The following is a 57,671-nucleotide window of genomic DNA, read 5'->3' as shown; positions in this document are numbered from 1 at the left end:
ATCTGTAACATACACACCACCATAACGAATACTCTTTCCTAAAACATCATCAAGATAACCACGCTTTTCAGCCTTTTTAAATAAGTAATTTGAAAATCTATCCCTTAAACCCAATTTTTCACCGCCTCTCTATCGATAAATATCACCAATCAATTCATCCATACCTTCTTCAGTTATGCTATCCATAACCATCATTGTTTCTTTATGAGCAACTAAAAAAGCCACAAATCCATCAATCTTCTTTTTGGACTGTCGCTTACTTGGGGCTTTCATTCCGTTAATATTCGTTACTACTACAACATTAAGGGCGCAATAAACAAATAAAGGATTGTCTGTAATTAAACGCTTTTCATAAATTAGTATTTCTGAATCATCAATCATCGCATTCATAACATTAGGGAATTGATTTACAGCAATACATTCAAGACCCATGTTCTCAAGTTTTTCAATTAATTTTTGTGACATTGCTGGATCATAGTTTATTTGTCGTACGTCATATACATTCATACATTCCACAATGTAGTCCATAACCTGGTCTTGGTTTATCATCTTGCCATCACAAAATGTAACGAAACCACGTTCAACCATATCGGTATAGGGAACATTATCTTCTTTTTCTCTAAATTCAATATTATCAGTGGGAATAAAGTACATTTGTTTCACTTTTAAAATTGAATTGCCTTCCTTATCATGAGTAGGAAAATTCAAACTTACACAAGTTAAATCCGTTGTTTTCGATAAATCCAATCCTACATAACATATTTCTCCTGTGAGATCATCCAAATCTTCCACAAGCACATGTTGAACTTGATCATGTTCAAAATAATTGTCTGCACTATTTACAAAGACATTTAGATGCTTGGAAAGAAATTCCGCTTTTGAATGTGCGGATTGTTGCGCTTTTTTATACTCATTCTCGAGTTGCTCCATCGTAACAGAAACACCAATATTCGGATTCACCATCTTCCATACTGTTCTATCCGTCCAGTCATACCCTTTGTTTGGCTCCCAAATTGCAACAAATAAAGGATCATCATTATCTTTTTCCAACGCTTCTTTTGCAAGTTTATATACACGCATTCCGACGCTCGATGAGCCTTTACCTGCCGTTGAAATATTCAGCATCATGGGCTGTTCACGAGATACCTGGGCAGATTTTAAATTATCGTACATGTCCATGTTTTCTTGTGCATGTAATTCATCGTTCAATACAAAATAAGGGTTCTTTCCCTCAAGACCCTTCGTGTTTTTCGTTAATACCTTAAATTTATTCTGATAAGCAATACCATTTTTATGATATCGGTACATGGCACCACTCACTGTACCATTGATTCCTTTATACACCTGTGTATGTCGTGCCAACGGTTCCGAGTTTTCTATTGCTTGCGCAATAGGTTCCGCTGCATTTTGTGCTTGTTCATAATCAGATGCTGCACAATAACAATCCGCTCCCAGTTCCAGTTCTCCATACATCGCATAGAGCAGTGCACCTGCGGCAATAATTGTTTTCCCATTCTTTTTTGGCACTTGCACATAGGCCTCTCGAACAACACGGACATCTTTCCCTTTTTCATTTTTACGATACCAACCATACATATTAGCAAAGACAAACATTTCCCACAATTCTAATTCCATCAATTGACCGGCCAGTGGTCCTTTCACATGGCGGATGAAAGATTGAACGAAATCTAACATTTCATTTGCTCGATCTACTTCAAACCAAATATCTTTTCTTTTTTTCCACTTCTTATATCGCTCTACCGCAAGAATGATCGATTTCGGGTATTTCTTTTTATGCTCCATGACGTGACTTGCATACTGATCCGCATAGTTCACGCCTAGTTTAATCATCATGTAGATTTCCGCCATTTGGCTCGATGAACTGCTAATTCATCTTTTGGTTCATTAGATTGCATATTTTCATTGTTTCTTGGTGTTTTTTGTAAACTTTTCCCCTTATTCGTCATTCCGAGAGCTTCTAACATTTTATTCTTCTTATCATTCCAAGTTTCAACTTGTTGAGCGAGCGGATGTTTCATTTCATTTACTGCTCCAGCCTTGTTTTTATGCGTTTTTGTAGGAGCAAAACCATCAGCTTTCCATTCTTCAAACATCGTTTTATAAATGATAAAAGCATCTAAATAATTATCAATTAATGGTTCTAAGGAAGGTGTGAAATTGTCATCTTCAGTCAATAATTTTATGATTCTATTTCGTTCTTCATCCCTTGCAACATCTAGCATTTCCAACTTTTTCTTCTTTGACATGCGAGCCATTTTCACACCCCCCTTCATTTTAAAAAAATGGCGCAACTATTAATATGCCCCCCAAGCTACCTATCCTCCCCAAAGAGGAAATTTTAATTTTTGATAGGGGGGCTTCCAAAATAACTCGGAAAAACTTTTTTCGGTTTATCTTCATTTTCTTCGATTGTATGACAAACTGGACAAAGTAATCTGAGGTTATCCTCTTCTAATTTAAGAGTTGGATCTTTTTTGATTGGTATTACGTGGTGAACATGAGCACTTCGACCAAAGACGAACCTTCCACATCGTTGACAGCAACCATTCTCTCTTTCGTAAACTTGAGACCTGACAAGCTTCCATGCATCCGTACGATAGAATGGTTTGTTCTCATGATGGTAGATGTTCTTCTTATCCTTCTTCTTCCTCGGCTTGTTACGCTTATGTTCTTCGCAGTAACGCCCTTTGCTTATCTTGTTATGGCAGCCATTGAAGTCACAATATTTCATTCAGTATCATTCGTTAATTGCTCAACGACATAGTTACGAATTGTTTCTTCTTTCTTTAACTTGCCTGGTACATCGATGCCATTATCTTTAGCAAAGGATAGTAACTGTTCAGCATTCATATCATTCAAGTTAATTTCAGTATTGGCATCAATTACTTCCACACCAATTACTTTATTATCAGCATGCTTAATGATCATACTCTCTGGATTAACAGTTACTTCGAATCCTTGTTCTTCACCAGTTGGTACAAATAGACTTCGTTTTTCTTTGTTATCCCAATACTCTATACCCGATATTGTTTTTCTATTTTCAATAATCATTTACTTGCACTCTCCTTTTCAAAGATATAATCTTTTGTCACCCACCATGAAATTGATACTGTCCTGTGAAGTATCTCTTGCCAACTTATTCAAATCTCCACTATGCAACGTTAAAGGCATCTCTACAACACCTATATAATTTTTGTATAATAAAAGAGCAACCGTGCACCAGTTACCCTTTCGTCAATTTCTTATGTTATTACTATAATCGATATTTTCAAGAGTTTCGATTCACTTTAGGAGTGAATCTAAATGATACCTTCGCGCTCTACGAATTTAATCAAACGAACTATTTCAGCATGTTTCTTTTTAATATGGCTAGAGCTATAACTAATTTCTTCAGCTATTTGTTCCAACGTCATACCATCCACATATTTCATTTTAAGTATTTTATTATCCAACCCGCTAAACCTACTAATTAATTTTTTCAGTTTGTACATATCATTCATCTTATGTGCTAACTCATATTCAATTGCTTCAATACGTTCTTCTACCTTTGCACCTTCCGATTCAGCAGTTAAACGGACGTCTTGTAAATCACCATGAATCCAGCGTTTTAATTCTGTTTTTGTTTTATCTAGATTATATTCTAAATAGGCAATCTCCTCTTCTAACCTTTGATATTCTTTCAGCCAATTGAACAATGACGATACACCTACTCTCGTTCCTGTTATTTCTACCTCACCACATCTACACTTTTATAATTTTGTAATTCTATACACACATCGGTTTCATGTTTACTTTAGCCCTCTTTTTTTAAGGTGATGATACAAACTGTTCCGACTACACCCTAATTGCTGACAGATTGCTTGATAAGTAAGTCCTTTTTCACGAACATGACAGCTTGTTTACATCGTTCATCCCATCTTTTATGAGCATTTTCTTGTATTTGTTTTCTGCTTGTTGACTGCCATAATCCCATTTTTTTGAGTTGCTTCTGCAACGTGTTCACTTCACAGTTTACTTCTATAGCAATTACATACATCGGTAGTTCTCTTTGTAACATTTCTAAAATTTTCGGCATCAATTCTTCCCAATTTTTCCGTTTCGGATTTTCTCTGACTTGTCCTACACAAGGAGCTAATTTTTTCCTAATCTATACAATTCTTCTCCGACCTTACAATTCTTCAAACAATACTTCGGAGACTGATTTGCCCGATATTCACACGTTGCGCAATGCTTGTCTTGCAAATCTAATATATACATTCTTATTTCTTTTGCATTCATGGTGTGGACTCCTCAAATTTCTCTATTTTTCATGATGGCAAGGTAGGTTACAGATAATCCCTTCAAAAACACACCTTGCATTCTCAAAACTCATTATACATACTTAACATCCATTTACAGATACTTTACCCTTCTAGATACCTATGGTATTCAGAAAGAATTCAACCCCCGATTTCCTAGGTTTCTGTCAGTCTTTTTTCTTCAAAACATACTTTTGTTTCACTTTATACTCGTATACATGATGTACCTAGCCTGCTATATGCTTTCATGTTTTCCTTCCTGCATAAAATTCTAATTTCTGCTCATACTATCCATAAGCTGGTGAATAGCTGAATCTATTGAAAACTGAGACCTGATTTAACGAAATTTCTCTTATCAACTGGGCAGTTAGCATTTGCTAGCTGCTTTGTTGTATATATTTTTATACTTTGGATATACTATTCATACGCCAATTTTTTGAATTTGCGATTCACCTAATTTCCTCTCAGGGCTCTTATATAAGAGTCCTCTTTTTTATCTCCTAAAAAGCCCCCAATTTAAAGTAATGTTTCGCTTGATAATAAAAATGATGATAAATCCAATTCCCACTGAATTTCTTATCCAAATACACGATTTCAAAACCGTATTTTGCTTTAAATGTATTTAGCCTTCCCAGTAACGCTAGTGGATTGTATTTGGAATGATACTTCCCTTGCAACATCTTCTCATATCCATGTAGGTCCTCCACAATTAAGGTGAAGGGAATCTCTTTTGATCGAATTAATTCATTCTCAAATGCTGTTTGCGTATTTTTTTGTAAATTTCCTGTGATTTCATCCATATGGGCTTTCCGTTCTACTCGGCTATCTAAATAGATATCACGAAATATGCCCAGCTCTTCATTTTTCGGTATCATACAGCCGTAATCGCCAGTATCTAATTTTTGATTTTTTATCGATATTCCCTTTTGATGTAAATAATCTCGAATATGAGTATTATCTTTCTCTCTCGTATCCATCACGATGGTGAGTGTTTTAAGAATGTTATTTATTTCCGTATCGGTATAACGATAACTGATCATGCTCCTACTCCTTTCTTCGCATGCATAACTGCACGTTCATATATCTTCCTTGCCATCGCATTCGATTCATCATTTTCAAATGGTCGATAATCTTCATACACGTCTGTCCATCCATTCTTCGCAAGCACAATCGTCCAGTCATAGAACATTTGTAATGAATCTGTATCAGCAAGCAACCAATCATGTAACTTTCGGGTATGTTTCCAACCAGAAAATTCATAAAAAATCTTCAAGATTGTAATCTTTTCGTTGTTTGCATCCTTCCAGGACTTAAACCAAGTATCAATACCATTGAAATTTTTCTCCGCAGCTTGCATTACTTCCACAGGAATTAAGTTCTGTCGTTTTATTCCGATTCGTCCATCACTTGGATCAAGATAGATATTTGCACCCGATTTCCAAATTAAACTTATAATTTCTAATACTTGCATGGAAGTAATCTCACTCCCCACCTAGCTGATTTACCTTTTGATTTATGCAATACTCCAATTCGATTTTTAGTAAATCTATAAGTAAATCCATTCCTACCAATAGGTTTCAAATTATGAGCTTTGCAATATATTAAATAACGCTTATATAAGTTTTCTAATAGCTCAAAACTCTTACTATCTCGTTCAATATTTTCCTCAATAAATTTTTCAAACATTTTCATTCATCCATTCTTGTTATCAAAAGTTATTTTAAAGTGTTACTGAAAAACACCTAAAATAAGCGATGTGTTACTTTTTGAAATCAACACGAGCCTTACAGCCCCAAGGGATTCGAGAATTTTGTTACCCATGTTACCGTATGAGACCTTTAGCGCTCCTAATAAAGAATATATATATATTTATTTTTTGTTTATGGTTGTACTTAGTAACAAAAGTAACAAAAAGAGTATAAAAAGCACCTTGAACCATTGGTACATAAGGGTTTTAAGAGATTTTAAATGTGTTACTTTTAGTAACACTTTCGCTATTTTCATCGTTTTTCAGTAACTCTGACTGCTTAAAAGTATTTTTTCGGTCTGCTAAAGTAACACCTTTGATGTAATACTTATTTCGGTTGCCACGTTCTCTCTTGAAACCTTGCGTTTCTAAAATTCGATAAAACGCCCTGTTTTTCAATTGATGCTCACCATTTCTGAAACACCAATTAGCGTAAACTTCGTACAATTCTTTTGCTTCAATCTGATAATCTTCTCTTTTGAAACAACATTCGAACATGAACGTACCAAGAATATCCATTTCCTCTTTATAATCACCTGTTGCTTTCCTAACAATCGCTGGATCGCTTAATCCTGACTGCTGCCACTTCAGACAACCTTCAATCGCCCAGTTCAGAATACCCGGCATTTCCAAGCTAAGTTTCTCTGGCAATTTCTTATCACGTTTTTCTTTAGGTAGCTGTAGATTGAATGGAATCAAACGAATACGTCTCCAAATCCCTTCATCCACACCTTTTATAACCGGCTTATGATTTGTAGTGAAGAAAACTTTAAATTCAGGTATGAACTCGAAAAACTCTTGTCTTAAGAACCTTGCTAATACAGGCTCACCACCTGTTATTTGCTTGACAAAGGTCTCTGAGAGTTGCTCCCCATCTTCACTTTCGATGGCGGATACAAACCGGGCCCCAGCCAACCTAGCAATATCATTATTCGCTCCTGTTTCTTTCTTCTTGATAAAAGTATCGGACTTCGCTTGTCTTCCATAATCACCCATAAGGTCCTTAATGATATTGATAAAAGTTGATTTTCCGTTGGAACCTCCACCGATTAAGAAGACCATGATTTGCTCTGTAATTTCTCCAGTAAGAGAATAACCAATTAGTCGTTGCATATAATCCGTCAACTCTTGATTTCCTTGGAAAATTTGTTCTAAAAACTTCTGCCACTCTGGGCATTTTGCTTGCTCATCAAATGTAACATTGGTGATTTTTGATAGATATACCTCCCGATTATGTGGACGAAGCTGACCCGTCTGTAAGTCTACCATTCCATTTGCAACATTGAATAAATATTTATGGCTATCAAAATCTTCACGCGCTCCTGGGACCAATGGCATAAGATCTTTGATACTATTCATTCTTACATTTCTACGCTCACACATACGTGCCCATTTTATTTCTGATTCATCTTCTGATTTAGAAAGACTACGGAGAACTTTTGCTGTAATTCTTTCAATTTCTTTCTTCGTATCCACTCTCCATCGTTTTCCATCCCATATATACCAACCGATATCATGAACGAATTTAATTACGTGGCCGTATTCATAAGCAATACGTTCCGCATTTCCAAGTTCCGTTAGTTTAAATTTCCTTTTTGGTTTGTCTTCCACAACTTCAGCTACATCTTCACTTATAAAATCAAATGAAAATTCATCGAATGGTTGCTTATAATCTAGAATTGTGGAAGAAGTAGATGAAATAGCCGTTGCTATCGTTCTTTCCCCATATGTTTCGTTTGTATCTCTGAAATGGATAACGTCCCATTTATCACGTATTAAGCTCGTCTCACGAAACATGGAATCCATTCGTGTTGCTGATTTCCCTGTCCAAAATGCTAAATGGTTACATAGAGAAAGGTCACTTGCCGAATGATCTTTATTAATTAGGCTTCCATTGTATAATGAGCGAATTTCATCGCCATTTTTACTACGGAACATTTTCTCCCATAAAGCATCATTTGAAATTTTGATTTCATCTTTTTCAAATTCTGCTAAATTCACGCGACCTTGTATGTCACTATCATCGAAATACTGTTCAAACACTTCTGCTAATTCATCCGTACGATCATACACATCATTAGAATTTTCTCGATTTCCAGTGAATGTGAAGAATCGTCCGTATGAGTAAATTTCTAAACCATGCTTGGTATTCTTCCTTCCAGTACCTAAAACAGATTGTGGAAGGTTCCCTTTGATAATGATGTGGATACCTTTTCCTGATGGTGAAAACTCTGTATAACTGTCTACTGTATCGATAATTTCTGTTGCAAAAGTATTTGTTTTTCCGGCCACAACACACTTATCAATGTCTATTCCTATATAGTTATCCTGCCTGCTGAACACGAACCCTATTCCGTCATAATCGCCTTCTAAATAAAACTTGACCGCTGTTGCAAATGTCGACCATGTACGCCTATTATTTGCTTGCGCCATTTCGCCGTTGGCTTGATACGGTATCTTCGTCGGTTTTCCATTTCTCTCTTCTTTGCGCCAAAGCACCCACTGCGGTAAGTTTTTCAGCTCTGTTGGTATCTCATTAAAATTGTATGGATTCTTTTTCATTACAACCTCCGGTTAGCCTTTTAAGATATAAAAAAGAGAAGTCGGTACAAACCAACCTCTCTATGTAGTTATTTAAAACGGTAACATATCATCACCGACTGTTACTGCTGGACCACTTGTTATCGGATTTACGTCCGACACATCATAATATTTTGCCTTGGCTACCGTACGTTTTTGTTTTTGACCATCCACAATCTTATCGTACTCTTCATGTTTTACTGTGATTTGTAGATTCTTATTGAGAAGTTGTTTCCCCATATCTTCAGCAGATACGAAAGCATGATGATTTCCAAAACCACATGCTTTTAATAAAGAATTGACGATTCTAACCGAAACCTCATGTTCGAACGTAAACATGTTATACAGCACTTTTGCTCCTTGATGATGTTGTGTTACATCACTTCGAATTTCAAAATCTATTGATAATTTCTCTTTACCAGCTTGTGTTTTGCCAGCTTCCGCATTTACAATTACCGCTTCATATTTACCTTCAGCAACTAATTCAAAACCTGTATTTACGTTTGTTTCATCAAATTTAAAGAAACTCATTATTTATTTCCCCCTGTTTATTAGTTTGCGGATGACATGATTAATTCTTCTTGTATACAGCCTTTCCGCACATCAAGATGGTTCTTAGCAAAAACACTTTGATTACCTTCTAAAACAAATCCTCTTGTACCATCTGTCTTTTTAACCAATTGACCAACCACATGAACAATTCCCATAATATGATTGACGATTTTATCCCGAATATCTGGAATGAATTGTGTATATTGCTGCCCATCATCATGAATGATATTTCTTGTTGTTTCCCAAGCTGTAAAAATAACATTTGCATCTAATGAGTTAAACGTTTCTACTACCTTTAAAAGATGGTTATCTAGTAAAGCGTAATCCTTTAATTCCGGCATACCACTTTTCGTATTTTCACCTTTTTTAAGTAACCATAACTTTTGGTAATGTGTTAAATTATCAACAAAGATGTTATCGTATTTAGCGATATTTACTTTTGCTAATGCATAAAATTGTAGGATGCTATCATGTGGATTTTCACCATCAATTTTAGCTACATCTACATTTTCATAGCCTTCTAAAACTTGGCTTGTCCCATCAATATCCAAGACTAATGTTTTACCTGGTAACAATCCAGCAACCGTTGTTTTACCGTTACCTGGCTTTGAATAGATAATGATTTTTGCTTTTTTACTTTTGGTAATGGCAGCACCGTTTGTAATTTCCAATTGATTCACTCCTTCGCCATGCTTTTCAAAACAAAAATAGAAGCTTCCAAATCAAAAATTTTACTTTCCGTGTTCCAAATATTTTGTTCCACAATCGGTTTCTTTTCTATTAGCCTTTCTAACTCTCTTTTATGTTCACTTAACCTTCGTTGTTCCACACTTAATGACTTTTCTAGTTCTTCAATTCCACCATTCAAAACGGCAGCACCTCTTTTTGTTTACTCATTTCATTTGCTTCTATCAACGCCTGCAATCCATATTCATAGGCAATCACCATACAAATGGATTCCGAATCATCACAAAATTTGTATCGATCAATTAGACGCCTTAAAATGGATATCTCACTTTCAATCTTTTGTTGTAAGTTCATTTCATTCACCTGCTATCTTTTGGGTAGAATGTACAACAACGTATTCCTTAACGCATTCTGTTGAATTGTGTATACAATCACCTTCAAAATCCAAGTACTCTTCACCGCAGTAGATTTCCTTATTGCAACTCGCACAATGCCCCATAACATTCGTTATCGCTGAATCATTTGGATTTCCTATAATCATTGGATTTTCAATTATGATCGTTCACTCCTTTACATGCATTCATTTCATGCTATAATGACCTCAACATGTGTTTTTATTAGGCCGTCAGCCCCAACTGGCGGTTTCTCCTTTTATACAGCTCGAAAACATTCAACATTCTGTTCTGCAATTAAGTAATTCGTTAGATTCCCTTCAAGTACAGCATCCTGGCCAAACATAAAATACTTATCATCTTGCTTAATTCCACAGCCATAGAAATCTTCAATTGGATGATCAGGTTCTTTAGTGGACTCCTTTCCACCAATGTCTTTCACAAATATTGCATCGATATTACTCAAACTAATGTGGAATGGTACTGTCGGAGTTGCACCTTCATATTCAATTCCTGATAAAAATCCAAAACTATTTTTAAATGTTTTAAATTGCTCTACTGTAAAACTTGTTTTAACTCCTGATTTAAAAACTAGTGTTATCTCCTTCAATTAATTCACCTCCCTTCGATTTGAAACCTTACGGTTCATTTCCCTTAGCTGACACTTTGCTTCTAATTCAGTAATAAGTAATAACGCTGGATTATTTCTCATTTCTGCACATCTTTTTACAACATCCGATGCTTTCATTAATTTACTTGCGAATAACACCCTATTCATATTTGCCCCTTCTCTCATTTCCATTCATTATTTCTTGCTAAATTCCTGATTCTTTCTTACAATTCATCATAAAATTTGGTCAGAAACTCTTTCATTTCTTGTGCTTTAAATAACCATCGATTATTCTTTTGTTTCGCAAATCCTTGCACCCGTAAGTCATAGACCACATACTCCATTAACCAGTCATAACTTCTACTCGTTTCATATTGAAGTCTTTTCATATCCCACCAAGTACCGACTCCCATATCTACTAATCGTTCATTGACTTGACGAACAACTTCTTTTTGCAAGTAGTTATCATCTATGATGATTTGTACTGTCGCTGTCATTAGGACACCTTCTCACTTTCTAAAATCCCTTTAATTTTTTCTTTCACTTTTTTTCCTTCACGCTTTCCTAGAAGAATATCTGATAAGTATGGACCTGATATATTTAGCATTTTCGCTAGTTCTCCTTGCTTCATATCATTAACGAAAAGCCAAACTTTCACTCTTTTTCCAAATGTTTTATCCATAAAGAAAACTCCTTTTAAAATTTATAAGCTAAATTTTTAGCTTTTTATTGACTTTTACTAACTTATTGAATAAAATAAGGTCATAGCTAAATAAATCTAAACTTGTAGCACTTAAACGTTGTGGAACTTGATTTCCCTTCTTTTCTTTGTAGTGTTGCAACGGCTAAATAAGTAGCTCATGTACAAAGTATATTATCAAATAAGTTAGTTGTCAACAATCAAAACTAACTTATTGATAAACTAACTCTGTGCTAGTTGAAAGGGTTGATCTAGTGGGAATTACAGAAATCATAAAACAACTTTGTCAAAAGAAAGATATCTCTGTATCTAAATTAGAAGAAGATTTAGGATTTGGTCAAAACACCATTTACCAATGGAAAAAAAGAACGCCTTCCGTTGAACGTGTGCAAAAAGTGGCTGACTACTTCAAAGTTTCGATAGATTACTTACTGGGTAGAACAAAAAAACAATATTGGGAGCTTACCGAAAAAGATGAAAAAGATATTCAAAAGAAATTAGAAGAACTAATAGAAGACATGAGTAACGCTGACGCCCTCGCTTTCTCTAAAGAGTCCGAACCAATGTCAGAGGAAACGAAACAATTATTACTCCTCTCGTTAGAAAATTCTCTTAGATTAGGGAAACAAATGGCTAAAAAGAAATTTACACCTAAAAAATATAGAAACGAAGAGTGATTGGAGTGGATCTGGTTGGTTTCAAAACAGCAAATCAATTTAAAAATAGATGAACTACTTAGACGATATAACACCAGAGATCCATTTCTTATTGCTGAAGCAAAGGGCATAGTTGTTATCACTGAAGCATTAGGGGATATTTATGGATACTACCATAAAGTATCTCGTATCCCTTTTATACATATTAACGAAAGACTTTCATACCCAAATCAAGTCTTCACCTGTTTTCATGAATTGGGGCATGCTATATTTCATCCAGACGAAAATACACCTAAATTATCCAAGTTGTCTCTTTGTTCTGAAATTCGTATAGAAGCTGAAGCAAACTATTTTGCAACAAGATTTCTTATCGATGGAAGTCATCATGATTACTACATACAAACAAAGCAAGAATTATTACAGTTTTATGGAATACCTAAACAAATGGATAGATTCATTTAAAATCCACAATATATTTTCAAGCAAAAACAAAAAAACATTCTTATAAAATATAGAATGGAGTGATTAAAGTGGCTAGTTTTAGAAAACGTAACGATACATGGGAATATAGAGTTAGGTATAAAGAAATGGGAAAATATAAAGAAACCTCCAAAGGGGGATTTAAAACAAAGAAAGAGGCACAATTAGCAGCTGCCAAAATTGAAGAGAAAATAGCTAATGGTATAAACATGCAAAGCAGTAACATGACGTTTTATGATTATATGTATGAATGGCTAGAAACATATAAAAAGGGGAATGTTTCCCCTGGAACATATAGGATTTATGAAAAAAACATAAGAATATATATTTTGCCAGCCTTCGGCGATATGAAGCTAAAAGATTTAACAAGAATTCGCTACCAAGGATTTATTAATAAACTTCTAGAACATCTTACAAAAAAAACTGTTAAAACTATTCATGCTACCATACACCAAGCGTTAGACATTGCTGTGAACGAGCTTGAAATTATTAGTAAAAATCCTTCTACTAAAGCAAAAATAAAAGAACGTCATGTATTAAACAAGAAACATATAGTAAAATGTTATGACATAGATGAACTAGACTCATTTTTAAATTATATTTTGATTCAAAAGGAAAGTTACAAATATTACTCTCTATTTATGTTCTTATCAAGGACTGGTTTACGAATTGGAGAATGCCTGGCTTTACAATGGACAGATATTGACTTTAATACAAAAAGTCTTCATATAACCAAAACTTTGCTCTCTACTACAAGGACTGATTCAATAATTTTTGGTCCTCCGAAAAATAAAAATAGCGTTAGGATCATTTCCATAGATACTTCTACATTAAGCATATTAAAAAAAATAAAAATAGAGCAGACCAAAAACATATTAAAGCATGGCAAATATTATAAAAACTATAATTTCATCTTTACCCATGAAGATAACTCTTGTATGCTACACACAGGAACATTAAAATTTTTACAAAGGGTTTGTAAAGAAAGTGAACACAAATATATTACCCTACATGGATTTAGGCATACCCATGCTGTACATTTATTACAAAGTGGTGCTAATCTTAAATATGTTTCTGAGCGTTTAGGACATTCTACAATTGACATGACAGCAAATGTTTATTTACATGTGACAAAATCTATGGAAGAGACATCTGTAAACCAATACAATGATTTTTTGAAATCACGTGGGCAAATTGTGGGGAAGCATTAATTGTATGGCATCGAAACCGCTTGCCTCAAGCCATTAGATAGCAAGATACATAAAATACCTGTTTTCCCATACATTAACTCTTTACCGAGAAACATATTTTCAGCTACTGTTAAATTCGGCAATATGTTTAGTTCTTGATGTATAAATGCGATGCCGTACTCTTCAGCTTCTTTCGCATTTTTAAAGGTGCGCTCTTGCCCATCAATCTTGATTGTCCCACCATCTTTTTTGTATACACCTGTTAAAATCTTCATGAGCGTTGATTTACCCGCTCCATTTTCCCCCATCAATGCATGGACTTCTCCTGTTTCAATCATAAACTGTGCATTCTTCAAAACAGGATTGCCATTGAACGCCTTTGAAATGTTTTTCATTTCAATATGCATTCCCATCACTTCCCTTTATTAAAAAATCACGCCTGCATGTAAAATTACATTTGCATAAGGCGTAGCCTCGCCTGTACGAATAATTGCCTTCGCTTTCTTTGTATGCTCTTTAAATTGTTCATGAGATACATACTCAAATGCTGGCTCTATTAATTTCTGTTCGATCTCTTTATTTACTTCCGCATTATTTATAATGACTTCTTCTGCTAACGTCACTTTTTCGATTGCCATATCATCAGCTACAACTTGTAACACCTCTAAAAAACTCGGTTTTCCAATCTCAACAGCTAAATCAATTCGTTTTACTCCGTCAGGAATTGGTAAACCGCAATCAGCAATTACAACCGTATCTGTATGCCCAAGTGAAGCAAGGACTGCCGCGATTTCACTGTTTAATACACCATGCTTTTTCATCCAACAATCACCTGCACTTCACGTACTCGATCTCTCGTTGGCATACCGCCCTGTGCCCCAAGTTTCGTTACAGAAAGACCACCGGCAATATTCGCGAAACGAATTGCTTTTTGAAGTGTCTCTCCTTCAGAAAGTGCAACTGCTAACGCACCATTAAATGTATCACCAGCTCCAGTTGTATCCACTACATCAACAGCAATGCTAGGAACATGTACAATCTCTGTTCCATTATGGAAACGAACACCGTTAGAACCTTCTGTCATCAATAATTTATTTGGATACTTCGCCAATAAATCTTCAATTGGTGATGTAAAATCATCTAATACGATGCGGCACTCATGTTCATTTGGCGTAATATAAGTTGCTTTTTCTAAAATTTCTTCTGATAAAACTTGTGCTGGCGCTGGATTCAACATAACAGGAATATTATGTTCCTCACAAATAGCCAATACATATTTTACTGTTTCAAGTGGAATTTCTAGTTGAAGAACAACCATATCCGCTTTTACAAGAAGGTCTTTGGAGCGATCTACAACTGACTTATTTACAAGAGCATTTGCCCCTTGTACGACAACAATACTGTTATCTTCTTCTGCTAAAACGATATGAGCAATTCCTGTCGTTCTATCTGTAACCGGTACCACATAATCGATAAAAATGCGTTCGTTCTCTAAATTTTTTCTAACTACTGTTCCATAATCATCATTTCCTACCGCTCCAACCATTGCTACATTTGCTCCTAACCTAGCTGCAGCAACTGCTTGGTTTGCCCCTTTCCCTCCTGGGATTGTATGAAACGCTTCACCAATTACTGTTTCTCCTGCTTTCGGCCGTTTTTTTGAAACAGCCACTAAGTCCATTGAAATGCTTCCTACTACTGCAATATTTGGCATCTGTTTCATCTCCTTACCTCGTTGTATTTCGTTCTATAATTTCAATTGGCAAACGATAGTGTTTCTCTTCTAATGTATTTCCTTCCATTTGCTCTAACAACAACTCTGTTGCAATTTTCCCCATTTCATATATCGGTTGTGCAACTGTTGTAATAGATGGATACATCATTTCCGTTAAAGAAATGCCATCAAATCCGATAATTTGTAAATCATCTGGAATGGCAATCCCCTTTTGAAGTGCAGCCTTTACAATACCAATCGCAATTAAATCATTCCCAGCAACAATACCATCAATATGCGGGTATTCTTCTAATAATTCCATCGCTACACGCTCACTATTTGCTGGCTCAAACGTACTCTCCGCAATCATATACGAAAGATTATTTTGCGTAATAACGTCTACAAAACCTTCAAAACGTTCATTTGCAGTACTCACATCACGTGGTCCGCGAATATGTGCAATATGTTTACATCCTTTATCTAGTAACAACTTTGTCGCAGCCTGACTTCCTGCATAGTTATCTGCATATACAGTAGGAATACGCTCATTAAACATACGGTCAATCGCAACAACCGGAACAGATAAATTCATGTAATTAACACTATTTTGTGGATTCGTTGCTACAATAAATCCATCTACATTATTTTGTCTAAGTACATCAATGTATTGTTTCTCTTTTTCTAAACTTTCATCAGAGTTACAAAGAACAACTGTGTAACCTTGTTTATATGCTACATCTTCTACGGCACGTGCAACTTCTGGAAAGAACGGATTCACGATATTCGGAACAACTAAGCCAATTAAACGAGACTTTTTATTATACAGTGAACGCGCTACTGTACTAGGCTTATAATCTAACATCTCTATTGCACGCTCTACCTTTTTTAATGTATCTTCATGAACATATCCATTTTTATTTAGAACTCTGGAAACGGTCGCAACAGATACTCCCGCTAATTTCGCAACGTCTTTAATCGTACTCATTCTCTTTTCTCCTCATTTCATGTAACCGTTTACAGAAAATAATATAACGTATTTCTAAAAATACGTCAATCATTTCTCACTAAAAAGCTTTTAAGGTTATACTCAAAAAAGCACCGCCATAAGGCGATGCTTCTTCATTACGAGTATGATACAGTTTTTTCTTTTTCTTCAACAGCAGGCTCTTCAGCATCTTTTTTACGATCTGATAGTTTAATTTTTTGTAAGAAAATCGTAAAGATGGCACCTACTACGATAAATACTAATCCTGTTAAGAATACAGTATGAAGCGAGTCTACTAAAGAGTTTTTCAAAATAGGTACAATGCTGTTAGCAAACGCTTCTGGCATTTGTTTTAATGCCTCTGGGCTAAATAGCATCGAATATAAACCTTGTGGATCTGTGTGAATCATATCTTTAAATTTCGTTACCATTTGTCCCGCTTCTTTCGGGAATGTATCTAATACAGGTACTAATTTATTTGTTAACGTTGTACCTGAAGTGTTATTCATAATTGATCCTAAAATTGTAATACCAAATGTTCCACCAATTTGACGGAAGAACTGACTTGATGACGTTACGACACCAAGGTCTTTTTTCGGGAAGCTTTCTTGTAACGCTAATGTTAATGTCGGCATTACAAGACCCATTCCTAAACCGATAACCATCATATAAGAAGTAGCTGTAAGCTTCGTTGTGTGCATATCCATCGTTGTTAATAACCAAAAACCACCGGCCATAATAAGCATACCTGCGATAATTTGTGGTTTTACACCAACTTTTAATACAAGTTGCCCACCGATAATACTCATTACAATCATTGTAATCATCATTGGAGTCATAATTGTTCCTGATTCAGCAGCACTTACTCCTACAATACCTTGCATGAAGAATGGTACGAACATAATCGCGCCGAACATTCCAATACTCATAAAGAATCCAATCGCATTCAGTATTGTAAATGTGCGATTTTCAAAGAAATGCATTGGTAAAATCGGCTCTTCAGCTTTCGTTTCAACAATAACAAAGCTAACGATACCAATTACAGCTAGTGCGAATAAACCGATAATTTGCCAAGAATCCCATGCATAATCTTTTCCGCCAAACGTTAGCGCAAGTAATAAACTTACAACACCTAGAATCATCGTAAAGATTCCAGCGATATCAATTTTAATTGGTCCTGTTTGTTTATGTGATTTTAATCCCATTGCAATAAAGATTGTTGCTAAAATACCAACCGGTAAGTTAATGTAGAATACCCATCTCCAGTTCACTGCATCTACAATCCAACCACCAACTTGCGGTCCAATTACAGAAGCAAGACCGTATAACGCACCAAAAATACCTTGCCATTTCGCACGTTCTTTTCCCGTGAACATATCTCCAATAATAATCATAGCCATTGGCATCATAATACCGCCACCAAGACCTTGAATACCACGGAAAATAATTAATTCTGTCATACCATTCGCCATACCACATAACGCCGAACCAATCATGAAAATAACTAGCCCTGTTATATATACGTTACGACGACCAAGTAAATCCGCTAATTTACCTGCAATTGGTACAACTGTCGTTGATGTTAACATATAAGCTGTCGTTAACCATGTCATTAAACTTAATCCGCCTAGGTCACCGACGATACGTGGCATTGCTGTACCAACAATTGTTCCATCTAATGCAGCAAATAGCATCGCGATTACTAAACCGATTAACAACAACTTTCTATTTTGATTTTCTTGTTGCTCCATGTAATCTCCTCAATTCCTCTTAGTTATTCTCTTTTTTCTCTTGTGTCCCGCAAATAATGGTTTCTAACTTCTCAAAGAGACGTAATAAATCTTCTCTTTCTTGCAACTCTAAATGTGAAAAGTATTTTGCAATATGCTCGTTGCGAGCTGTCATTGCCTCTTCTACTCTAGCTTTCCCCTTTTTCGTTAACTCGATGATGACAACACGACGGTCATCTTTGTCGTGATAGCGTTCTACAAGTTCTTGATCGATTAGACGATCAATCATCACTGTAATCGCGCTAGGCTTCACATACATCTTTTTTGCTAATGTTGTCGCTCTTGAAGCCCCATAATGATCTAAAATCTTTAAAATATAAAACTGCGGTGGTGTAAGTCCTGTTGCTTGCATTTGTTCTAATAACTCCGTCTGCATTTTCTTTCCAATCGAAAAGGCAAGAGCTTGAATTTTATCGATATGCGTCATATCATTTGGCATGTTATCCACCTCTTATTTAAACAATAAAATATTTAACGTATTTAAATATTAATCCCGCGAACAAAATCCGTCAATACTTTTATTCATAAAAACGTTTACATTTTTGTCACAAAGTTGTATAATTTTCGACGAAGTTAATATTGACAGTCACGGAGAAACGGAGTACACGGCTATGAATCATAAAAAAGGAAACTTTTTTATATTTCATGGCCTTTTTATATTCTCTGTCTTAAAACGCTTCGAATTAATTAGGGGAGGATTTTCATTTTATGTTTTTCACACAATTATTTAAACCTGCGCCCCACGCGGAACGCTTACCAGCTGATCGCGTTGATAGCGAATACCGTAAATTACGTTTACAAGTATTCTTAGGTATCTTCATCGGTTATGCAGGCTACTACTTTGTTCGAAAAAACTTTTCACTAGCAATGCCATACTTAATCGAGCAAGGCTTTAGTAAAGGGGAACTTGGGGTTATCCTTTCAGCAGTTTCTATTGCTTACGGATTAAGTAAATTTCTTATGGGTATCGTATCCGATCGTTGTAATCCTCGCTACTTTTTAGCAGCTGGGCTATTTTTATCAGGTATCATTAATATTATTTTCGGCTCATTTTCTTTCATTACAACGAGCATTATACTTATGTTTGTACTTCAGTTTTTAAATGGATGGGTACAAGGTATGGGATGGCCTCCTTGTGGTCGTACGATGGTTCACTGGTTCTCTATTAGCGAACGTGGTACAAAAATGTCTATTTGGAACGTCGCTCATAATGTTGGCGGAGCGCTTATGCCTTCCCTTGTAACATTAGGCTTATACTTCTTCGCAGATGACTGGAAAAGTATTTTTTACTTCCCAGGTATTCTTTCAATTTTAGTTGGTATTTATGTATTAATTACGATGAAAGATACACCTCAATCTTGTGGACTACCTTCTATTGAAGAACATACTGGGGAATATCCACCAGATGAAAAAGTAAAAGATCGCGAACGCGAACTTTCAGTAAAGGAAATTTTATTTAAATACGTATTAAACAATAAGTTTTTATGGTACATCGCTATTGCGAACGTTTTCGTATATTTCGTACGTTACGGCGTTGTAGACTGGGCTCCTACTTATTTAGTAGAAGAAAAAAGCTTTACTCATAGTAGCTCACGTACTGCTTACGCTCTATATGAATGGGCTGGTATTCCAGGTACACTTCTTTGCGGATGGATGAGTGATAAACTATTTAAAGGACGTCGTGCACCTGCTGGTATTCTATTTATGGTTGGTGTATTTATCGCAGTTCTTGTTTACTGGTTAAACCCTCCTGGTAATCCAATGGTTGATAGTATCGCACTTGTCGCAATTGGATTTTTAATTTACGGACCGGTTATGTTAATTGGTCTACACGCTCTAGATTTAGCACCAAAGAAAGCTGCTGGAACTGCAGCAGGCTTAACTGGATTCTTCGGTTACTTAGGCGGAGCAGCTTTCGCTAGTGCAGCTATGGGCTTTATCGTAGATGCATTCGGATGGGATGGCGGATTCATCTTATTACTTGCATCTTGCGTACTTGCAATGTTCTTCCTTGCTCTTACTTTAAATACAGGGTCAGTAAAATCAAAACAAGCTTAAATAATATATAACAAGCATAAAAATAGCTCTTAGCATTTACATACATGCTAAGAGCTATTTTTTATTTTCATTGCTGTTCCTACTAATGATAACAACCCATTCCTTCCCTACTATAAGATTAAAAGATTTGATGAAACACCTTTATTAAAACGGCTAACGTAACAGATGCAGCAAATCCCCCTAAACAAATAAGACTGACACCTTGGCTATATGACAAATTTTGAAATGATTTCATTACTTCCATCCTCCCTATCTCCCCTTTGATACTTTTATTTTACCAATGGGAAAAATTTCATAACATCGATTTCTCTAACAACTAACTTACAAATTTGTAAGTTAACATCTTTTCAACTTATATATCTAGTATTTTCACAAATAAGAGTCATTTATACATAAAAAAAGACCTCAGTTATACTAAGGTCTTCGTTACATTCTATTTCATTTTACAATCATCACTGGACATTTCACACGCTTTGCTATTTTATGACTTACACTTCCCAGCACCATTTCTTGCAGTGTATTGAGCCCTCTACTTCCAGCAATGACAAGATCTATATCTCCTGTATTCACATATTGAACAATTGTATCTCCAGGATCACCATGTAATATCGTAATTGTATAAGAAATGTTCTCTTTCTTTAATAAACCTTCAATCTCTTTTAATTTATCTTTTCGACTAGCTGATATTGTTTCTAAATCTGTTTGACCTTGTATAATATCTGATTTTGCCGTTCTATTATCTACTACGTACACAACTTCAACATTTGTTTCTTCGCTACATTTTGCAATATATGTTGCATGTTCCGCTGCTCGAAGTGCATGTTCAGAACCGTCACATGCTAATATAATTTGTTTGTACATATGCTGAATCCCCTTTTCGTTATCCTACTCGTATTATATAATAAAGCCCCCTAAAAAGGAGGCTTTTAACTAGCAATTCTTTTATTATAAGTAGCTAAATTTGCAACAAGTTTTGAGCTACGTTCATTTAATCCTGTTATACTTACTTTCACGCCACTTTGTTCATATTTCATAATAACTTTATCAATTGATGCCACTGCCGAATCATCCCATACGTGCGCATGAGTAAAGTTCATTTCGATTTCTTTTATATCTTCATCCAATGAAAAAGCATTTATAAAATCTGCTGTAGATGCAAAGAAGAGTTGACCGTGAATTTCGTATATTTTCTTATTTTCAATATATAAATGTTTCACGTGAATCTTTGCCATATTGAATGCAAATAAAACCGCACTAATTACTGTTCCGATAATTACACCTAATCCCAAATTATGAGTGATAAGAACGACCACGACTGTTACGATCATGACGAATGCGTTCCCTTTTGGCACTTTATGAATCGTTGCTACAGAGTTCCAATCAAACGTTCCGATTGAAACCATAATCATAACTGCAACTAAAGCTGCCATCGGAATATGAACGACATAATCTCCTAAAACGAATAGTAATACGATTAAAAATCCGCCCGCTACAAATGTTGATAGGCGACCTCGTCCACCTGATTTAATATTAATAACAGATTGACCGATCATTGCACAACCTGCCATTCCTCCGAAGAAACCAGCAACAATGTTTGCGATCCCTTGTCCACGTGCCTCTTTATGCTTATTACTTTCCGTATGCGTCATATCATCTAAAACTGAAGCTGTTAATAATGATTCTAGTAAACCGATAATTGCAAGCATAACTGCATAAGGTAAAATAATCCCTAATGTCTCAAGTGTAAAAGGCACGTCAGGAATACTAAAGAACGGTAATTCTTTCGGCAGGCTTCCCATATCTCCTACTGTTTTCAACTGTAATCCGCTCATAAGTGCAATACTCGTCACAATAATAATTGAAATAAGCGTAGAAGGTACAGCCGTTGTAATACGTGGAAATAAATATATAATTGCAAGTCCTAATACAACGAGTGCATACATTTGCCAAGTTGCATTTTTAAAATGTGGCAATTGCGCTGTAAAAACTAAAATTCCAAGTGAATTTAAAAAACCACTCATAACAGATTTCGGAACAAACTTCATAAATGAGCTCAGTTTGAACACGCCAAAAATAATCTGGACAATACCTGTTAATATTGTTGTAGCAAATAAATATTGCAAACCATGATCTTTAACAAGCGTTACCATTAATAATGCCATTGCACCTGTTGCAGCTGAAATCATTCCAGTTCTTCCGCCAACAAATGAAATGGTAACTGCAATACAAAAGGCTGCGTATAGTCCAACTGTCGGATCCACGCCTGCAATAACAGAGAAGGCTATCGCTTCAGGGATTAACGCTAAAGCAACGACAATTCCTGATAACACGTCCCCTTTCACATTAGAAAACCAGTCATTTTTTATCGTTTGAAACAAAATATCACTCCTCTACTCCTTTATAATTTGATTTTCTCCATAAGAAAATCTAGCCGACTGCACGAAAGCTATTATATAACGAGTAGAAGATTTTTTGCTATGTAAAAGTTTCCTAAAAATGATGTTACCTTCGTAGCTTCTTTTTTAGGAAACTTTAAATATACTATCACCTATTGTTGATTTAACGTACAATGATTTCGGATTCTACAGTATGTCAAATGAAGAAAACTTTGTTTGGATGGATGAAAAATGCACATGTAATTTAGTTCATTTAAAGTTCTATAGATATTTCCACTTCATATATGAGGTTTAGTTTGGATAGTTTAGGGTTAGAGGAGTTTATACTAATTTAATGAAAATAGGTAACTACTCAGCTTCTTCAAATAAAAAAACAGGCCAAATACATGTTTCCGATTCGAAAACATGAAAAGAAAATACTCCAATCAGAGAAAGAATCTATGCCAAATAGAGAAATTCTCTTATGAAGTCGTGTTATTCCAAGGAACCGTTCTAGTTTCTATGACTTGGTTTATCGCTTGTAAGACCGATTGTTTTTGTTTTTTCATGGTACTCATAAAGCTTCGTATCTGACAAAAAGATTCTGCGCCTTTCTTACTTCGGAAAGTCCCAGACACTTTCTGTTTTACTTTCGTCATCCGAATATCCCGTTCTGCTTGATTGTTATCAAATGGAATGGCTGGATGTTCTAAAAACGCTAGAATTCTGTCAGAATACTTGACGAAGCGATTCCATAAATTTTGAGAAGGCGTCTGCTTTCCTTTCTTCTTTTGTTTCGTGGAAAGAATCTGTTGTTCTTTCAATATGGATTGATACATAATAAACAGATTCTTTTGCGTCGCTTTTGGCATGGTACCTTCGGATTGCTTTTTCATCGTCAACGCTTGCGTTAGAAATTTCTGCATCTGTTGTGCCCATTGTTCTCCAGTACTATCTATAATTCCTTGTAAATCTCGTAAGAGATGGGCATTACATAAAACGTGACGACAATCTGTATACGCATCATACGATTTCCAACCATCATGCATCGCAATTCCAGAAAAAGATGGCAAGATTTCTCCAGCATCCATTGCTTCTTTTCCACGTTTTTGATGAATATGTTGCAATGTCACCTCCGGTGTACTGGCAGTATGTAACCATTGTGTTTTGTTTTCTACACGCATACCAGTTTCATCAAAATGGACAACAGGAGACTGCAGAATCTTTTCCTTTACTTCTTTTATGAATGGCTGCAATTGAGAAGCGAAAGCCTGTGTATGATTTACCAGGGTTCCTTCGCTTATAGAATGTCCAAAACAATCCTGAAAGAATTCTTTTGTTCGCTTCAAAGAAATGCATTGATAATGCGTTAAATAGGGAATCAGTCTTTTTATATTTGGACCATATTGAACAGGACGAGATACTGTCGAAGGAAATTGGGCTTCTTGGATAGAATGGCAATGTGGGCATTCTTTCTGTTCTACTTTATGTTCTGTCACTTCGATCTGAATAGGTGGTAAGTCATACACTTGGCGAATGCGATACCCTTTTACAGGCTCGTGGTTCAAGGAAGTATGACAACAAGTACAATATGTAGGAGAATGTGTAATCGTATGATCTGGAGTCGCTGTCAAACCAAGAGTATGTCCCTTGTGGCCCAACTGGCCACCCGTTTGACGATGAGACGGTTTGCGCAAACTTTTTGTAACGGGCTTACCCAAACCATCTGTAGAAGGTGGCTTATGACTATTTTTGGAGTTTTTTTTTGAAGCATTTTCTAGTTCTTGTATACGTTTTTCTAACTTAGAAAATGTTTCTTCAAATAAAGAAATAACAGCTTCAGGTCCTTTTTTATATGTATCTAAAATAATTTTTCGATCGACCATAAGATTCACCTCCCCTGTTTGATATACTCAGTATTTACAAATGGGAGGCATATGAAACTAGTAAAATTTAAAAAAGACACCGAAAGGTGGCTGAGTAGTTACGAAAATAGTAAGAGCACTCTTTCGAGTGCTCATTTTATGCAGATACAGTTGCTTTATCCTTACGGAATATACCCATTAACCCACCGATTAATAGTAATACGCCTGGTAATAAGTAAATTATAGAAATACAAATAAATCCACCGATAGCAGCCACAGTCATCATAATACCGCCAACCTTCGCTTTACTTCTTACCATAACAGATCCAACAATTCCTAAGATTGATAGAGCCACAGCTCCCCAACCTAAACCAATAACAGTATTTGCTCCATCAGCTTCAAAAGCAGCTCCCATACCGCCGATCAATAAAGCAACAAATGCACAAATAATACCAAAAATACCTCCAATAAGACCTAATACAAATTCAGCTGTTCTTTTCATTTCAATCTCTCCTTATTTAGCAACTTCAAATTCAAATTTCACTGATTTCTCGTCAAATGTAAATGTAGGTTTAAATGTACCAACAAACTTATCGCCTTCTGGTACATCAAATAACATTTTGTTTGTAATTTGGTTACCTGGCGCAATATTTTCATTTATAAACGTATTTTCCCCACCAAAGTACTCTTTGAATTGGTTGCCGTTAGTATCAGCAATTTTTAATTCAGAAGTTCCAAAATATATATCTTTTTTGCCATTATTTTTAGCGTTAAAACCGATTTCTAGTACTTTCCCTTTTTCAGCTTTTACGTATTCGTTAGGCTCAACGAATTTAGCTGAACTGAAAGTAAGTTGTAGACCATTAACTTCTACAGTATCTCCAATTTTATAAATCTTGCTTTCAGCTTTTTCCTTTTTATCTTTCTTTTCAGCCTGTTTAGGAGCATCGTTTTTACTCACTTCTTTAACTTCAGTTTCACCACAAGCAGATAAACTAAAAGCAAGTGCACCTGTTAAAGCAATAGTACCCAATTTTTTATACATTCTTTTTCCTCCGATTATGTAAAATGTAAGATTTTCGAAACTATCATAACAGAAACAGTTACAACTTTTTTGTCATATTTTGTCGAGGAAAATAAAAAAAGACGCTATATCAGTAGCATCTTTTCTCATTTCATTAATGTCCACCGTGTCCTTGACCACTTTCCTGAACAATTTCTAACCTCTCATCTAGTATTCCTTGTGTTTCAAATGAAATATCACTCGTATTTCCTAATAAGAAACCGTGATTATATGGTCCAAGCGTTGGATCATCTTTAAACTTCGGCTGAATGCTTGCAAGGAAGTCATACACTGGTTGTGAAGCTTTACCTTCTTCTAATAATACAACAGGTGCGTGTTTACCCATATGTGAAAAAGGTGCCCCAGCAACTGCTAAATCTGGTGTTTTGCTTGAAACAAATGATAAACCGTGACCAGGTTTTGTGAATCCCCAGCCAAATTTTGTTTTTTCATCTTTAAACTTAGCGAACGCAATCGAGTTTTCTGTAGGGGTCTCTCCACTAATACGCGTTACTTTCCCGTATTTGCTTAGCTCTTTTTCTACTTCTTTTGAAACAATTTTTTCTGGCCCTAATACATATATATTTGCTTTATCTTTTCTCATTTTTAATGCCTCTATTGTCGCTTCTGGCACCTTATCTTTTTCTGTATATAAAAGCGGTTCTGGCATATGAGAAATCCAGTTTACAGCTGGTGTTGTATATAAACGTCCTTCTTCTTCAGACGAACCGATAATAACACTATTTGGGTAGCTTCCTGTTATATCGGCATACTCCTTATCAACATCCTTCGCAAATATAGCTGGATCTGTTTCTTTTATTTGTTTTACTTTATAACCTTTTAATTGCTCAAGCGCGCTAGTACCTACATCCCCCATCACCATAATTTGTGTTCCATCTTTCGTTCCGATTGGATTTAATCGTTTTATTTCTTTTAACGTCATTTCCGGTATCTTTTCTTTTTCTATAAATAAAATCGGCCCGTTATTCGGATGATGAATAAGGTCTGCACTCGCAATACCTAAGTGCCACTCGCTTGCTGGTACTAAAATAACAGCACCTGGCTGGTTCTCCTTATGAGTTGCTGGCCATATCGTTTGTGAAGTTAATACTGCCATTTGCAAAGGGTCGTTTGTGTTTAATCTCGTTACATTTTTTAAACTTGTCGTTAATAAATCATTAGATGCACCTTGGTTCATTTCTTTTGGCGCCGTTACCTCCTGATTCATTTTCATTTCCTTTTGCTCTGTTTTCTTCTCTTTTGTAGATTCATGGTTTTTATGGTCTGTATTCGTTTGTCCGCATGCAGCAAGACCAACTACTGTAATTATTGTTATCCCAAAAATTCGGGTCATTTTTTTCACTATACCGCCTCCGTATTAATCATTTTTGAGCCAATATGATTACCTAAAATGTAATTTCAACTCCACAATAACAAGCAATTCTGAAGAAATTATGCAGACACATCATAATCTGCACCATTTCTTCATGATTTTGCATTACACTTTAAGTAACGATTATAAATATGGAGGGCTCTCTATGATTGATATACTGCTCGTAGACGATGAACCGAGAATGCTTGAATTATTAACGCTTTATCTTACACCAATTGGATATAACTGCGTATGTGCGACTTCAGGAGAAGAAGCTATTTTACATATAGAAAATCGAAACTTTAAATTTGTTTTACTCGATATTATGATGCCAAAGATGGACGGATGGGAAACGTGCAAAAAAATCCGATCTTTTAGTAACATTCCTATTATTATGGTTACAGCTCGTGATCAAACAGTAGATGTCGTTCAAGGATTAAAAATTGGAGCCGATGATTACGTAACGAAACCTTTCCATGAAGAAGAACTTTTCGCAAGAATTGAAGCCGTTTTAAGACGTACAAATGAACATAAACAAATCCAATATCACGGTATTGTATGGGATGAAACAAAACACTTCGTTTCTGTCCATAATGAAGAACTCCTTCTCACACCAATTGAATTTTCGTAACTACTCAGCCACCTTTCGGTGTCTTTTTTAAATTTTACTAGTTTCATATGCCTCCCATTTGTAAATACTGAGTATATCAAACAGGGGAGGTGAATCTTATGGTCGATCGAAAAATTATTTTAGATACATATAAAAAAGGACCTGAAGCTGTTATTTCTTTATTTGAAGAAACATTTTCTAAGTTAGAAAAACGTATACAAGAACTAGAAAATGCTTCAAAAAAAAACTCCAAAAATAGTCATAAGCCACCTTCTACAGATGGTTTGGGTAAGCCCGTTACAAAAAGTTTGCGCAAACCGTCTCATCGTCAAACGGGTGGCCAGTTGGGCCACAAGGGACATACTCTTGGTTTGACAGCGACTCCAGATCATACGATTACACATTCTCCTACATATTGTACTTGTTGTCATACTTCCTTGAACCACGAGCCTGTAAAAGGGTATCGCATTCGCCAAGTGTATGACTTACCACCTATTCAGATCGAAGTGACAGAACATAAAGTAGAACAGAAAGAATGCCCACATTGCCATTCTATCCAAGAAGCCCAATTTCCTTCGACAGTATCTCGTCCTGTTCAATATGGTCCAAATATAAAAAGACTGATTCCCTATTTAACGCATTATCAATGCATTTCTTTGAAGCGAACAAAAGAATTCTTTCAGGATTGTTTTGGACATTCTATAAGCGAAGGAACCCTGGTAAATCATACACAGGCTTTCGCTTCTCAATTGCAGCCATTCATAAAAGAAGTAAAGGAAAAGATTCTGCAGTCTCCTGTTGTCCATTTTGATGAAACTGGTATGCGTGTAGAAAACAAAACACAATGGTTACATACTGCCAGTACACCGGAGGTGACATTGCAACATATTCATCAAAAACGTGGAAAAGAAGCAATGGATGCTGGAGAAATCTTGCCATCTTTTTCTGGAATTGCGATGCATGATGGTTGGAAATCGTATGATGCGTATACAGATTGTCGTCACGTTTTATGTAATGCCCATCTCTTACGAGATTTACAAGGAATTATAGATAGTACTGGAGAACAATGGGCACAACAGATGCAGAAATTTCTAACGCAAGCGTTGACGATGAAAAAGCAATCCGAAGGTACCATGCCAAAAGCGACGCAAAAGAATCTGTTTATTATGTATCAATCCATATTGAAAGAACAACAGATTCTTTCCACGAAACAAAAGAAGAAAGGAAAGCAGACGCCTTCTCAAAATTTATGGAATCGCTTCGTCAAGTATTCTGACAGAATTCTAGCGTTTTTAGAACATCCAGCCATTCCATTTGATAACAATCAAGCAGAACGGGATATTCGGATGACGAAAGTAAAACAGAAAGTGTCTGGGACTTTCCGAAGTAAGAAAGGCGCAGAATCTTTTTGTCAGATACGAAGCTTTATGAGTACCATGAAAAAACAAAAACAATCGGTCTTACAAGCGATAAACCAAGTCATAGAAACTAGAACGGTTCCTTGGAATAACACGACTTCATAAGAGAATTTCTCTATTTGGCATAGATTCTTTCTCTGATTGGAGTATTTTCTTTTCATGTTTTCGAATCGGAAACATGTATTTGGCCTGTTTTTTTATTTGAAGAAGCTGAGTAGTTACGAATTTTCTTTACTCGGATTATTTTTACGCCATGTGAACTACGTATTAAACCGTGATCAGCTCATCGAACGAATTTGGGGGTTAAACACAAATACAGAAGATCGCACAGTCGATTCACATATTCGTAATTTACGTGATAAATTGCGAAAAGCAAATTTCCCTATTGATCATCATTTAAAAACCGTGTATGGAATAGGTTATCGATGGATTGATACTGAACAGTAAGGGGCAAAACGATGAAACGAATTTCAATTCAATTCGGATTTTATTTTTTAATTGTTACACTTTTAATTGAAAGTGTTCTCTTTATTTTGCTCTATTATAGTCTTGTAAACACTAGAGTACATGAAGAAATGACAGCTTTATTAAAGCGAGGAAATAGTCATCGAGATGTACTTGAAAAATATTACGATGAGCAAACCATCTCTCACGTAGCATTAATGGAATCTGAAGCTGAAACAACTGTCGTTATTACAAATGCAAATAAAGAAATACTAGCTAAATCTAACGAAATAAACACGACTATAAACGATCATATTAGTAAAATGCAAACTCGAACAGACCATAATGGAGCGATTATAGAAAATCATTGGAAAACATCTAATTATATATGTACAGTTAGCCCCATTGTAGTAGATGGAAAACATGAAGGCTATGTGTACATGTTTCTTGGAACAGAATCAATTGAAAAGTTAGTTAATGGATTAACGAAACAATTCATTATTGCTGGTGCCATCACGTTTCTACTCACAGTCATCACAATTTTCCTATTATCTCGATTATTAACAAAACCATTGTTACACATGAAACATGCCACTGAAAAAATGAGTAAAGGTGATTTATCTGTTTCATTAACAACTACTCGAAATGATGAAATTGGTGAACTAGCATCATCTATTCAGACGCTCGCAAATGATCTACATTATATGAAAACAGAGCGAAGTGAATTTCTAGCAAGTGTTGCTCACGAATTACGAACACCGTTAACATACGTAAGAGGTTACGCTGACATTGCTTTAAAAGAAGGCACCCCTTCTGAACAACGTTTACGATATTTATCAATTATAAAAGATGAGTCTGATTACATTACAAACTTAGTTCAAGATTTATTTTCACTTGCACAAATGGAACAACATAACTTTTCTATTCAAGTAAAGGAAGTGCATTTACACACCTTCCTTACGCGTATATGTGAAAAAGTAAACGCCATGTATAAAGAAAGGTACATTAAAGTTTTTTTCTCTTGTCCTCCTACACTGCTAGTAAACTTAGATGAACAACGATTCGAACAAGTTGTTGTGAATATTTTAAATAACGCTTATAGACATTCAAAAGAGCATTCTCATATAAACATTTCTGTTACAGAAGAACATAAACATATTTCCATTGCAATTGAAGATGAAGGCGAAGGTATTCCGCTTGAAGACCTCCCTCACATTTTCGAACGCTTTTATCGAGTTGATAAAGCAAGATCACGAGCTACAGGTGGAACTGGTTTAGGGCTATCTATCGTGAAAGAAATTGTAGAGCTACACGGCGGGACGATTACTGTCACGAGTGAAGTTGATCATGGATCTTGTTTTATCATTTCATTACCATCTGTAAAGAAACACGACTACCATCAGTAGTCGTGTTTCTTTATCCCGCATTAACGGGCAGTAAGACCCCTACATCAAAATTCAGCGGAAGCAAAGAAGTTAGGTGGGGGATCAACTGCCCGTAAAAGCCCGATTGGTTCAACTAATAATCAGTGGGAGATGAACAAAACCCCCACTGATTAAAGTTTCACTTTATCATTTTACTTTATAATATAAATTTACAAATTGCCCAAAACGTTTCGTATCCGTTAAAGTTAAATTAATTTCTGGATTCTTTTCTTTAAATAATGGGACACCTGAGCCTAATATATGCGGTGTAATCGTAACAATATATTCATCAATTAGATTATTTTTAAAGAATTCTCTCAGTAGCTCTCCTCCACCAACCATCCATATTTTAGATCCTTCTTGCTCTTTCAACCTTTTTGTAAACTCCACTACATCTTCATTTACAAATTCCACGTTTCCGTCTGAACCTTTTTCTGAACGAGAAAAAACATAACATGCTTTATCTAAGTACGGGAATGTTTCCGTATGCTCTACTACATAATCGTACGTTTTCTTTCCCATAATTATTGTATCAATCGTTTCGTACATTTCTGTATAACCATTATCTCCCTCTCCTTCCGTTTCCATTAACCACTCTAAATCATCATTTTCTTTCGCAATATATCCATCTAAACTCGCCGCTATAAATAAAACTATTTCACGTGACATATCTTTTCCTCCTTGTATCTCATCTTGATAACATATGATGTAAACAATATACTAACAATAAAACATGACAATTTATGTCACGTTAAAAAGAAAAGGTGATACATTTGTCAAAAGCTAAACGCTTATTAGATATTCTTATATTTGCTTCTGCGAAAAAAACATTTACAGCTCAAGAAATAGCTGATGAATTTAATATTTCCGTTCGTACGGTTCATAGATACATTTTAGATTTAAGTGATATGGGGTTGCCCATTTACGCAGAACAAGGTCGTAACGGCGGCTATAAAGTATTAACGAATAGAGTAATTCCGCCTATTTTATTTACGGAAGAAGAAGCAGTCTCTATCTTTTTTGCTTTTCAATCTTTAAGTTACTATCGCGACTTACCTTTTAACACAGAAATCAATTCCGTTATACATAAACTGTATAGCTCCCTACAACATGATGCGAAAGTGAAAGTTGATAAAATACGTTCTTACATCGCTTTTTGGAATCCGAAGCGCACAATTGATACACCTCTTTTAAACGAAGTGTTAACCGCGGCTATTGAAAATAAAAATTTACACTTTCAATACGAATCTAAATCGGGGTTAAAAACAAAACATGTTCATCCTATCGGTGTATATGCTCATGACGGGCTATGGTACTTACCGTCCTATGACTATGGCAGGAAAAAAGTATTACTGTATCGCATCGATCGTATTCTTTCCATATTATCAACGGAAGAAAATGAGGATACATTCATGAATTTAGAAGAGTGGTTTGCCTCTAACTCTAACGTAGTACACATCCCTACTCAGTTACATGTTTTACTGACAACAGAAGGCGTACGCCAATGTAAAAGCGTCCCTTATCTTGAGGAATTCGTTATAATAAACGAGGATGGGACAGGATATATAAATTCAACAATTGATAAAGGAGAAATCAATTTTATTACCCCTTTATTTTATAGACTCGGAAAAGATGCAAAAGTTTTAGAACCGACAGAATTGATAGATGGTTTACGTATACGTGCGAAAGAAGTTTTAAGTATGTATGAAGACTAAAAAGGCGTAAGAGAAATTCTCTTACGCCTTTTTAGTGTGCAGTATTTTCTCTATCTCTTCTTTTAACAACGTCTTTATTTCTTCCAAATTATGATTCTTCTTTTCTCCCGATTGTACCGTATAAAACTCGGCAAATGAACGCTCTTTATATCTCGGTACAACATGCATATGATAGTGCGTAAGTTCATTAAAGATTCCACCATTTTGACAAATCGTAATTCCGTCAGGTTGATATAATGCCTTAATCGCTTTTGCAATCAGCTTAGAAGCATCCATAATGGATTTTGCTACAACATCATCTAATTCGTCTACTTCTACAACATGTTGCTTTGGCACAATTAAAGTATGTCCTGGGTAGAAAGGCGCATGATCTAAAAAGCAAGTTACATAATCATCTTCATATACTTTATATATTTTTTTCTCTTCGTTTGCTAATTTACAACCTAAACAGCCCACTACACTTTCCCCTCTTTCTAAAAACATAAAAACGTGAGAATACGGCTCTCACGTTTTTATGTTTCATTTTATTAGTTCAATTGTTTCCGTAACCTTTATACTATCTTTTACAGATTGAACAATCGTACAATTTTTCACTGCAAGTTGCAGCGCCTTGTCCAGCTGCTCTTCTGTAATGTTTTCTGCTTTAATTTTATAGTGCAAATGAACACTTTCAACTGGCTTCGATAAAGCTTCACTTCTACCAATTTCAGTTTCGATTGTAAACGTATCATATGTAATACGTTTCTTTTCTAAAATTGTTCGAAAGACAATTGCACTACATCCTGCGATAGAAGAAATGAGTAATTGTAACGGTGAATACCCGTTTTCTTTTCCAATCGCTAATTGACCATACGATAAATCTGCTTCTATATCATCGTGTTTGATTGTTAGTTTCATTTGTTTTTTCCATCTCCACTTTCATCGGTTTCTGCCGTTTCTTACTAATATAATAATATATATAGCAGAAAATGATAAATGGAATACCACAGTATAACGCCATTCTTTGTTCAGGAATAAACGCTAAACTAATAACAACGATGCTATTTGTAATTAAAGCTAAAATTGGAACAATCGGATATAGTGGTGTTCTATACTTTAAGTCCTCTAACTTTCCTCCGCCTTTTATATACTGACTTCTAAAGCGAAGTTGCGATAAAGCAATAATGATCCAACTTGAAACAGCCGATAAACCAGCTATCGATAATAAGTACATGTATACTGTATCTTCTGCAAGGAAACTTGTGAATAGAGATAATCCAGCTACCGCAATCGTTACGACTAGCGCTGTAATTGGAATACCACGCTTATTTACTTTCTGGAAGGAAGTTGGTGCCATTCCTTCATTTGCAAGTGACCATAGTATACGCGTCGCTGCATATAATCCAGAGTTCGCTACAGATAATAACGCAGTAATAATAACGAAGTTCATAATATCAGCTGCGTATGGAATACCAATTTTATCAAATACGACTACAAATGGGCTTTCAATTACGCCTGCTTCTTTCCAAGAAATTAATCCTACTAAAATCGTCATTGTTAAAATGAAGAATAACATAATGCGCCATACTGTATTACGGATTGCACGTGGAATTGTTTTTTCTGGATTTTCACTTTCTCCCGCTGCAATTCCGATTAACTCTGTTCCTTGGAACGAGAAGTTAACTGTAATCATTGTAAGTAATACGGCAGCTAGTCCATTCGGGAAAAGTCCACCATCGCTTACAAAGTTAGAGAAAAGAGGTGCTGCTTCTTTTCCGTCATATGATATAAATCCTAATAATGCACTACCACCAAGCACAACAAATGCAAGAATTGTAATTACTTTAATACTAGAGAACCAAAATTCTAATTCAGCATAACTTTTCGCCGAAATTGCGTTTGAAGCATATAAAATAACGCCGAATACAAGGCACCATACCCAAACATCAACATTTGGAAACCATCTTTTCATCATTAAACCGATTGACGTTAATTCTAGACCCACTGTTACTGCCCAGCCGAGCCAGTATAACCAGCCAATCATAAAGCCCGTTCCTGGTCCAATAAACTTCGTCGCATACTTTTGGAAAGATCCTGAAACCGGCATCGCTACCGTTAACTCTCCAAGACAAAGCATTGTTAAATACATAATAAATCCGCCTACTAAATATGAAAGGATGGCTCCCCCTGGTCCAGCCTGATTAATGGTGTAACCTGAACCTAAGAAGAAACCAGTTCCGATTACACCACCAAGTGCGATCATAAATAAATGTCTACTCTTCATCGTACGATGTAATTTCTCATTCGTTGGTTGCTGCATCTAAATCCTCCCCCTACCATACCCCTATATCCTGTTAAAATTTTCTGATAATAAAAATATACACGAAAGCGATTACATTTTCTATATAAAATTAAAACTTTTCTGATAAAACAATATAAAAATCGAATTATTGCAAGATTTAGATTCTATTTAGAGGAAAATAAGGAGAAACAAGGAAAAACCCTTACATATATTGTAAGAGTCAACGGAGTTCTAATCTTCTCGATAAAATTGATAAACTATAATTTACGATAAAGTACATACAAGCTACTACTATAAACGTCGGAATCATGTAATTCACATTTTGCCCGCTAATAATTTGAGCATTATGCATAAGCTCAGGGAGTGATATAACAACCGCTAGCGACGTATCCTTCAGCAATGAAATAAATTGACTGACAAGCGGCGGAACCATTCTCCTTAATGCTTGTGGCAAAATAATATGCCAAAGCGCTTGAACATACGTTAATCCCGAAGATCTTGCAGCTTCAACCTGCCCTTTTTCAATAGACAATAGACCACTTCTAACAATTTCAGATATCATTGCTGCCTCAAATATTGTTAAAGCAACAATTGCAGCTGTTATAATTTCTAATTTCAAGCCTGCTTCTGGAAGTGCAAAATACGTGAAAAATATAATTAACAGTAGTGGTAAGTTTCGAATCACTTCAACTATAACTCCTAATACTTGTGAGACGACAGGTATTTTCGTGTAGCGCAATATACCGATTACACTTCCAATAATAAAACTAAGTACAATTGCTATGAGCGCTACCTCTAATGTTATAAGTAATCCTTTTAATAAAAATAGAATATGATCTCCTGTAATTGCTCCCTTGAAATCCATTTACACCGCCTCCTTTGCTAAGCGTTTTTCTAAATAACGCACTAGCATACTGAGCGGAATTGTTAATATTAAATAAAACATCCCGACAAATATATAAACATCAAACGTAACAAACGTCTTCGTTGAAATTAAATCTCCTTGATACATTAAATCAGCACCAGCAATAATTCCAAGTATTGAAGAGTTTTTAACTAAATTGAGAAACTGGTTTCCTAAAGGGGGAATTACAATTTTCACTGCTTGGGGTAAGACAACATAATACATCGCCTGCACATACGTTAGCCCTGAAGAGCGAGCAGCTTCCATCTGCCCTTTCGCAACTGATAAAATACCAGCGCGAATTACTTCTGCAATAAAAGCTGCCGTATATACCGTAAGCGTAACTGTTCCTGCTACAAAACCATTTAAAGTAATTCCTATTACAGGTAAAGCAAAATAGAATATAAATGCAATTAATACAAGTGGAATATTTCTTACAAACTCCACAAAAGCTGATCCTATCCAATTTAAAATGCGAATAGGTGCAATACGCATTACTGCCAAAATTACTCCTAAAATAAAACTACCTATCAATGCAATTACACTAGACATAACTGTATATTTAAACCCTTCTAAATACATATCAATGTTATTCGTTAATATAGAAAAATCAGGCACATATTCTCCCCTCTTTCTTTACAAGAAGAGGATGAGTACTCTCATCCTCTCACTTTTACTATCTACTTTTCTGGTTTTTGTCCAATCCACTTCTCATATAATTTGTCATACTCCCCGCTTGCTTTCATGTCTTTAATTAAAGTATTAATCTCTTTCGTTAAATCATCTGCCCCTTTTTGCACTGCAATTCCATACGGTTCATCTGTGAAAATTTTTCCTACTACTTCATAATTAGAATCTTGTTTTGCCATTCCGTAAAGGATCGCATTATCTGTCGTTAACACATCACCTTTACCTGCCTTTAACGCTGTAAATGCCTCACTATAATTTTCAAACTCTAATACAGTCGCTTCTGGTGACTTTTGACGAATGTTATTTGTAGATGTTGATCCTTTTACAGCTAATACTTTAACGCCTTGTTTTATATCATCGACGCTCTTAATATTGCTTCCTTTTTTCACAAGTAACGATTGTCCTGCTTTAAAATATACATCTGAAAAATCCACTTCTTTTTTGCGTTCTTCCGTAATTGTCATTGTTGCAATAATTGCATCAATATCACCATTTTTCAGCATTGGAATGCGTGTTTTAGACGTTACTTCTTTCAGCTCTAGCTTCTTTTCATCTCCAAGAATCTTTTTCGCCAGTGCCTTGGCGACATCAACATCGAATCCTTCTACCTGCCCTGTTGAAGGATTTTTTAATCCAAATAAATTCGTATCATTCTTCACCCCAACTACTAATTTCCCTCGTTTCTTAATTTGCTCAACAGCCCCGCCTTGCTTCGTATTTGTTTCCTTTGCCTCATCTTTCTTACTTCCGCATCCAGCAACAACAAGCACGAATAAACATGAAAATACGATTAAAGTAAATAACTTTTTCATTTTAAGCATGAAATTCCTCCTCTAATGATTTAGCACCCGACTTAAAAATAAACGGGCTCTTTCTTGTTCAGGGTTTGCAAAAAAGTTCGCCGGTGTTGTATCTTCAATAATTTGGCCATCATCCATAAATAAGATCCTATCTGCTACCTCTCTAGCAAATCCCATTTCATGCGTGACAACGACCATTGTCATCCCTTCTTTAGCCAGTGCTTTCATAACATCAAGTACCTCTCCAATCATCTCTGGATCAAGAGCAGACGTAGGCTCATCGAATAGCATAATTTCCGGCTGCATTGCAAGTCCTCTAGCAATTGCCACCCGTTGCTGTTGTCCTCCGGATAATTGATGTGGATATACATTAGCCTTCTCAGGGATTCCTACTTTCTCTAAATAAAACATTGCTGTTTTCTCTGCTTCTTCTTTGGAAACTTTATTTACTTTAATCGGTGCTAATGTAATATTTTGAAGAACCGTTTTATGTGGATATAAATAAAAATGTTGAAAGACCATCCCAATATTTCGCCGCAATTCATTCATGTCCGTTTTTTTATTGTGTACCTCTGTATTTTGTACAATTAATTCTCCATCTGTAATTGCCTCTAATTGATTTATACATCGAAGCAATGTACTTTTTCCTGATCCTGAAGGCCCGACAACTACCACCACTTCGCCTTTTTTCACTTGCATATTAATATTTTTCAAAACTTGAAAGCTACCATAATATTTATTTACATTACGAAATTCTATCAACATACTCCCCCTTCCCCTAACAATGCATGTACATTCTTTTTATATTCAAAAATAGGCAAAAAAATAACTTCCAGCCTCATTTTGTCCATAAAAAAAAGCAAAGGCATTTTCCCTTTGCTTTTTCATTTCTATTCTATTAAGTTAAGATACTTCTTCTTTCTTATCTTTCCCGTATTCATGCTCCCAAAAATCAGCATTTTTAATTCCTAATGGCCCTGGATCGAATACTGGATCTTTTCCTTCTTTTTTCTGTTTTTCATAATCCTTTAATGCGACTAATGCAGGTTTTTGTAACAATAAAATCGCAATGATATTTACCCATGCCATAATTCCTACCCCAACGTCGCCTAAAGCCCAAGCCGCTGCTGCTGTTTTTATACAGCCGTAGAATACAGCTCCTAAAAATACAAACTTTAGTACCATGGACATCCAAGGGCGATCTTTATCACGATTTAAGTACGCGATATTCGTTTCTGCAATGTAGTAATACGCCATAATTGTTGTAAACGCGAAGAATAATAACGAGATTGCAACGAAACCGTTTCCAAATCCAGGGAAAACAGATTCTACCGCCGCCTGTGTATATCCTGGTCCTGGCTGAGCGCCGTTTAGTTTATTAACGATAAAGTTTTTTCCGCTTGCATCAAATACGTTATACATGCCTGTAATAATCATCATAAATGCTGTTGCTGAACAAACAAATAATGTATCAATGTAAACGGAAAATGCTTGTACTAAACCTTGCTTAGCTGGATGTGATACTTCGGCTGCAGCTGCTGCGTGTGGTCCAGTCCCTTGTCCTGCTTCATTGGAATAAATACCACGTTTTACCCCCCAAGAGATTGCTAAACCGATAATACCACCGAAAGCAGCTTCTAATGCAAATGCACTTCTTATAATTAACATAAATGCTTCTGGCAATTTTTCAATATTCATAGCAACAATGACGCAAGCTACTAAAATATAGCCTATTGCCATAAACGGTACGACAACTTGCGCTACGTTAACAATTCGCTTTACTCCACCGAAAATGATAAGAGCTAATACGACAACTAATATAGCCCCTGATACGGTAGTATTAATACCAAAAGCAGTTTCTAAACTTACAGCAATACTATTTGCTTGTACACCTGGTAGTAAAAGTCCTGTTGCAAGAATTGTCGCTGCAACGAATACTAAAGCATACCATTTCACACCTAAACCTTTTTCAATGTAATAAGCAGGTCCACCACGAAACTGCCCTTGATGTTTCGTCTTATATATTTGCGCGAGTGTTGATTCTACATAAGCTGATCCTGCTCCTAAAAAGGCTACTGCCCACATCCAAAATACAGCTCCTGGTCCACCGAATGCAACCGCTGTTGCTACCCCAGCGATATTCCCTGTTCCAACACGTCCTGATAACGAAAGTGCTAACGCTTGGAATGAAGAAACACCAGCTTCTGATTTTTCCCCTTGAAATGTCAGCTTCACCATTTCTCCTACATGTCTTACTTGTAAAAACTTCGTTCGAATAGAAAAATATAAACCTACTCCTAAACATAAATAAACAAGTGCTGGACTCCAAACAATATTATTTAACCAATTTACGAAAGCTTCCAACATTCCCCCTCCTTTTTATAAAGAATATTCAGAATATATATAAAATTATAAGTGTATACCGAATCTAGGACAATATTATTTTAATAAAGTAAACATATTTTTGTATAAAAAAACAAAGTATATATTTGTTTTATATACTTTGTTTTGAACTAAATGTATTATATATTCACAATTGCTTCTCTTTTAATAATTCTTTCGTATAGCTCTTCTGATAATTTCAAGAAGTTATCAGGCATATCTTTCCCTTTAAACTTCTTTTGAAGCGTTCCATATAAACCTATATCACGTAAACGTAAAAATAGTGGTAACGATTCATACCAACTATCCGCCAGCCTGTGCTCATACTCATATCCTTTTCGTAACACTTGTAACTGTTTACGAGCAAAATCTGTCTTCTCTTCTGCTGTCCACGGTGTAAATAGAACAGAGTAGTATAAAACCATTGCTAAATCATGTATAAAGTAATTATAAGCAGCATCATCAAAATCAAAGATTGTTAGCTCTTTACCATCATAATGAAAATTACCTTGATGAATATCACCGTGCATAAGACCGAACGTTTCTCTTTCAACTGGAAGAGCCTTAATTTCATCCATTAATACCGCTGCAATCTCTTTCACTTGACCATCTTCTAATTCATTAACAATTCCACTTTCGTCTTCTTCCCACGTATCACGGTAGTCTGTTTTAGGATAATCCATTGTAAGGCGATGCAGTTGCCCAATCGCTTTTCCCCACGCTTCAAAATAAGCATCTCCCCAATAAGGCGATTCTGCTCCTTTTACTTGCTCACCTTTTGCATATATAAATAAAGAAGCGAAAAAGAAAGTCCCATCCTCTGCTACGATTTCTTCTACGAGATTTCGAGACGTTGAATAAAGAGGTCCTGCTACCTTTGCCCCATTCTCCGCAACATATCGTAAAAAATCTAGTTCAGCCTCTACCTCTTGTTTAGAACGATGAGAAGAATGTGTTAAACGTAATACATAATCTTCATCATTATCACCCTTCGCCTTAAAAATATAATTCTCAAAATCTCCAAGTGGCTTTTCTTCTACTGTTACATGAAACAAATTCGCTGCTCTTTTTAAAATCTCTTTCGTAAACACACGTTCTACAGCTATTTCCATATATATCCCTCCTATATATCTTCTTAATTCGACACAAATGTGAGAAGTACTGCTATGAATAATCTAAAAACAAAAAAGGTTGATTCACTAAATCAACCTTTACATTATTAAAAGTTTTATTTATCAATTCTTCATCAATTGATTCTCGTATATAACATTTATTTTTATTTCTCTTCACCTTTTGTCTGCATTGAATTGAAAGTCCAATTTAATTTTAATGAATCTCCTTGAAATACATTTTGCTCTGCATTATTATCTACAAATGTGAACATTACATAGAAAGTATCATCATCACCAGGAGCAAGTCCATTTCCTTCTCGGTCTACAACACCTTTTTGTACAAGATCAGGAATACTTCCATTTTGCGTAGATACCTTTAATTCAGATAATGTAGTAGACCAAATTGGAACCTCATTTTTATCCAAATTCCACAAGAAATCAACACGGATATGATCACCAAAATCAGCATTTCCATTATCTCCTTTAGCATCGATTACACTGTAATCTGTCAGGAGTTTCACATCTCCTATTGCTAAAGTTCCTTTGTTTACTAATTGAAAACCACGCTCCATTTCATCACCTGGTTTAATATTATCGACATTAATAACAACTTCAGGATTCACACTCAAATCTAAAGTACCCGCTGCAAAAGTATTTTGTGACACTTCCTTATCACTAAAATACGCATATGTTCCCCCGCTAATTAAAGATAAGCCAAGTGCTGCAGTTACAACACCCATACCAAGTTTTTTCTTAATACTCATTTCACAAGTCCCCCTATTTTTAAAGTTCAAACTACAAACCTTATTTCCATCCCACAAAATAATTTAAGCAACTACCTTGTCCCACAGCGAAAGTGAACCAAATTTAAACTAGTTACTTCATATATCAAAACGACTATTACTTTTAAAATAACCGGTAATGTTACCGTAAATCATTACCGGTTATTTGTTAGCCAATCTCATTTCATTTACTATTCATTGTCTGATTGCATTATTTACTCTAGAAGTTTGCCCACTTATTTTTTTGGTTCTAAGCCAATAGAGCGTAAGATTTTATCTAATGTCACTGGACCTACATTTTCTTTCGGTTTCTGATTTTCTTTAGCATCTGGACTCTTTTTCAAGAAGTTTTTCTCAATAAAACGAATATCTGTTTCATCTACAACACCATCTTGATTTATATCTCCATCTTTTACAGATACTTTTCCTTTTCCATACGATAAAGCTGCTATTCTAGCATCTTGAATGTCTACCATTTTATCTCCATTTACATCACCTGCAAGGTTATCATCCATGTCAACTCTAAAGTTTTGTCCCACTAATTCACCGTCTTGCACCTTCCCTATTTTTGTTGTTAATTTACTATTTAAATGACCTGGCATTTCTACGAAAATATCATATTCTTTATCGCTTACTGGGACACTATGAATTTCAAATTGCCCGTTATCACCAATCGTTCCTGTATATTTCTTTCCATCCTTGCCAACTGCGTACACTTTTGCTCCTAGTTTTGTATAGTCTTTCTTACCTAAATACCCCTCTTCATTCAAGAAAGCTTCCGGGCCAATATACCCTGTAATCGTTGAATGTTTCGAAACAATAGCAAAAGATTTATCTTTAAACGCAGGAATCTCAATGCCTTCTGATGCAACAGCTTTTGTATAAGAGAACTTCTCTACTCCAAATGCAGTTAAATCATTAAAGTATTCATCGTTCGTCATCTCGAATGTAACATCTAAAAATGGTGTATCTCCATCTAATCCTTTAAATTCTTTTCCTTCTAATGATGCCCCAACTTTCACCTTGTTTTCCCAAGCTCCTTCTTCACTTATCTTCGGATCTTCTAATTTAAGGTTCAGTCCATGTTGTTTTACATATTCCGTAAGTGCTGGATTTGGTTTCACATCTGTAAATTTAAAGAGCTGCTTGTAATAAGGAATTTCAAATGTACCTGACATAAGCTGTTTTACATTATTAAGATTCAAAGTTAATGTAATTTTCTCTCCTAATTTGATTTTATCTTTGTCATAACTTGGAACAGCGTATTCTGTCCCTTCCTTTACAAAGACGTAATCTTTATATCCAGTTGCCATATTCCCTGCAGTTGCAAGATCATATCCAAATAATTTTAAATTTAACGGCTCGTTTATTTCCTCTGGAAGTACTCCAAATTTAAAATCACCATTTGCTTGAATTGTATTCAGCCAACCTGATGGAAAGGCTGAGTTTTGATAATATACAATTTGGTTCGCTTTTTGATCATACTGCAAGCCTTTTGCCTTCAATGCATCTACTGTAGAATCATAAATATTACCATGCCCCCATAATGCACGTTGGCCGTCTTCTTCTTTAAACATAGAATCATTGACTTCATGTATACCAGGTTGTACATCCTTAAATTTCATTTCCGGTATAACATTATCAATGATAATGCTATCGCCTTTTGTATACGATTTTCCTTCTTTATCATATCCAACGAAGTTCAATTCGTAATCTCCATCAGGCAACATAACAGGTTTATCCCCAATTGGATGAGCTGGATCTCCTGTGAATGGAAGTACATACCCTCCCATACCAGAAAACATCATATATTCAATATTCGGTGTTAGACTACTTGCATTAAGTGTACCAACGACTCCTAATGCCTTTCCTGTCTTTCGGTCCTTCACAACTGCATCAATAGTTTCAAGAGGACTATTTAGTTTAAATGTCAAAGGCGAACTTGGTCTCTCCATAAACGGATGGAATTTAGATGCATCTGTTGCCATTGCATCTCTCAGTAAATCTACAGACGCAATCCCTTTTTCTGTGAATTTAACTGCAAATGGTACTTGATATACTTCTTTTTCATTGTTTTTATTTGAAATATGAATATAGCCCTCATATCTACCAAATTCAGCGTTTTCTGGAATGATAATTTCAGGGCTAATTTCCTCTGATGTACTAGGAGCTACTTTAATAGAATCTGGTACATTTAGCTTCACACCATTCTTCGCTGCATCTCGCACACCTACACTTGTAGATGAAAACTCTACTTCTAATTTAAACTCTTTTCCATCAGTTTTACTGCTGTTCTTAATTAAGACTTTTCGACTATCTTTAATAGGCCCATTTTCAATTTGATTTTTATACCCAAACGCAATAGAACCTGTTTTTTCTTCAATTTCTACTTCTTCATCATCTACAACGTTTGATGTTTTATCGATAACCTCGATAGATGTATCTGCATGAACTGCACGATATGCATCAATTCGTCCAGAGCCCACCTCAAATACAGAACGCTCTTCTTTTAGGTCAACTGCGGTATTCATAAGTGCTTCTTTTACTTCAAATGGACTATAGTTTGGATGTTCTTGTAAAATAAGTGCCGCTACCCCTGCAGTATGAGGAGTTGCCATAGATGTACCTGACATACGTCCATACGCTACCGGATAATTTTCTCCATCTTTTGGATCATTAATATATTCAGGAACAGTTGAGAAAATAGACACACCTGGTGCTACAATATCTGGCTTAATATCATCTGTTTTAGTTGCAGGACCACGGGAGCTGAAATCAGCCAAGTGATCTCCCTCTGTTTTTATATTACTAAGTTCTCCAAATGCTAACGACACATCTCCTTGTACAGCTTTTGCTTGCAATTTCTCACCATCTACTTTTGTTAAGCGGAACGATGGAATAGATGAAGTACTTTCCCCAAGATAACTTGTAATTTCCCCATCTACATTGTTGTATACAATTACCGCCTTTGCGCCTGCTTCCTTAGCATTTTTAATTTTTTCATCAAATGTAATCTCACCACGTTGGATAAGAGCTAACTTCCCTTTTACATCTTTCCCTGTAAAATCACCTGATTTCCCAAGCCCTGCATATACAACCGATAAGGATTGTCCTTTCAAATCTTCAATCTTATCAGTAAAGCTTTTTCCAAGTAGCATCATCTTATCTACATGTACATCACCTGCATCGGCGGAAAACGTTGGAATATTCACTGCAGCGTCACTGGCTCCAACTGTAATTGGAAGTGCTGCTGCACTAGGTGATCCTATAGTACCTTCTTCCGGACCACTATTACCAGCTGCTACTACTGTAACAACACCTGCTAACATCGCATTGTTCACTGCAACAGAAGTAGGATATAAAGGATCATTAATAGACGCTCCTAGTGATAAATTGATAACATCCATATCGTCTTTCACTGCTTTATCAATCGCAGCAAGAATACCGCTTGTTTGTCCACTTCCATATGGACCTAATACGCGATATGAATATAAGTCTACATCTGGAGCAACGCCCTTCACTGCATAATCCACACTATTCTGTTTGTCTGCAGCAATTGTCCCAGCTACATGCGTACCGTGGGATGTATAATATGCACTTCCCTTATAAATCTCAGGATATCCTCCAGAATTTTGCCAATCCTTATACGTTGTCTCCATTGGATCAGCATCATTATTAACAAAGTCCCATCCTTTTATTGAGTTCGGATCTATTTTAGTTGGATCTTCACCTTGTTTTGCACGATACCCTTTATATGCATCTTTCAAATCCGGGTGGTTGTAATCAATACCTGTGTCTAGTACACCTACCTTAATTCCTTTTCCTGTTATTTTTTCATCATGTAGCTTGTCTACACCAATTTGTGGTACACTATCTGCCATTTTTGGTTCAACAGCAGTCTTAGCTGTTTCTTTCGGCAAATCAATTTTAACCTCATGATCTTCCCATACGCGCTTAACGATACCGGTACGAACTAAGTCTTCGATTATATTTGCTGGTAAAGAAATCGCTACACCATTAAAAGCATTCTTATATTCTCTTGTTATCTTTGCAGATTTTACATTTGTCCCTTTCTCTTTATTCTTTTGAAGCTGTTCAAGCTCTGCTTTAAACCCTTTATGTGATGCCTCTACCTTTTGTTCCGCATTTGAAAGAGCTATCTTTTTCCCTTTAGCCGCTTGTTTTAATACCTCAATTTTGCTAGGCGCTTGCTTAAATTCTATAATCACATTTACATTATTAGGACTTGCTGTATTGATACCTGGCGAAATAACAAAACCTGGTTTTGTATCTAACGTTTTTAAGGCATTACGTTGTTCCTTTGTAAGGCCTTTTAAGATAGCATCTGCATCATCAATTCCAGTTAAAGTAGATGTATTTACCTCTTCCGCTAATACGTTATATGGAATCCCTTGAGACAATAACATTCCAACTGTTAACGTTCCAATAAGAACCTTTCCAAATTTCCCTCGTTTCATATTGCATCTCCCCATTATTAATATTATTTGTAACTACTCAGCTTCTTCAAATAAAAAAACAGGCCAAATACATGTTTCCGATTCGAAAACATGAAAAGAAAATACTCCAATCAGAGAAAGAATCTATGCCAAATAGAGAAATTCTCTTATGAAGTCGTGTTATTCCAAGGAACCGTTCTAGTTTCTATGACTTGGTTTATCGCTTGTAAGACCGATTGTTTTTGTTTTTTCATGGTACTCATAAAGCTTCGTATCTGACAAAAAGATTCTGCGCCTTTCTTACTTCGGAAAGTCCCAGACACTTTCTGTTTTACTTTCGTCATCCGAATATCCCGTTCTGCTTGATTGTTATCAAATGGAATGGCTGGATGTTCTAAAAACGCTAGAATTCTGTCAGAATACTTGACGAAGCGATTCCATAAATTTTGAGAAGGCGTCTGCTTTCCTTTCTTCTTTTGTTTCGTGGAAAGAATCTGTTGTTCTTTCAATATGGATTGATACATAATAAACAGATTCTTTTGCGTCGCTTTTGGCATGGTACCTTCGGATTGCTTTTTCATCGTCAACGCTTGCGTTAGAAATTTCTGCATCTGTTGTGCCCATTGTTCTCCAGTACTATCTATAATTCCTTGTAAATCTCGTAAGAGATGGGCATTACATAAAACGTGACGACAATCTGTATACGCATCATACGATTTCCAACCATCATGCATCGCAATTCCAGAAAAAGATGGCAAGATTTCTCCAGCATCCATTGCTTCTTTTCCACGTTTTTGATGAATATGTTGCAATGTCACCTCCGGTGTACTGGCAGTATGTAACCATTGTGTTTTGTTTTCTACACGCATACCAGTTTCATCAAAATGGACAACAGGAGACTGCAGAATCTTTTCCTTTACTTCTTTTATGAATGGCTGCAATTGAGAAGCGAAAGCCTGTGTATGATTTACCAGGGTTCCTTCGCTTATAGAATGTCCAAAACAATCCTGAAAGAATTCTTTTGTTCGCTTCAAAGAAATGCATTGATAATGCGTTAAATAGGGAATCAGTCTTTTTATATTTGGACCATATTGAACAGGACGAGATACTGTCGAAGGAAATTGGGCTTCTTGGATAGAATGGCAATGTGGGCATTCTTTCTGTTCTACTTTATGTTCTGTCACTTCGATCTGAATAGGTGGTAAGTCATACACTTGGCGAATGCGATACCCTTTTACAGGCTCGTGGTTCAAGGAAGTATGACAACAAGTACAATATGTAGGAGAATGTGTAATCGTATGATCTGGAGTCGCTGTCAAACCAAGAGTATGTCCCTTGTGGCCCAACTGGCCACCCGTTTGACGATGAGACGGTTTGCGCAAACTTTTTGTAACGGGCTTACCCAAACCATCTGTAGAAGGTGGCTTATGACTATTTTTGGAGTTTTTTTTTGAAGCATTTTCTAGTTCTTGTATACGTTTTTCTAACTTAGAAAATGTTTCTTCAAATAAAGAAATAACAGCTTCAGGTCCTTTTTTATATGTATCTAAAATAATTTTTCGATCGACCATAAGATTCACCTCCCCTGTTTGATATACTCAGTATTTACAAATGGGAGGCATATGAAACTAGTAAAATTTAAAAAAGACACCGAAAGGTGGCTGAGTAGTTACTATTATTTTTTGAAACAAATTGATTCTTAAATTCCCATGTAGCATCGGAAACTCTATCAATCTCAATCTTTTGTATCATGAAAGATTTCCAACGCCACTACCATCCCCATACCTCATATAGCTAACCACTCACTTTACTCTTTTTATAAGAGCCCCCCATCATTTATTTCCAACAAAAGATTTTCATAAAATGAATTATTAACAATATTAAAATGTAATTCTATTTTTATTATTTCACATTTTGATTATTCTGAAAATTAAACAAAAGGAGTATCTTTTCTCTAAGGATTCTATGCGTACATAGTACAAAAGAACTATCTTGTCCTTTATTCTTTGTGATACAGAATAAATCGACACGATAGTTCTTTGATAGATTTCTTATTTAATCTAGCGGAACCAATTGATTTCGAACTGCATAAATCACTGCTTGCGATCGACTTTTCACATTTAGTTTTTTAAAAATTTTATTGATGTGTATTTTAACTGTTTTATCACTAATATATAAAACTTCAGCAATTTCTTTATTACTAAGTCCTTTTACTAGTTCAAAGAGAATTTCCTTTTCACGTTCCGTCAGTTCATTTTCATTTGATTCTACTTTCATTTTTTGCTGATGATATGTAATTAATTTTTTAGTCATACGCGGATGAATAACTGAATCACCTCGATATAACATTCGAATTGCTGCTACTACCTGCTCTGATGAGGAATCCTTCAATAAATAACCATCAGCACCGGCCTGAAGTGCATCCATTAAATACTCATCATGTTCATACATTGTAAACACAAGTACTCGGCAACTCGGATAAATTTTTTTCACTAACTCTGTAGCTTCAATCCCATTTTTCCCTGGCAGGTTAATATCCATCAAAATACAATCTGGTCCGCATTCTTCTACTTTTCCCAATACTTCATCCCCAGAGCTAGCTTCTCCAACCACTTTCATATCAGATTCATCTTCTAGTATGCTCCGAATTGCATCCCGTAAAAAAGCATGATCATCTACTACTAATATTTTAATCATTTTACGCACCCCTTGTTTGTGAATCTGGAATTAACAGTGTAATTTCTGTCCCCTTTCCTATAGAACTATCAATCTGTAAAGTAGCCCCTAATTGGTCAGCTTGTTCATTCATATGTAATATACCATAATGTGGCTCATTCTTTGTTTTAACCATAGACTCAAATAGTGAAAATCCAACTCCATTATCCTTAACCCTTAAAAGAACGTGTTCACTTTGATAACTGAGTAAAACATCAGCCTTTTTTGCTTGTGCATGTTTTACAATGTTTTGCAAACTCTCTTGTAATGTATCAAATATAACTCTTTCTTTTGAAAAACTAAGCGCACGTGCATGACCTCTTTCATGATAGGTAATGTCTAGTTCATATTCTCGTTTTAAAGATTTTATTTTACTTGCTATTGCCTGCTTAAGGCCTAATTGTTGTGTCGGATATGGTTTTAAAGCATAAATAGAATAGCGAACTTCTCCTAGACTTCCTCTTAAATCTTTTATGCTTTTCTCAACTACTTGCTGCATATCTTTTGGTTTATCATGGTATTTTTTCCGTGCGGATTCTAGTTGGAATATTACCCCCGCTAATGTTTGCGCAATACCATCGTGAATTTCACGGGCAATTCTATTTCTTTCTTCTAAAATCATTCTTTTTTTCTGTTCAGAAATCAATATCCTTGTTTTAACAACGTTAGCTAATTGGTTAGAAAATGTAGCTAACGACTGTACATCTTCTGGAAAGAAACCCGCATTTCTACTTTTCCCTGCAACAAACATTCCGACTAATTCATCATTTACTATAAGAGGAAAATATACAAGTGAGCGTATAACACTATCAAATATTTCATCTCCAGGAGCCGTACCAATTTTCCAATCATTAAATACAAGATTTTTAGAAAGTTTCTCAAACGCCCTTAATATTTCTGAATCATCAGAAATATGAGAGCGCACTTTCCCATCTTTTAATAGAATACTCCAGTTCCCATCATCTTTTGTCCATATTACATATGCTTGTATGCCAAAAAAACCTTTAAGTGCTTGTTTAATATGTTTCAAATTTCCTCCAGTTAATCCTCGACTAATTTCGGTCGTAATAAGAAATAACTCATATAATCGTTCCTTCTCCATCCTTATCCGTACAGAAAAAGAACTAATAACTGAAGCTGCTACAAGTGGAAAAAAGAAAAACAGTACTGTAATCTCGTTTATTTCCACACTATATATACTAATTAATACATGCATCAGGGCCGCATAAGAGAAACCAAAAGTTTCGCAAAGAAATACCGTTACAGTTTTTTTATACCACTGATATATTGAATATGGCTGTGGAAGAAGTATCATCAACAAATCGTAAAAACGATTGTTGAAAAAACAAAAAAACACGCAAAATAATAACAAAGATATTAAATTTTCATATAGAACTGACATAACTATCTTATTAAGTAATAAGGACATACATTTGTTTGAAAACCATTCGGCCAAAATCAAACTAAGTGCATGCTGAGTACTATTAAATAACATTCTTTGTACCGGTGAACGACGATGCAGGTGAATAATTAGCGTTACGAGTACAATAGCAGTAATAGTTATATGGATTCCAAACTGCCAACTCATAGCATAGATTATCGGAAAAGTAAGCGAGCTAGTTCCTCTCCAAAATCTTACAGGAAAATACTCTGCAATCCCCATAAATAGTAACAACATTATTAGTATTGTTGAATGAGAAGGGATTTTAATTTCAAGTAAAGATATAGTTATAGTAACCAAACCAAGAAAAGAAATAAAATAAAGATAAGAACTAGCAATCTTTTCTCTCATAAAGATAGAATTTACATCCTTCAAAACAACCCCTTCTTTCTTTATAAAAACTTCATTTTCCCTATTATCCAATAAAAAACCGGCACTGGCAAAATGGAAGAACATCCACTAGCCAATCACCGGCTGTGTACTGTACCTAAAAAGGCAAGACACAATACTAGTATTATAAATCGCTTTTCTTAAATTTCCTATTCATCAAATGATGTAATTATGCATCCCGCTAGATTTACTCTCCTATAGTACAAAAGATATATATTAATATCGCAAATATATACGTTCTTTCCATTTCCCTACTTTTCTAAAAAATCCAAGCATAATTTTCTCACAAAAAACAAAAATTAACAGAAGTAATTTCAATGTAAAGGAGATGGAAAGTATGACCGAACAGAAGCACTCACAACAAGATAATAACAAAAAGCATATGTTTCCATCACTTCCGGAAAATATTAATTACATTGAAAATAAGCTATGTCACTCAGATGATATAAAAAAATTAGATGTCCCATTTCAAAACGGAAAAGGAACAATCTTATATATCGAATCTTTAGCGGACCCAAATTTGATTCACCAATTAGCTCTTGAGCCTTTATTAACTCGGTCGGATTTGGCTTTAGATAAAGCTTTTGCCACATTAAATATGAAAAAAGAAACGAATTTAAATTATGGTGTGCAGCTTTTATTACAAGGTAAATCCTTATATTTTCATGAACACGTCGACAGTTTTTTTATTTTCGAAACAGCTTTATCTTTAAAGCGAGATATAGCAGAGCCTGATAATGAAGGGATTGTGCGCGGTCCACATACTGGTTTTGTAGAGGATCTAGCAACTAATTTAGCTTCGATTCGTAAGCTCATAAAAAGTCCAAATATCGTCGTTAAATATTTCACACTTGGTGAAGAAATGCATACGAAAGTGGCAATTGCTTATATGCAAAACATAGCGAATGACGATTTAGTTACAGAAGTAAAAAGAAGGCTAGAAACGATTAAGACAGATGCACTTATGCCTCCAGGATATATACAAGAATTTATAGAGGATACGTCTTTCTCACCATTTCCGCAGCAATTAAATACAGAGCGTCCAGATAGGACCGCTGCAAATTTAATGGAAGGACGAGTTGCTATTTTATCTGATGGAGATCCCACAGCGCTTATCGTTCCTGTTACGTTATTTGCTTTCTATCAATCACCAGACGATTATAATAACCGCTGGATTGTCGGTTCTTTCGTCCGAATGATTCGCTTAGTGAGTTTCTTGATTGCTTTTCTCTTACCAGCTATATATATCGCAACCGTAGCCTTTCATCCTGATGTATTGCCGCTCGAACTTGTGTATACAATTAAAGCTTCATTAGAGAAAGTACCACTTCCTCCTATTTTTGAAGCTCTCTTAATGGAATTAATCTTTGAATTATTACGGGAAGCTGGTATTCGCTTACCAAGCCGAGTTGGACAAACAATCGGTATTGTAGGTGGTTTAGTAATTGGTGATGCAATTGTAAAAGCTGGACTTGTTTCTTATACGATGATTATTGTTGTAGCTTTAACTGCCATCTCATCTTTTCTCGTTCCATCAAACGATATGAGTTCAGCAGTTCGAATTCTTCGTTTTCCATTAATGATTCTTGCTGCTATATTCGGATACGTCGGAATATCATTCGGTCTAATTATAACTTTCGTTCATTTATGTCAATTACATTCATTTCATACGCCATATCTTTCTCCTGTTGCCCCGATGCGGATAAAAGATATGAAAGATTCTTTCGTAAGACTTCCAATTTGGTCGTTTTGGGAACGACCACATGATCCAAAACCGAAAAAAATGCAACGACAACATGTAACGAGAGAGGATGAGGACGGTGACAAACACGCAAAGTAAAATTTCGCTCGTTCAATTTACCTTTTTCGTTATTCAATGCCAAATCGGAGTTGGTATCCTTTCTCTACCTAACCGTCTTCACCCAATAGCAAAAGGAGGTGGATGGATTTCCGCTCTCGTCGCTGGGCTTGCAATTCAACTTATTATTTTACTTGTGTGGCTTTTCTTAAAGCGATTTCCTGATGCAGATATGTATGAAAGCGTTTGTATGCTATTTGGTAATAAGTTTGGAAAACTATTAGGTTTTGCTTATGTTTTTTATTTTACGCTTATTGGTATGACGGTTATGTTGAACGCTTGTAATGTCATTAAAGTATGGATATTACAAGCTACTCCTTGGTCTGCCATTCTCATGCTATTTACGATAGCTTGCTGCTATATAGCCTATAATACATTTAAAGTCATCGTACGATTTTATGTCATGGCCTCTATCCTCATTATTCCAATGGCCCTTTTAATTGCCCTAGGGCTTTCCCGAGCTGATTTCTCTTATATTTTTCCCATTACAGAAGCCGGCTGGTGGAATATAATTCAAGCATCCAAGGAAACAATTACAGCCATGTATGGTTTTGAAATCATTCTTATCGCTTTTCCAAAAGTAAATGGCAGTTCTGTCGCAAAACTGAAGGCCATTTCTATCGCTAATGGATTTGTAACACTTTTTTATACTTTTACTGTTTGGATTTGCTTTATCGTATTTAGTCCAAAACAAATTGAGCTTATTCCAGAACCAGTTGCTTACTTATTACGCTCCTTACATATCGGAATTATAGACCGAACTGATTTACTATTTATACCAATTTGGATGATAACTGTTGCAGCTTCTATCGCTAGTTATTATTGCGCTGCTTCAATCGGAATAGGACATATATTCAATCTTGCTAATCATAAAAAAGCTGTTCCAATCATTGGTATTATTGCTTTTAGTGTAGCCTTATTTATAGATACACCTGAAGAATTAAAAGTAATCTCAACTTTCACTGATAAGTTCACCTATATTTTCATAGTTGTCCTTCCTCTTTTATTTCTACTTTATTCTGTGATACGAAATAAGAAAGGAGAACAGTATGTTCAAAAAAAGAGTTAAATTACTTTTTGTATTATGTACTAGTTCCCTCCTTTCTGGATGCTGGGATCAAGAACCATTAAGGGAGGCAAGGTTAGCTTATAGTATTGGATCTGATATTACGGAAGAGAATCAACTCCAGCAAACAATCGAGCTCGTAAAAAGTTCAAGCGGAGAGCAATCTTCATTCGAAAATGAAATACATTCAGCAACGGGGCATAACATAAGGGATACAAGCGATGCCCTAAAAAAAAATGTTACTGGGAATATTCGTTATTTTAAATATGGTGTTCAATTACTAGGAACCAAAATCCTAAAAAAAGGTATATTACCTTATTTAGATGTCAGCTTTCGGGACCCAACAAACCCAACTGCTTTAGTAAAACTTATTGCAGTAGATGGTGAAACATCCGAGATACTAGAAAAAAAGAAAGTAGGAAATTTACTAATTGGAGATTTTCTAAAGAAAAAAGTGAAAAGCTTAGAAGATATGAGTGTATTTCCAAAAGAAACTTTAGAGACAGCTGCTACAAAAATGTTAGATCCCGGTAAAGACTTTACCCTCCCTTCTATAAAAATAAAAGGAAAAGAAGTAATTACAAACGGTCTAGCTTTATTTAACAATGATAAATTAACTGGGCATTTACCTTTGAAACAATCTGTTTTATTCGTATTATTAACCGGAAAAATGGGAACAAGTGCCCGTATAACCCAGAAGCTTACTAGCGATGAATCAGAGAAAACATCTGATTATTTAACAATGGAAATTAGCAACCGAAAGTTAAAACGAGACTTAAAAATAACAACAGATAAAAAAGGAAATGTTTATGCTCACATTAAGCTCCAACTAAAAGTTATAGCGCTTGAAGCTCCGAGAGATAATCTTTACAAAATGGATGAAAGAAAAAAACTAAATAAAGAATTGTCTAAACAACTTACGAAAGAAGCTAAAAAGATAACGAAAAAGTTACAAAAAGCAAACTGTGATGCTTTCGGTATCGGCAGACACCTTATCGCCTACCACCCTGACTTATGGAAGAAGAAAAATTGGAATAAAGATTATGCAAAAGTAAAATTCAAACCTGAGGTAGAGGTAAACATTTTGTACAGTGGTGTCCTAAAATAAAAGGTTGTATGCCGCATGGGCATACAACCTTTTTATTTCGTATATCGATACACAATTGATTCATATGGTCTTAAGCTAAGTTTTGTAATATCCTTGCTAGCATCTTTATAATTCGACAGTAGTATTTCTTGTTTCATTCCATCTAATTGAACGTGCGCTGGTACAGAGTACGTTATTTCTTCTCCATAGAAGTTATTTATAACAAGCAGCACTTCACTTTCTGTAGTACGAGTATATGCCCAAATCTTAGGATCATTTTTATCCAAAATAGCATATTCTCCTTCTGTAATTACATCATACGTTTTCCTAAGTTCTATTAACTTTTTATAATGATAAAATACGGACTCTTTATCTTCTAATGCCTTCTCTACGTTTATTTCTTTAAAGTTTTCAGCCGCTGAAATCCAAGGTGTACTTGTTGTAAAACCACTGTTCATCTCTTCATTCCACTGCATCGGAGTGCGAGAGTTGTCACGAGATTTTTGCTTTAAAATCCCGATAATCTCTTCTTTTGATAGCCCTTCTTTTAGCTTTATATCGTATATATTTAACGATTCCACATCACGATATTGCTCGATGGACTCAAATTTAGGATCCGTCATACCGATTTCTTCCCCTTGATAAATATAAGGCGTTCCTTGCAGCATGTGCATGGCTGTCGCTAACATTTTTGCAGATTCGTTTCGGTACTTTCCATCATCACCAAAGCGTGACACGATGCGAGGCTGGTCATGATTACACCAAAATAACGCATTCCATCCTCCGCCCTTTTGCATTTCAATTTGCCAGCTAGACATAATCTCTTTTAATTTAATAAAATCAAAATCAGCCTTCGTCCACTTATCACCATTCGGATAATCTACTTTTAAATGATGGAAACTAAACGTCATACTTAATTCATTACGCTCAGGGTTTGAATATTTAATACAATTATCAATTGTCGTAGATGACATTTCTCCAACTGTAATTACATCTTTTCCTGCAAAAACATTTCGGTTCATCTCTTGTAAATATTCATGAACACGCGGACCATCTGTATAATACTTGCGTCCATCACTTGTCGCAGTACTACCTTCATCGTTTAAGAAACATTGGTCTTTTGAAATTAAGTTAATGACATCTAATCGGAATCCTGTTACTCCTTTATCCAGCCAAAAACGCATCATATCATATACTTCTTCACGAAGTTTTTCATTTTCCCAATTTAAATCAGCTTGTGTTTCATCAAATAAATGTAAATAATATTGCTCCGTCTTCTCATCATATTTCCAAGCAGATCCACCAAACTTAGACTGCCAATTATTTTTTTCATCACGCCAAATATAGTAATTACGATATGGACTATTTTTATCTTCCTTCGCTTCTTTAAACCACTTATGTTCAGTCGAACTATGATTTACAACAATATCAAGCATAATTTCAATGTTACGTACTTTCGCTTCTGCTAAAAGTTCTTCAAACTCTTCCATCGTTCCGTAAGATGGATCAATGCTGTAGTAATCACTTACATCATATCCATTATCATTTTGTGGTGATTGGTATATCGGTGTTAACCATATATAATCCACTCCGAGTTCTTTTAAATAATCTAGTTTCTCTGTAACACCTTTTATATCCCCGGTTTCTCTATTGTAATAACTATTAAAGCTCTTCGGATAAATTTGATAGACTACACTTTTATGCCAATCCTTCATGTTTAACTTCCTCCTACTTCTGTTTGACTCTTTTTGCAAATAACCATGTTAAAGTAAATGGGATTACAACTGCAATAATCATTCCTACAATAAACATTGGAATCGATTTCGGAATGATAGAAATAAATGCTGGCAATCCGCCAATTCCGATAGCAGGCGCTAATACACCATTTAATGTAATGAATATCGCTGCCACAGCAGATCCTATAATCGCTGCATAGAACGGGAACTTATTTCGTAAATTCACCCCAAACATCGCTGGTTCTGTAATACCGAAGTATGCTGAAATGGCTGATGTTGATGCCATACTTTTATCATTTTGATTTTTAGAAATCCAGAACATCGCAAGTGCCGCACTACCTTGCGCAATGTTAGAAAGAGCGATCATCGGCCAAATAAATGTCCCGCCATGTTGTGCAATCAATTGTAAATCAATTGCAATAAACATATGATGCATACCTGTAATTACAAGCGGTGCATATAATGCTCCAAATAATACTGCTCCAACTACTGGTACTGTTTCATATACACCTACTAATCCTACTGTTAATAAATCTCCAATATGACGTGTAACCGGACCGATAATTCCTAGTGCTAACACACCTGTCACAACGATTGTTGTAATTGGTACAACTAATAATTGAATTGCATTTGGTACATGTTTCTTTAAGAAAATTTCCACTTTACTTAATACAAATGCTGCTACTAAAACAGGTAAAATTTGTCCTTGATATCCTACCTTCTCAATTTGGAATAGTCCTAAAATATTGAAGTACTCAATCTTTTGACCCTCTAAACCAGTCGCTGCTTTTCCATAGTCCCAAGCGTTTAATAAGGCCGGGTGCACAAGCATTAATCCCATAACAATCCCTAGTATTGGACTACCACCAAAACGCTTCGTTGCTGACCAACCGACAAGTGCTGGTAAGAATACGAATGCTGTATTGGCCATCATATTAATTAAATCCCAAAGCCCGCCTAAGTTCGGATAAACATCTAATAAATTTTTCCCATCAAAAAATAAGTCCTTTGCGCCTAATAGATTGTTAATACCCATTAGTAAACCAGCTGTTACGATCGCTGGTAATATCGGCATAAATACATCCGAAAATATTTTCACAAACTTTTGAGCTGGATTTAACTTCTGATTTCCAGAGTCTTTTACGTCCGCTACAGTCGATTCTTTCATACCTGCAAGCGTTATCAATTCAGCGTAAACACGATCTACATCCCCTGGACCAATTA

At 35.5% G+C, this 57,671-nt stretch carries 60 protein-coding genes and 3 pseudogenes (2 of these 63 running past the window's edge); 12 read left to right on the top strand and 51 right to left on the bottom strand.

Annotation, left to right across the window (positions count from 1 at the left end):
- The 21 genes from MHH55_RS24860 to MHH55_RS24760 form a co-directional block, all read right to left on the bottom strand.
- Positions 1-114: the 5' portion of a phage portal protein gene (locus MHH55_RS24860; protein ID WP_340881546.1), read on the bottom strand. 1,071 nt of this gene lie to the left of the window's left edge; the window shows 114 of its 1,185 coding nt (coding positions 1-114); its start codon is at positions 112-114; the stop codon falls past the left edge of the window.
- A gap of 15 nt (positions 115-129) precedes the next feature.
- On the bottom strand, positions 130-1,854 hold the full coding sequence (locus MHH55_RS24855; protein WP_340828040.1) for a terminase large subunit: 1,725 nt from the start codon (positions 1,852-1,854) through the stop codon (positions 130-132).
- The gene (locus tag MHH55_RS24850; protein ID WP_340828041.1) at positions 1,851-2,276 is read right to left on the bottom strand and encodes a P27 family phage terminase small subunit; all 426 of its coding nucleotides are present in this window, start codon (positions 2,274-2,276) and stop codon (positions 1,851-1,853) included. The genes MHH55_RS24855 and MHH55_RS24850 overlap by 4 nt, the downstream gene beginning before the upstream one ends.
- Positions 2,277-2,359: 83 nt before the next feature.
- Positions 2,360-2,752: an HNH endonuclease gene (locus tag MHH55_RS24845; protein ID WP_078188181.1), complete on the bottom strand. Its 393-nt coding sequence runs from the start codon at positions 2,750-2,752 to the stop codon at positions 2,360-2,362.
- Positions 2,749-3,072, bottom strand: coding sequence for a hypothetical protein (locus MHH55_RS24840; RefSeq protein WP_078188182.1), 324 nt, complete (start codon positions 3,070-3,072; stop codon positions 2,749-2,751). The genes MHH55_RS24845 and MHH55_RS24840 overlap by 4 nt, the downstream gene beginning before the upstream one ends.
- A gap of 248 nt (positions 3,073-3,320) precedes the next feature.
- Entirely contained in the window at positions 3,321-3,716 is a 396-nt protein-coding gene (locus MHH55_RS24835) for a hypothetical protein (protein WP_078188183.1), read from the bottom strand.
- Positions 3,717-3,809: 93 nt separating this feature from the next.
- On the bottom strand, positions 3,810-3,878 hold the full coding sequence (locus tag MHH55_RS24830; protein ID WP_254849831.1) for a hypothetical protein: 69 nt from the start codon (positions 3,876-3,878) through the stop codon (positions 3,810-3,812).
- Positions 3,863-4,096 carry a sigma-70 family RNA polymerase sigma factor gene (locus MHH55_RS24825; protein WP_340881542.1) on the bottom strand — a complete coding sequence of 78 codons (234 nt, stop codon included), beginning with the start codon at positions 4,094-4,096 and terminating at the stop codon, positions 3,863-3,865. Before MHH55_RS24825 ends, MHH55_RS24830 begins: the two co-directional genes overlap by 16 nt.
- A gap of 56 nt (positions 4,097-4,152) precedes the next feature.
- A complete protein-coding gene (locus tag MHH55_RS36480; RefSeq protein ID WP_367946722.1) occupies positions 4,153-4,278 on the bottom strand; it encodes a zinc-finger domain-containing protein in 126 nt (41 codons plus the stop codon).
- 541 nt (positions 4,279-4,819) lie between these two features.
- Positions 4,820-5,359: an ERCC4 domain-containing protein gene (locus tag MHH55_RS24820; RefSeq protein ID WP_340828042.1), complete on the bottom strand. Its 540-nt coding sequence runs from the start codon at positions 5,357-5,359 to the stop codon at positions 4,820-4,822.
- Entirely contained in the window at positions 5,356-5,790 is a 435-nt protein-coding gene (locus MHH55_RS24815) for a hypothetical protein (RefSeq protein WP_340828043.1), read from the bottom strand. The genes MHH55_RS24820 and MHH55_RS24815 overlap by 4 nt, the downstream gene beginning before the upstream one ends.
- The gene (locus MHH55_RS24810) at positions 5,778-6,005 is read right to left on the bottom strand and encodes a hypothetical protein (RefSeq protein WP_033692981.1); all 228 of its coding nucleotides are present in this window, start codon (positions 6,003-6,005) and stop codon (positions 5,778-5,780) included. Before MHH55_RS24810 ends, MHH55_RS24815 begins: the two co-directional genes overlap by 13 nt.
- A 268-nt stretch (positions 6,006-6,273) precedes the next feature.
- On the bottom strand, positions 6,274-8,628 hold the full coding sequence (locus MHH55_RS24805) for a phage/plasmid primase, P4 family (protein ID WP_340881539.1): 2,355 nt from the start codon (positions 8,626-8,628) through the stop codon (positions 6,274-6,276).
- A gap of 72 nt (positions 8,629-8,700) precedes the next feature.
- A complete protein-coding gene (locus MHH55_RS24800; protein ID WP_078188185.1) occupies positions 8,701-9,177 on the bottom strand; it encodes a DUF669 domain-containing protein in 477 nt (158 codons plus the stop codon).
- 20 nt (positions 9,178-9,197) lie between these two features.
- On the bottom strand, positions 9,198-9,869 hold the full coding sequence (locus MHH55_RS24795) for an AAA family ATPase (protein ID WP_340828009.1): 672 nt from the start codon (positions 9,867-9,869) through the stop codon (positions 9,198-9,200).
- 5 nt (positions 9,870-9,874) lie between these two features.
- Positions 9,875-10,066 carry a hypothetical protein gene (locus tag MHH55_RS24790; RefSeq protein WP_023521063.1) on the bottom strand — a complete coding sequence of 64 codons (192 nt, stop codon included), beginning with the start codon at positions 10,064-10,066 and terminating at the stop codon, positions 9,875-9,877.
- Positions 10,063-10,239: a hypothetical protein gene (locus tag MHH55_RS24785; protein WP_176116668.1), complete on the bottom strand. Its 177-nt coding sequence runs from the start codon at positions 10,237-10,239 to the stop codon at positions 10,063-10,065. The genes MHH55_RS24790 and MHH55_RS24785 overlap by 4 nt, the downstream gene beginning before the upstream one ends.
- Positions 10,240-10,536: 297 nt before the next feature.
- Positions 10,537-10,887 (bottom strand): hypothetical protein, encoded by a 351-nt coding sequence (locus MHH55_RS24775; protein WP_006919349.1) that lies wholly within the window; start codon positions 10,885-10,887, stop codon positions 10,537-10,539.
- Positions 10,888-11,055, bottom strand: coding sequence for a hypothetical protein (locus MHH55_RS24770; protein WP_169509371.1), 168 nt, complete (start codon positions 11,053-11,055; stop codon positions 10,888-10,890). It abuts the gene before it with no gap.
- Between the two features lie 56 nt (positions 11,056-11,111).
- The gene (locus MHH55_RS24765; protein ID WP_078187636.1) at positions 11,112-11,384 is read right to left on the bottom strand and encodes a DUF771 domain-containing protein; all 273 of its coding nucleotides are present in this window, start codon (positions 11,382-11,384) and stop codon (positions 11,112-11,114) included.
- Positions 11,384-11,569 (bottom strand): transcriptional regulator, encoded by a 186-nt coding sequence (locus MHH55_RS24760; protein ID WP_078187635.1) that lies wholly within the window; start codon positions 11,567-11,569, stop codon positions 11,384-11,386. The genes MHH55_RS24765 and MHH55_RS24760 overlap by 1 nt, the downstream gene beginning before the upstream one ends.
- A gap of 272 nt (positions 11,570-11,841) precedes the next feature.
- Between MHH55_RS24760 and MHH55_RS24755 the strand changes: the two genes are divergently transcribed.
- From MHH55_RS24755 to MHH55_RS24745, 3 genes are all read left to right on the top strand, one after another.
- A complete protein-coding gene (locus tag MHH55_RS24755; RefSeq protein ID WP_078187634.1) occupies positions 11,842-12,264 on the top strand; it encodes a helix-turn-helix domain-containing protein in 423 nt (140 codons plus the stop codon).
- Between the two features lie 15 nt (positions 12,265-12,279).
- Positions 12,280-12,705, top strand: coding sequence for an ImmA/IrrE family metallo-endopeptidase (locus MHH55_RS24750; protein ID WP_078187633.1), 426 nt, complete (start codon positions 12,280-12,282; stop codon positions 12,703-12,705).
- 68 nt (positions 12,706-12,773) lie between these two features.
- Positions 12,774-13,934 (top strand): site-specific integrase, encoded by a 1,161-nt coding sequence (locus MHH55_RS24745; RefSeq protein WP_078187632.1) that lies wholly within the window; start codon positions 12,774-12,776, stop codon positions 13,932-13,934.
- Positions 13,935-13,954: 20 nt separating this feature from the next.
- On the opposite strand, the pseudogene MHH55_RS24740 reads toward MHH55_RS24745, so the two are convergent.
- From MHH55_RS24740 to MHH55_RS24715, 6 genes and pseudogenes are all read right to left on the bottom strand, one after another.
- Positions 13,955-14,320 (bottom strand): annotated as a pseudogene (locus MHH55_RS24740) (ATP-binding cassette domain-containing protein); the annotation flags it as partial.
- An 18-nt stretch (positions 14,321-14,338) separates the two neighbouring features.
- On the bottom strand, positions 14,339-14,734 hold the full coding sequence (gene rbsD, locus MHH55_RS24735; protein ID WP_000716151.1) for a D-ribose pyranase: 396 nt from the start codon (positions 14,732-14,734) through the stop codon (positions 14,339-14,341).
- Entirely contained in the window at positions 14,731-15,627 is an 897-nt protein-coding gene (rbsK, locus tag MHH55_RS24730) for a ribokinase (protein ID WP_001132865.1), read from the bottom strand. Before rbsK ends, rbsD begins: the two co-directional genes overlap by 4 nt.
- Positions 15,628-15,640: 13 nt before the next feature.
- Positions 15,641-16,612, bottom strand: a complete 972-nt coding sequence (gene rbsR, locus MHH55_RS24725; protein ID WP_078187630.1) for a ribose operon transcriptional repressor RbsR — start codon at positions 16,610-16,612, stop codon at positions 15,641-15,643.
- A gap of 137 nt (positions 16,613-16,749) precedes the next feature.
- Positions 16,750-18,363: an MDR family MFS transporter gene (locus tag MHH55_RS24720; protein ID WP_078187629.1), complete on the bottom strand. Its 1,614-nt coding sequence runs from the start codon at positions 18,361-18,363 to the stop codon at positions 16,750-16,752.
- A 19-nt stretch (positions 18,364-18,382) separates the two neighbouring features.
- The gene (locus MHH55_RS24715) at positions 18,383-18,841 is read right to left on the bottom strand and encodes a MarR family winged helix-turn-helix transcriptional regulator (protein ID WP_001132365.1); all 459 of its coding nucleotides are present in this window, start codon (positions 18,839-18,841) and stop codon (positions 18,383-18,385) included.
- Between the two features lie 269 nt (positions 18,842-19,110).
- Here MHH55_RS24715 and glpT point away from each other — a divergent pair, with 269 nt between their 5' ends.
- Positions 19,111-20,460 (top strand): glycerol-3-phosphate transporter, encoded by a 1,350-nt coding sequence (gene glpT / locus MHH55_RS24710; protein WP_000466385.1) that lies wholly within the window; start codon positions 19,111-19,113, stop codon positions 20,458-20,460.
- 118 nt (positions 20,461-20,578) lie between these two features.
- On the opposite strand, the gene MHH55_RS24705 is transcribed toward glpT, so the two are convergent.
- The 7 genes from MHH55_RS24705 to MHH55_RS24675 all read right to left on the bottom strand — a co-directional run bounded on the left by MHH55_RS24705 (position 20,579) and on the right by MHH55_RS24675 (position 27,126).
- On the bottom strand, positions 20,579-20,695 hold the full coding sequence (locus MHH55_RS24705) for a DUF4027 family protein (protein WP_000834733.1): 117 nt from the start codon (positions 20,693-20,695) through the stop codon (positions 20,579-20,581).
- A 203-nt stretch (positions 20,696-20,898) separates the two neighbouring features.
- Positions 20,899-21,321, bottom strand: a complete 423-nt coding sequence (locus tag MHH55_RS24700) for a universal stress protein (RefSeq protein ID WP_000277999.1) — start codon at positions 21,319-21,321, stop codon at positions 20,899-20,901.
- Between the two features lie 65 nt (positions 21,322-21,386).
- Complete coding sequence (locus MHH55_RS24695) at positions 21,387-22,838, bottom strand: SulP family inorganic anion transporter (RefSeq protein ID WP_000487893.1); 1,452 nt, start codon at positions 22,836-22,838, stop codon at positions 21,387-21,389.
- Between the two features lie 479 nt (positions 22,839-23,317).
- The gene (gene tnpC, locus MHH55_RS24690) at positions 23,318-24,721 is read right to left on the bottom strand and encodes an IS66 family transposase (RefSeq protein WP_100910632.1); all 1,404 of its coding nucleotides are present in this window, start codon (positions 24,719-24,721) and stop codon (positions 23,318-23,320) included.
- 136 nt (positions 24,722-24,857) lie between these two features.
- Positions 24,858-25,202: a DUF4064 domain-containing protein gene (locus MHH55_RS24685; RefSeq protein ID WP_000831286.1), complete on the bottom strand. Its 345-nt coding sequence runs from the start codon at positions 25,200-25,202 to the stop codon at positions 24,858-24,860.
- Positions 25,203-25,214: 12 nt separating this feature from the next.
- Positions 25,215-25,745, bottom strand: coding sequence for a DUF4352 domain-containing protein (locus MHH55_RS24680; RefSeq protein ID WP_000277063.1), 531 nt, complete (start codon positions 25,743-25,745; stop codon positions 25,215-25,217).
- 133 nt (positions 25,746-25,878) lie between these two features.
- Positions 25,879-27,126, bottom strand: a complete 1,248-nt coding sequence (locus MHH55_RS24675) for a cell wall-binding repeat-containing protein (RefSeq protein ID WP_075676526.1) — start codon at positions 27,124-27,126, stop codon at positions 25,879-25,881.
- A gap of 124 nt (positions 27,127-27,250) precedes the next feature.
- On the opposite strand from MHH55_RS24675, the pseudogene MHH55_RS24670 reads away from it, so the two are divergent.
- The 4 genes and pseudogenes from MHH55_RS24670 to MHH55_RS24655 all read left to right on the top strand — a co-directional run.
- A pseudogene (locus MHH55_RS24670) lies at positions 27,251-27,763 on the top strand (response regulator transcription factor); the annotation flags it as partial.
- A 101-nt stretch (positions 27,764-27,864) separates the two neighbouring features.
- Positions 27,865-29,268 (top strand): IS66 family transposase, encoded by a 1,404-nt coding sequence (gene tnpC, locus MHH55_RS24665; protein ID WP_100910632.1) that lies wholly within the window; start codon positions 27,865-27,867, stop codon positions 29,266-29,268.
- 111 nt (positions 29,269-29,379) lie between these two features.
- Positions 29,380-29,610, top strand: a pseudogene (locus tag MHH55_RS24660) (winged helix-turn-helix domain-containing protein); the annotation flags it as partial.
- A gap of 11 nt (positions 29,611-29,621) precedes the next feature.
- Positions 29,622-31,013 (top strand): sensor histidine kinase, encoded by a 1,392-nt coding sequence (locus tag MHH55_RS24655; protein ID WP_078187288.1) that lies wholly within the window; start codon positions 29,622-29,624, stop codon positions 31,011-31,013.
- Between the two features lie 165 nt (positions 31,014-31,178).
- On the opposite strand, the gene MHH55_RS24650 is transcribed toward MHH55_RS24655, so the two are convergent.
- Complete coding sequence (locus MHH55_RS24650; RefSeq protein ID WP_074555131.1) at positions 31,179-31,700, bottom strand: dihydrofolate reductase family protein; 522 nt, start codon at positions 31,698-31,700, stop codon at positions 31,179-31,181.
- Between the two features lie 104 nt (positions 31,701-31,804).
- Between MHH55_RS24650 and MHH55_RS24645 the strand changes: the two genes are divergently transcribed.
- Positions 31,805-32,746: a helix-turn-helix transcriptional regulator gene (locus MHH55_RS24645; protein ID WP_048538453.1), complete on the top strand. Its 942-nt coding sequence runs from the start codon at positions 31,805-31,807 to the stop codon at positions 32,744-32,746.
- Between the two features lie 21 nt (positions 32,747-32,767).
- Here MHH55_RS24645 and MHH55_RS24640 read toward each other — a convergent pair whose 3' ends face one another.
- From MHH55_RS24640 to MHH55_RS24575, 14 genes are all read right to left on the bottom strand, one after another.
- Positions 32,768-33,229, bottom strand: a complete 462-nt coding sequence (locus MHH55_RS24640; RefSeq protein ID WP_139362495.1) for an HIT domain-containing protein — start codon at positions 33,227-33,229, stop codon at positions 32,768-32,770.
- Positions 33,230-33,265: 36 nt separating this feature from the next.
- Positions 33,266-33,643, bottom strand: coding sequence for an OsmC family protein (locus MHH55_RS24635; protein ID WP_000778831.1), 378 nt, complete (start codon positions 33,641-33,643; stop codon positions 33,266-33,268).
- The gene (locus MHH55_RS24630) at positions 33,618-35,045 is read right to left on the bottom strand and encodes an amino acid permease (protein ID WP_001187097.1); all 1,428 of its coding nucleotides are present in this window, start codon (positions 35,043-35,045) and stop codon (positions 33,618-33,620) included. Before MHH55_RS24630 ends, MHH55_RS24635 begins: the two co-directional genes overlap by 26 nt.
- Before the next feature lie 202 nt (positions 35,046-35,247).
- Complete coding sequence (locus tag MHH55_RS24625; protein WP_000345960.1) at positions 35,248-35,892, bottom strand: amino acid ABC transporter permease; 645 nt, start codon at positions 35,890-35,892, stop codon at positions 35,248-35,250.
- Entirely contained in the window at positions 35,893-36,549 is a 657-nt protein-coding gene (locus tag MHH55_RS24620; RefSeq protein WP_001112667.1) for an amino acid ABC transporter permease, read from the bottom strand. It lies immediately after the preceding gene.
- A gap of 62 nt (positions 36,550-36,611) precedes the next feature.
- The gene (gene glnH / locus MHH55_RS24615; RefSeq protein WP_000916491.1) at positions 36,612-37,442 is read right to left on the bottom strand and encodes a glutamine ABC transporter substrate-binding protein GlnH; all 831 of its coding nucleotides are present in this window, start codon (positions 37,440-37,442) and stop codon (positions 36,612-36,614) included.
- A 12-nt stretch (positions 37,443-37,454) separates the two neighbouring features.
- Complete coding sequence (locus tag MHH55_RS24610) at positions 37,455-38,186, bottom strand: amino acid ABC transporter ATP-binding protein (protein ID WP_050551988.1); 732 nt, start codon at positions 38,184-38,186, stop codon at positions 37,455-37,457.
- A 138-nt stretch (positions 38,187-38,324) separates the two neighbouring features.
- Entirely contained in the window at positions 38,325-39,785 is a 1,461-nt protein-coding gene (locus MHH55_RS24605) for an alanine/glycine:cation symporter family protein (protein ID WP_075676524.1), read from the bottom strand.
- Between the two features lie 158 nt (positions 39,786-39,943).
- Positions 39,944-40,915 carry a phosphotransferase enzyme family protein gene (locus tag MHH55_RS24600; protein WP_000401644.1) on the bottom strand — a complete coding sequence of 324 codons (972 nt, stop codon included), beginning with the start codon at positions 40,913-40,915 and terminating at the stop codon, positions 39,944-39,946.
- A gap of 164 nt (positions 40,916-41,079) precedes the next feature.
- Positions 41,080-41,679 carry a TasA family protein gene (locus MHH55_RS24595; RefSeq protein WP_000023370.1) on the bottom strand — a complete coding sequence of 200 codons (600 nt, stop codon included), beginning with the start codon at positions 41,677-41,679 and terminating at the stop codon, positions 41,080-41,082.
- 254 nt (positions 41,680-41,933) lie between these two features.
- Positions 41,934-46,175: a S8 family serine peptidase gene (locus MHH55_RS24590; RefSeq protein WP_078187290.1), complete on the bottom strand. Its 4,242-nt coding sequence runs from the start codon at positions 46,173-46,175 to the stop codon at positions 41,934-41,936.
- A 146-nt stretch (positions 46,176-46,321) separates the two neighbouring features.
- Positions 46,322-47,725: an IS66 family transposase gene (gene tnpC / locus MHH55_RS24585; RefSeq protein ID WP_100910632.1), complete on the bottom strand. Its 1,404-nt coding sequence runs from the start codon at positions 47,723-47,725 to the stop codon at positions 46,322-46,324.
- Positions 47,726-48,209: 484 nt separating this feature from the next.
- Positions 48,210-48,851: a response regulator gene (locus tag MHH55_RS24580; RefSeq protein WP_000590668.1), complete on the bottom strand. Its 642-nt coding sequence runs from the start codon at positions 48,849-48,851 to the stop codon at positions 48,210-48,212.
- Position 48,852: 1 nt separating this feature from the next.
- A complete protein-coding gene (locus MHH55_RS24575) occupies positions 48,853-50,685 on the bottom strand; it encodes a GAF domain-containing sensor histidine kinase (RefSeq protein WP_074555147.1) in 1,833 nt (610 codons plus the stop codon).
- Positions 50,686-51,037: 352 nt separating this feature from the next.
- On the opposite strand from MHH55_RS24575, the gene gerKA reads away from it, so the two are divergent.
- The 3 genes from gerKA to gerKC are packed head-to-tail and all read left to right on the top strand — an operon-like array spanning position 51,038 to position 54,732.
- Positions 51,038-52,540, top strand: coding sequence for a spore germination protein GerKA (gene gerKA / locus MHH55_RS24570; protein WP_000139277.1), 1,503 nt, complete (start codon positions 51,038-51,040; stop codon positions 52,538-52,540).
- Positions 52,521-53,627, top strand: a complete 1,107-nt coding sequence (locus MHH55_RS24565) for a GerAB/ArcD/ProY family transporter (protein WP_078187037.1) — start codon at positions 52,521-52,523, stop codon at positions 53,625-53,627. The genes gerKA and MHH55_RS24565 overlap by 20 nt, the downstream gene beginning before the upstream one ends.
- On the top strand, positions 53,608-54,732 hold the full coding sequence (gerKC, locus tag MHH55_RS24560; protein ID WP_000474043.1) for a spore germination protein GerKC: 1,125 nt from the start codon (positions 53,608-53,610) through the stop codon (positions 54,730-54,732). Before MHH55_RS24565 ends, gerKC begins: the two co-directional genes overlap by 20 nt.
- Before the next feature lie 32 nt (positions 54,733-54,764).
- Here the strand turns inward: gerKC and treC are convergent, their stop codons facing one another.
- Together treC and treP are read right to left on the bottom strand one after the other, a co-directional pair.
- Positions 54,765-56,426 (bottom strand): alpha,alpha-phosphotrehalase, encoded by a 1,662-nt coding sequence (gene treC / locus MHH55_RS24555; RefSeq protein ID WP_000656140.1) that lies wholly within the window; start codon positions 56,424-56,426, stop codon positions 54,765-54,767.
- A 13-nt stretch (positions 56,427-56,439) separates the two neighbouring features.
- Positions 56,440-57,671, bottom strand: the 3' portion of a protein-coding gene (gene treP, locus MHH55_RS24550) for a PTS system trehalose-specific EIIBC component (protein ID WP_000513935.1). It continues 196 nt past the right edge of the window; 1,232 of the gene's 1,428 nt are visible here — the last part of the coding sequence; the start codon falls outside the window, past its right edge — the gene reads right to left on this strand; it ends in the stop codon at positions 56,440-56,442.

Origin of the sequence: Bacillus sp. FSL K6-2944, assembly GCF_038005385.1 — a bacterium.
In the GTDB taxonomy this organism is placed as follows: Bacteria; Bacillota; Bacilli; order Bacillales; family Bacillaceae_G; genus Bacillus_A; species Bacillus_A cereus.
This window is presented reverse-complemented; position numbering and strand designations above follow the sequence as displayed.

What these genes read in the sequence shown, in the direction of transcription:
- MHH55_RS24855 (WP_340828040.1), bottom strand. Translation starts at nt 1,854, where the DNA reads ATGATGATTAAACTAGGCGTGAACTATGCGGATCAGTATGCAAGTCAC.
- MHH55_RS24850 (WP_340828041.1), bottom strand. Translation starts at nt 2,276, where the DNA reads ATGGCTCGCATGTCAAAGAAGAAAAAGTTGGAAATGCTAGATGTTGCA.
- MHH55_RS24845 (WP_078188181.1), bottom strand. Translation starts at nt 2,752, where the DNA reads ATGAAATATTGTGACTTCAATGGCTGCCATAACAAGATAAGCAAAGGG.
- MHH55_RS24840 (WP_078188182.1), bottom strand. Translation starts at nt 3,072, where the DNA reads ATGATTATTGAAAATAGAAAAACAATATCGGGTATAGAGTATTGGGAT.
- MHH55_RS24825 (WP_340881542.1), bottom strand. Translation starts at nt 4,096, where the DNA reads ATGCCGAAAATTTTAGAAATGTTACAAAGAGAACTACCGATGTATGTA.
- MHH55_RS36480 (WP_367946722.1), bottom strand. Translation starts at nt 4,278, where the DNA reads ATGTATATATTAGATTTGCAAGACAAGCATTGCGCAACGTGTGAATAT.
- MHH55_RS24820 (WP_340828042.1), bottom strand. Translation starts at nt 5,359, where the DNA reads ATGATCAGTTATCGTTATACCGATACGGAAATAAATAACATTCTTAAA.
- MHH55_RS24815 (WP_340828043.1), bottom strand. Translation starts at nt 5,790, where the DNA reads ATGCAAGTATTAGAAATTATAAGTTTAATTTGGAAATCGGGTGCAAAT.
- MHH55_RS24810 (WP_033692981.1), bottom strand. Translation starts at nt 6,005, where the DNA reads ATGTTTGAAAAATTTATTGAGGAAAATATTGAACGAGATAGTAAGAGT.
- MHH55_RS24805 (WP_340881539.1), bottom strand. Translation starts at nt 8,628, where the DNA reads ATGAAAAAGAATCCATACAATTTTAATGAGATACCAACAGAGCTGAAA.
- MHH55_RS24800 (WP_078188185.1), bottom strand. Translation starts at nt 9,177, where the DNA reads ATGAGTTTCTTTAAATTTGATGAAACAAACGTAAATACAGGTTTTGAA.
- MHH55_RS24785 (WP_176116668.1), bottom strand. Translation starts at nt 10,239, where the DNA reads ATGAACTTACAACAAAAGATTGAAAGTGAGATATCCATTTTAAGGCGT.
- MHH55_RS24770 (WP_169509371.1), bottom strand. Translation starts at nt 11,055, where the DNA reads ATGAATAGGGTGTTATTCGCAAGTAAATTAATGAAAGCATCGGATGTT.
- MHH55_RS24765 (WP_078187636.1), bottom strand. Translation starts at nt 11,384, where the DNA reads ATGACAGCGACAGTACAAATCATCATAGATGATAACTACTTGCAAAAA.
- MHH55_RS24760 (WP_078187635.1), bottom strand. Translation starts at nt 11,569, where the DNA reads ATGGATAAAACATTTGGAAAAAGAGTGAAAGTTTGGCTTTTCGTTAAT.
- rbsD (WP_000716151.1), bottom strand. Translation starts at nt 14,734, where the DNA reads ATGAAAAAGCATGGTGTATTAAACAGTGAAATCGCGGCAGTCCTTGCT.
- rbsK (WP_001132865.1), bottom strand. Translation starts at nt 15,627, where the DNA reads ATGCCAAATATTGCAGTAGTAGGAAGCATTTCAATGGACTTAGTGGCT.
- rbsR (WP_078187630.1), bottom strand. Translation starts at nt 16,612, where the DNA reads ATGAGTACGATTAAAGACGTTGCGAAATTAGCGGGAGTATCTGTTGCG.
- MHH55_RS24720 (WP_078187629.1), bottom strand. Translation starts at nt 18,363, where the DNA reads ATGGAGCAACAAGAAAATCAAAATAGAAAGTTGTTGTTAATCGGTTTA.
- MHH55_RS24715 (WP_001132365.1), bottom strand. Translation starts at nt 18,841, where the DNA reads ATGCCAAATGATATGACGCATATCGATAAAATTCAAGCTCTTGCCTTT.
- glpT (WP_000466385.1), top strand. Translation starts at nt 19,111, where the DNA reads ATGTTTTTCACACAATTATTTAAACCTGCGCCCCACGCGGAACGCTTA.
- MHH55_RS24705 (WP_000834733.1), bottom strand. Translation starts at nt 20,695, where the DNA reads ATGAAATCATTTCAAAATTTGTCATATAGCCAAGGTGTCAGTCTTATT.
- MHH55_RS24700 (WP_000277999.1), bottom strand. Translation starts at nt 21,321, where the DNA reads ATGTACAAACAAATTATATTAGCATGTGACGGTTCTGAACATGCACTT.
- tnpC (WP_100910632.1), bottom strand. Translation starts at nt 24,721, where the DNA reads ATGGTCGATCGAAAAATTATTTTAGATACATATAAAAAAGGACCTGAA.
- MHH55_RS24685 (WP_000831286.1), bottom strand. Translation starts at nt 25,202, where the DNA reads ATGAAAAGAACAGCTGAATTTGTATTAGGTCTTATTGGAGGTATTTTT.
- MHH55_RS24680 (WP_000277063.1), bottom strand. Translation starts at nt 25,745, where the DNA reads ATGTATAAAAAATTGGGTACTATTGCTTTAACAGGTGCACTTGCTTTT.
- tnpC (WP_100910632.1), top strand. Translation starts at nt 27,865, where the DNA reads ATGGTCGATCGAAAAATTATTTTAGATACATATAAAAAAGGACCTGAA.
- MHH55_RS24655 (WP_078187288.1), top strand. Translation starts at nt 29,622, where the DNA reads ATGAAACGAATTTCAATTCAATTCGGATTTTATTTTTTAATTGTTACA.
- MHH55_RS24650 (WP_074555131.1), bottom strand. Translation starts at nt 31,700, where the DNA reads ATGTCACGTGAAATAGTTTTATTTATAGCGGCGAGTTTAGATGGATAT.
- MHH55_RS24640 (WP_139362495.1), bottom strand. Translation starts at nt 33,229, where the DNA reads ATGTTTTTAGAAAGAGGGGAAAGTGTAGTGGGCTGTTTAGGTTGTAAA.
- MHH55_RS24635 (WP_000778831.1), bottom strand. Translation starts at nt 33,643, where the DNA reads ATGAAACTAACAATCAAACACGATGATATAGAAGCAGATTTATCGTAT.
- MHH55_RS24630 (WP_001187097.1), bottom strand. Translation starts at nt 35,045, where the DNA reads ATGCAGCAACCAACGAATGAGAAATTACATCGTACGATGAAGAGTAGA.
- MHH55_RS24625 (WP_000345960.1), bottom strand. Translation starts at nt 35,892, where the DNA reads ATGGATTTCAAGGGAGCAATTACAGGAGATCATATTCTATTTTTATTA.
- glnH (WP_000916491.1), bottom strand. Translation starts at nt 37,442, where the DNA reads ATGCTTAAAATGAAAAAGTTATTTACTTTAATCGTATTTTCATGTTTA.
- MHH55_RS24610 (WP_050551988.1), bottom strand. Translation starts at nt 38,186, where the DNA reads ATGTTGATAGAATTTCGTAATGTAAATAAATATTATGGTAGCTTTCAA.
- MHH55_RS24600 (WP_000401644.1), bottom strand. Translation starts at nt 40,915, where the DNA reads ATGGAAATAGCTGTAGAACGTGTGTTTACGAAAGAGATTTTAAAAAGA.
- MHH55_RS24595 (WP_000023370.1), bottom strand. Translation starts at nt 41,679, where the DNA reads ATGAGTATTAAGAAAAAACTTGGTATGGGTGTTGTAACTGCAGCACTT.
- MHH55_RS24590 (WP_078187290.1), bottom strand. Translation starts at nt 46,175, where the DNA reads ATGAAACGAGGGAAATTTGGAAAGGTTCTTATTGGAACGTTAACAGTT.
- tnpC (WP_100910632.1), bottom strand. Translation starts at nt 47,725, where the DNA reads ATGGTCGATCGAAAAATTATTTTAGATACATATAAAAAAGGACCTGAA.
- MHH55_RS24580 (WP_000590668.1), bottom strand. Translation starts at nt 48,851, where the DNA reads ATGATTAAAATATTAGTAGTAGATGATCATGCTTTTTTACGGGATGCA.
- gerKA (WP_000139277.1), top strand. Translation starts at nt 51,038, where the DNA reads ATGACCGAACAGAAGCACTCACAACAAGATAATAACAAAAAGCATATG.
- gerKC (WP_000474043.1), top strand. Translation starts at nt 53,608, where the DNA reads ATGTTCAAAAAAAGAGTTAAATTACTTTTTGTATTATGTACTAGTTCC.
- treC (WP_000656140.1), bottom strand. Translation starts at nt 56,426, where the DNA reads ATGAAGGATTGGCATAAAAGTGTAGTCTATCAAATTTATCCGAAGAGC.